56 protein-coding genes (2 of these 56 running past the window's edge) are annotated in these 55,404 nt (G+C 70.4%); 20 read left to right on the top strand and 36 right to left on the bottom strand.

Annotation, left to right across the window (positions count from 1 at the left end):
* The 4 genes from G569_RS57305 to G569_RS0105260 form a co-directional block, all read left to right on the top strand.
* Positions 1-2,072: the 3' portion of a M14 family zinc carboxypeptidase gene (locus G569_RS57305; RefSeq protein WP_157591831.1), read on the top strand. The gene continues 823 nt to the left of window position 1, outside the view; the window shows 2,072 of its 2,895 coding nt (coding positions 824-2,895); its start codon lies off the left edge, out of view; it ends in the stop codon at positions 2,070-2,072.
* 260 nt (positions 2,073-2,332) lie between these two features.
* Positions 2,333-5,359, top strand: a complete 3,027-nt coding sequence (locus G569_RS45745) for a M14 family zinc carboxypeptidase (protein ID WP_211232912.1) — start codon at positions 2,333-2,335, stop codon at positions 5,357-5,359.
* Positions 5,360-5,508: 149 nt separating this feature from the next.
* The gene (locus G569_RS0105255) at positions 5,509-6,204 is read left to right on the top strand and encodes a hypothetical protein (RefSeq protein ID WP_028062642.1); all 696 of its coding nucleotides are present in this window, start codon (positions 5,509-5,511) and stop codon (positions 6,202-6,204) included.
* A 99-nt stretch (positions 6,205-6,303) separates the two neighbouring features.
* The gene (locus G569_RS0105260; RefSeq protein WP_028062643.1) at positions 6,304-6,681 is read left to right on the top strand and encodes a nuclear transport factor 2 family protein; all 378 of its coding nucleotides are present in this window, start codon (positions 6,304-6,306) and stop codon (positions 6,679-6,681) included.
* Positions 6,682-6,743: 62 nt separating this feature from the next.
* Here G569_RS0105260 and atpC read toward each other — a convergent pair whose 3' ends face one another.
* From atpC to G569_RS0105305, 9 genes are read right to left on the bottom strand one after another with little or no spacing between them, the layout of a single operon-like run.
* Positions 6,744-7,166, bottom strand: a complete 423-nt coding sequence (gene atpC, locus G569_RS0105265) for an ATP synthase F1 subunit epsilon (RefSeq protein WP_028062644.1) — start codon at positions 7,164-7,166, stop codon at positions 6,744-6,746.
* Complete coding sequence (gene atpD, locus G569_RS0105270; protein WP_028062645.1) at positions 7,166-8,611, bottom strand: F0F1 ATP synthase subunit beta; 1,446 nt, start codon at positions 8,609-8,611, stop codon at positions 7,166-7,168. The genes atpC and atpD overlap by 1 nt, the downstream gene beginning before the upstream one ends.
* Positions 8,612-8,671: 60 nt before the next feature.
* Positions 8,672-9,595 carry an ATP synthase F1 subunit gamma gene (gene atpG / locus G569_RS0105275; protein WP_028062646.1) on the bottom strand — a complete coding sequence of 308 codons (924 nt, stop codon included), beginning with the start codon at positions 9,593-9,595 and terminating at the stop codon, positions 8,672-8,674.
* A gap of 9 nt (positions 9,596-9,604) precedes the next feature.
* Positions 9,605-11,200 carry a F0F1 ATP synthase subunit alpha gene (atpA, locus tag G569_RS45750; protein ID WP_053225892.1) on the bottom strand — a complete coding sequence of 532 codons (1,596 nt, stop codon included), beginning with the start codon at positions 11,198-11,200 and terminating at the stop codon, positions 9,605-9,607.
* 14 nt (positions 11,201-11,214) lie between these two features.
* Positions 11,215-11,745, bottom strand: a complete 531-nt coding sequence (gene atpH / locus G569_RS0105285; protein ID WP_028062647.1) for an ATP synthase F1 subunit delta — start codon at positions 11,743-11,745, stop codon at positions 11,215-11,217.
* A 2-nt stretch (positions 11,746-11,747) separates the two neighbouring features.
* Complete coding sequence (atpF, locus tag G569_RS0105290) at positions 11,748-12,302, bottom strand: F0F1 ATP synthase subunit B (RefSeq protein ID WP_028062648.1); 555 nt, start codon at positions 12,300-12,302, stop codon at positions 11,748-11,750.
* Between the two features lie 6 nt (positions 12,303-12,308).
* Positions 12,309-12,584 (bottom strand): ATP synthase F0 subunit C, encoded by a 276-nt coding sequence (gene atpE / locus G569_RS0105295; protein WP_245602407.1) that lies wholly within the window; start codon positions 12,582-12,584, stop codon positions 12,309-12,311.
* 15 nt (positions 12,585-12,599) lie between these two features.
* Positions 12,600-13,490 (bottom strand): F0F1 ATP synthase subunit A, encoded by an 891-nt coding sequence (gene atpB / locus G569_RS0105300; RefSeq protein ID WP_028062650.1) that lies wholly within the window; start codon positions 13,488-13,490, stop codon positions 12,600-12,602.
* Positions 13,487-13,831: a hypothetical protein gene (locus tag G569_RS0105305; protein ID WP_157591833.1), complete on the bottom strand. Its 345-nt coding sequence runs from the start codon at positions 13,829-13,831 to the stop codon at positions 13,487-13,489. The genes atpB and G569_RS0105305 overlap by 4 nt, the downstream gene beginning before the upstream one ends.
* Positions 13,832-14,133: 302 nt before the next feature.
* Between G569_RS0105305 and G569_RS0105310 the strand changes: the two genes are divergently transcribed.
* A complete protein-coding gene (locus tag G569_RS0105310) occupies positions 14,134-14,565 on the top strand; it encodes an OsmC family protein (protein ID WP_028062652.1) in 432 nt (143 codons plus the stop codon).
* 15 nt (positions 14,566-14,580) lie between these two features.
* Here the strand turns inward: G569_RS0105310 and G569_RS0105315 are convergent, their stop codons facing one another.
* The 4 genes from G569_RS0105315 to G569_RS45755 form a co-directional block, all read right to left on the bottom strand.
* On the bottom strand, positions 14,581-15,219 hold the full coding sequence (locus G569_RS0105315) for a hypothetical protein (protein WP_028062653.1): 639 nt from the start codon (positions 15,217-15,219) through the stop codon (positions 14,581-14,583).
* A complete protein-coding gene (locus G569_RS0105320) occupies positions 15,189-16,091 on the bottom strand; it encodes a glycosyl hydrolase (RefSeq protein ID WP_028062654.1) in 903 nt (300 codons plus the stop codon). The genes G569_RS0105315 and G569_RS0105320 overlap by 31 nt, the downstream gene beginning before the upstream one ends.
* Positions 16,088-16,447 carry a cupin domain-containing protein gene (locus tag G569_RS0105325; protein ID WP_028062655.1) on the bottom strand — a complete coding sequence of 120 codons (360 nt, stop codon included), beginning with the start codon at positions 16,445-16,447 and terminating at the stop codon, positions 16,088-16,090. The genes G569_RS0105320 and G569_RS0105325 overlap by 4 nt, the downstream gene beginning before the upstream one ends.
* Before the next feature lie 552 nt (positions 16,448-16,999).
* The gene (locus G569_RS45755; RefSeq protein WP_053225893.1) at positions 17,000-18,160 is read right to left on the bottom strand and encodes an MraY family glycosyltransferase; all 1,161 of its coding nucleotides are present in this window, start codon (positions 18,158-18,160) and stop codon (positions 17,000-17,002) included.
* A 90-nt stretch (positions 18,161-18,250) separates the two neighbouring features.
* Between G569_RS45755 and G569_RS0105340 the strand changes: the two genes are divergently transcribed.
* Entirely contained in the window at positions 18,251-19,501 is a 1,251-nt protein-coding gene (locus tag G569_RS0105340) for a hypothetical protein (protein ID WP_028062657.1), read from the top strand.
* 151 nt (positions 19,502-19,652) lie between these two features.
* Here G569_RS0105340 and G569_RS57310 read toward each other — a convergent pair whose 3' ends face one another.
* The 3 genes from G569_RS57310 to G569_RS0105355 form a co-directional block, all read right to left on the bottom strand.
* On the bottom strand, positions 19,653-21,548 hold the full coding sequence (locus tag G569_RS57310; protein ID WP_053225894.1) for a response regulator: 1,896 nt from the start codon (positions 21,546-21,548) through the stop codon (positions 19,653-19,655).
* A gap of 63 nt (positions 21,549-21,611) precedes the next feature.
* Positions 21,612-22,898, bottom strand: coding sequence for a serine hydroxymethyltransferase (gene glyA, locus G569_RS0105350; RefSeq protein ID WP_028062658.1), 1,287 nt, complete (start codon positions 22,896-22,898; stop codon positions 21,612-21,614).
* A gap of 18 nt (positions 22,899-22,916) precedes the next feature.
* Positions 22,917-23,888: a hypothetical protein gene (locus G569_RS0105355; RefSeq protein ID WP_157591834.1), complete on the bottom strand. Its 972-nt coding sequence runs from the start codon at positions 23,886-23,888 to the stop codon at positions 22,917-22,919.
* Positions 23,889-23,980: 92 nt separating this feature from the next.
* Here G569_RS0105355 and G569_RS57315 point away from each other — a divergent pair, with 92 nt between their 5' ends.
* The 3 genes from G569_RS57315 to G569_RS0105370 are packed head-to-tail and all read left to right on the top strand — an operon-like array spanning position 23,981 to position 25,487.
* Positions 23,981-24,364: an RNA polymerase sigma factor gene (locus G569_RS57315; RefSeq protein ID WP_053225895.1), complete on the top strand. Its 384-nt coding sequence runs from the start codon at positions 23,981-23,983 to the stop codon at positions 24,362-24,364.
* Positions 24,274-24,522 (top strand): RNA polymerase sigma factor, encoded by a 249-nt coding sequence (locus G569_RS0105365; protein ID WP_028062660.1) that lies wholly within the window; start codon positions 24,274-24,276, stop codon positions 24,520-24,522. The genes G569_RS57315 and G569_RS0105365 overlap by 91 nt, the downstream gene beginning before the upstream one ends.
* Positions 24,519-25,487, top strand: a complete 969-nt coding sequence (locus tag G569_RS0105370) for a hypothetical protein (RefSeq protein WP_028062661.1) — start codon at positions 24,519-24,521, stop codon at positions 25,485-25,487. The genes G569_RS0105365 and G569_RS0105370 overlap by 4 nt, the downstream gene beginning before the upstream one ends.
* Here the strand turns inward: G569_RS0105370 and G569_RS45770 are convergent.
* Genes G569_RS45770 through G569_RS0105400 form a run of 6 tightly spaced genes read right to left on the bottom strand, consistent with a single transcriptional unit; the run spans position 25,434 to position 29,801 of the window.
* A complete protein-coding gene (locus G569_RS45770; RefSeq protein WP_053225896.1) occupies positions 25,434-25,994 on the bottom strand; it encodes an L-threonylcarbamoyladenylate synthase in 561 nt (186 codons plus the stop codon). The two genes, G569_RS0105370 and G569_RS45770, sit on opposite strands and share 54 nt — an antisense overlap.
* A complete protein-coding gene (gene prmC / locus G569_RS0105380; protein WP_037494791.1) occupies positions 25,991-26,812 on the bottom strand; it encodes a peptide chain release factor N(5)-glutamine methyltransferase in 822 nt (273 codons plus the stop codon). The genes G569_RS45770 and prmC overlap by 4 nt, the downstream gene beginning before the upstream one ends.
* Positions 26,809-27,855 (bottom strand): peptide chain release factor 1, encoded by a 1,047-nt coding sequence (gene prfA, locus G569_RS0105385; protein WP_028062663.1) that lies wholly within the window; start codon positions 27,853-27,855, stop codon positions 26,809-26,811. Before prfA ends, prmC begins: the two co-directional genes overlap by 4 nt.
* Positions 27,856-27,874: 19 nt before the next feature.
* Entirely contained in the window at positions 27,875-28,801 is a 927-nt protein-coding gene (locus tag G569_RS0105390; protein WP_028062664.1) for a DUF1385 domain-containing protein, read from the bottom strand.
* Positions 28,802-28,848: 47 nt separating this feature from the next.
* Complete coding sequence (gene rpmE / locus G569_RS0105395) at positions 28,849-29,061, bottom strand: 50S ribosomal protein L31 (RefSeq protein ID WP_028062665.1); 213 nt, start codon at positions 29,059-29,061, stop codon at positions 28,849-28,851.
* Between the two features lie 8 nt (positions 29,062-29,069).
* Positions 29,070-29,801 carry a CARDB domain-containing protein gene (locus G569_RS0105400; RefSeq protein WP_028062666.1) on the bottom strand — a complete coding sequence of 244 codons (732 nt, stop codon included), beginning with the start codon at positions 29,799-29,801 and terminating at the stop codon, positions 29,070-29,072.
* Positions 29,802-29,916: 115 nt separating this feature from the next.
* Here G569_RS0105400 and G569_RS0105405 point away from each other — a divergent pair, with 115 nt between their 5' ends.
* Complete coding sequence (locus G569_RS0105405; protein ID WP_028062667.1) at positions 29,917-30,267, top strand: hypothetical protein; 351 nt, start codon at positions 29,917-29,919, stop codon at positions 30,265-30,267.
* Positions 30,267-31,190 carry a hypothetical protein gene (locus tag G569_RS57320; RefSeq protein ID WP_053225897.1) on the top strand — a complete coding sequence of 308 codons (924 nt, stop codon included), beginning with the start codon at positions 30,267-30,269 and terminating at the stop codon, positions 31,188-31,190. The genes G569_RS0105405 and G569_RS57320 overlap by 1 nt, the downstream gene beginning before the upstream one ends.
* On the opposite strand, the gene G569_RS0105415 is transcribed toward G569_RS57320, so the two are convergent.
* Genes G569_RS0105415 through G569_RS62245 form a run of 4 tightly spaced genes read right to left on the bottom strand, consistent with a single transcriptional unit; the run spans position 31,187 to position 35,054 of the window.
* Positions 31,187-32,368: a hypothetical protein gene (locus tag G569_RS0105415; RefSeq protein ID WP_028062668.1), complete on the bottom strand. Its 1,182-nt coding sequence runs from the start codon at positions 32,366-32,368 to the stop codon at positions 31,187-31,189. The genes G569_RS57320 and G569_RS0105415 overlap by 4 nt on opposite strands.
* Positions 32,365-33,183 carry a PP2C family serine/threonine-protein phosphatase gene (locus G569_RS0105420; RefSeq protein WP_028062669.1) on the bottom strand — a complete coding sequence of 273 codons (819 nt, stop codon included), beginning with the start codon at positions 33,181-33,183 and terminating at the stop codon, positions 32,365-32,367. Before G569_RS0105420 ends, G569_RS0105415 begins: the two co-directional genes overlap by 4 nt.
* Positions 33,180-33,932 (bottom strand): vWA domain-containing protein, encoded by a 753-nt coding sequence (locus G569_RS45780; protein WP_053225898.1) that lies wholly within the window; start codon positions 33,930-33,932, stop codon positions 33,180-33,182. The genes G569_RS0105420 and G569_RS45780 overlap by 4 nt, the downstream gene beginning before the upstream one ends.
* A gap of 9 nt (positions 33,933-33,941) precedes the next feature.
* On the bottom strand, positions 33,942-35,054 hold the full coding sequence (locus G569_RS62245; protein WP_157591835.1) for a hypothetical protein: 1,113 nt from the start codon (positions 35,052-35,054) through the stop codon (positions 33,942-33,944).
* A gap of 108 nt (positions 35,055-35,162) precedes the next feature.
* On the opposite strand from G569_RS62245, the gene G569_RS45785 reads away from it, so the two are divergent.
* From G569_RS45785 to G569_RS0105450, 4 genes are read left to right on the top strand one after another with little or no spacing between them, the layout of a single operon-like run.
* Positions 35,163-35,864: a vWA domain-containing protein gene (locus G569_RS45785; protein ID WP_037494793.1), complete on the top strand. Its 702-nt coding sequence runs from the start codon at positions 35,163-35,165 to the stop codon at positions 35,862-35,864.
* Positions 35,854-36,783: a PP2C family serine/threonine-protein phosphatase gene (locus tag G569_RS0105440; RefSeq protein WP_028062671.1), complete on the top strand. Its 930-nt coding sequence runs from the start codon at positions 35,854-35,856 to the stop codon at positions 36,781-36,783. The genes G569_RS45785 and G569_RS0105440 overlap by 11 nt, the downstream gene beginning before the upstream one ends.
* A complete protein-coding gene (locus tag G569_RS45790) occupies positions 36,780-38,102 on the top strand; it encodes a serine/threonine protein kinase (RefSeq protein ID WP_064750281.1) in 1,323 nt (440 codons plus the stop codon). The genes G569_RS0105440 and G569_RS45790 overlap by 4 nt, the downstream gene beginning before the upstream one ends.
* Positions 38,086-38,859: a hypothetical protein gene (locus G569_RS0105450; protein ID WP_028062672.1), complete on the top strand. Its 774-nt coding sequence runs from the start codon at positions 38,086-38,088 to the stop codon at positions 38,857-38,859. The genes G569_RS45790 and G569_RS0105450 overlap by 17 nt, the downstream gene beginning before the upstream one ends.
* On the opposite strand, the gene G569_RS0105455 is transcribed toward G569_RS0105450, so the two are convergent.
* Positions 38,831-39,265 (bottom strand): YbjN domain-containing protein, encoded by a 435-nt coding sequence (locus G569_RS0105455; RefSeq protein ID WP_028062673.1) that lies wholly within the window; start codon positions 39,263-39,265, stop codon positions 38,831-38,833. The genes G569_RS0105450 and G569_RS0105455 overlap by 29 nt on opposite strands.
* Complete coding sequence (locus G569_RS57325; protein ID WP_053225900.1) at positions 39,255-40,652, bottom strand: serine/threonine-protein kinase; 1,398 nt, start codon at positions 40,650-40,652, stop codon at positions 39,255-39,257. Before G569_RS57325 ends, G569_RS0105455 begins: the two co-directional genes overlap by 11 nt.
* A 72-nt stretch (positions 40,653-40,724) precedes the next feature.
* Here G569_RS57325 and G569_RS0105465 point away from each other — a divergent pair, with 72 nt between their 5' ends.
* Positions 40,725-41,954 carry a Zn-dependent hydrolase gene (locus G569_RS0105465; protein ID WP_028062674.1) on the top strand — a complete coding sequence of 410 codons (1,230 nt, stop codon included), beginning with the start codon at positions 40,725-40,727 and terminating at the stop codon, positions 41,952-41,954.
* Here the strand turns inward: G569_RS0105465 and G569_RS0105470 are convergent.
* Complete coding sequence (locus G569_RS0105470) at positions 41,918-42,919, bottom strand: TIGR03842 family LLM class F420-dependent oxidoreductase (RefSeq protein WP_028062675.1); 1,002 nt, start codon at positions 42,917-42,919, stop codon at positions 41,918-41,920. The genes G569_RS0105465 and G569_RS0105470 overlap by 37 nt on opposite strands.
* Positions 42,919-44,304 (bottom strand): dihydropyrimidinase, encoded by a 1,386-nt coding sequence (gene hydA, locus G569_RS0105475; protein ID WP_028062676.1) that lies wholly within the window; start codon positions 44,302-44,304, stop codon positions 42,919-42,921. The genes G569_RS0105470 and hydA overlap by 1 nt, the downstream gene beginning before the upstream one ends.
* A gap of 63 nt (positions 44,305-44,367) precedes the next feature.
* Between hydA and G569_RS62250 the strand changes: the two genes are divergently transcribed.
* Positions 44,368-46,689, top strand: coding sequence for a hypothetical protein (locus tag G569_RS62250; protein ID WP_157591837.1), 2,322 nt, complete (start codon positions 44,368-44,370; stop codon positions 46,687-46,689).
* Here G569_RS62250 and G569_RS0105485 read toward each other — a convergent pair.
* From G569_RS0105485 to icmB, 6 genes are read right to left on the bottom strand one after another with little or no spacing between them, the layout of a single operon-like run.
* Positions 46,682-48,376 carry an electron transfer flavoprotein-ubiquinone oxidoreductase gene (locus tag G569_RS0105485; RefSeq protein WP_028062677.1) on the bottom strand — a complete coding sequence of 565 codons (1,695 nt, stop codon included), beginning with the start codon at positions 48,374-48,376 and terminating at the stop codon, positions 46,682-46,684. The genes G569_RS62250 and G569_RS0105485 overlap by 8 nt on opposite strands.
* Before the next feature lie 6 nt (positions 48,377-48,382).
* Entirely contained in the window at positions 48,383-49,351 is a 969-nt protein-coding gene (locus G569_RS0105490; protein WP_028062678.1) for an electron transfer flavoprotein subunit alpha/FixB family protein, read from the bottom strand.
* The gene (locus tag G569_RS0105495; protein ID WP_053225902.1) at positions 49,348-50,142 is read right to left on the bottom strand and encodes an electron transfer flavoprotein subunit beta/FixA family protein; all 795 of its coding nucleotides are present in this window, start codon (positions 50,140-50,142) and stop codon (positions 49,348-49,350) included. Before G569_RS0105495 ends, G569_RS0105490 begins: the two co-directional genes overlap by 4 nt.
* Before the next feature lie 56 nt (positions 50,143-50,198).
* Positions 50,199-50,705, bottom strand: coding sequence for a TetR/AcrR family transcriptional regulator (locus tag G569_RS45815; protein WP_037494802.1), 507 nt, complete (start codon positions 50,703-50,705; stop codon positions 50,199-50,201).
* Positions 50,686-51,006 carry a DMT family transporter gene (locus tag G569_RS0105505; RefSeq protein WP_028062680.1) on the bottom strand — a complete coding sequence of 107 codons (321 nt, stop codon included), beginning with the start codon at positions 51,004-51,006 and terminating at the stop codon, positions 50,686-50,688. The genes G569_RS45815 and G569_RS0105505 overlap by 20 nt, the downstream gene beginning before the upstream one ends.
* Positions 51,007-51,037: 31 nt before the next feature.
* Complete coding sequence (gene icmB, locus G569_RS0105510; protein ID WP_028062681.1) at positions 51,038-51,433, bottom strand: coenzyme B12-dependent isobutyryl CoA mutase small subunit; 396 nt, start codon at positions 51,431-51,433, stop codon at positions 51,038-51,040.
* Between the two features lie 68 nt (positions 51,434-51,501).
* On the opposite strand from icmB, the gene G569_RS57335 reads away from it, so the two are divergent.
* From G569_RS57335 to G569_RS45830, 3 genes are all read left to right on the top strand, one after another.
* Positions 51,502-53,406 carry a PAS domain S-box protein gene (locus G569_RS57335; RefSeq protein ID WP_157591838.1) on the top strand — a complete coding sequence of 635 codons (1,905 nt, stop codon included), beginning with the start codon at positions 51,502-51,504 and terminating at the stop codon, positions 53,404-53,406.
* Positions 53,407-53,459: 53 nt separating this feature from the next.
* Positions 53,460-55,142: a PAS domain S-box protein gene (locus G569_RS45825; RefSeq protein ID WP_169542076.1), complete on the top strand. Its 1,683-nt coding sequence runs from the start codon at positions 53,460-53,462 to the stop codon at positions 55,140-55,142.
* Positions 55,143-55,211: 69 nt separating this feature from the next.
* On the top strand, positions 55,212-55,404 hold the 5' portion of the coding sequence (locus G569_RS45830) for a transposase (RefSeq protein ID WP_084284269.1). It continues 377 nt past the right edge of the window; 193 of the gene's 570 nt are visible here — the first part of the coding sequence; its start codon is at positions 55,212-55,214; its stop codon lies beyond the right edge, outside the window.

Raw genomic sequence — 55,404 nt, forward strand, 5'->3', positions numbered from 1 at the left:
TCGCGAAGGTCTCCGACCTGCCGAACAAGACGCCGGGCTACCAGCGCAAGGCGCAGACCGTGCTCGGCATCGCGACGCCGTACACCGGCTCGACGTCGACGCCGGCGACGGCCGACCAGGCGCGCGCGGTCGTCCTGACCTCGAACGACTTCGGCCAGAACGGCGGCAACGACATCACCGCCCAGATCGTCAACCCGGGGGCGAACAGCTCGCCGCTGAGCGTGTCGGTCACGGGCAAGGCGATCAAGGTCTCGGCCGCCACGGACGCGACCGGCGCGATCACCTCGACCGCCGCCCAGGTCGTCGCCGCGATCAACGCCAACCCGGCCGCCGCCGCGCTGGTCGGCGCCGCGCTGTACCGGACCAACACGGGAGCGGGCGTCGTCACGGCGCAGGCCGCCCCGTCCGCGCTGAGCGACTGGCTGAAGGCCCCCGCGTCCTACCCGCGCGGCCCGCAGACGGTGAAGATGCTGCGGATCGGCAACGACAAGGGCAAGCCGCAGGGGCAGAAGGTCGGCGTGTTCATCTACTGCCAGGAGCACGCCCGTGAGTGGGGCACGCCGCTGGTGTGCGATGAGACCGCCCAGCGCCTGCTCAAGAACTACGGGACCGACGCCGAGACGACCAGCCTCGTCGACGGCCTCGACATCTTCATCATCCCGACGATCAACGCCGACGGCGCCGCGTTCTCGATGTACGACAACGCCAGCCAGCGGCGCAACATGGTCAACTACTGCGCGTCGAACCCGACGGGCAACAACGACCCGTACGCCCGCAACAGCTGGGGCGTCGACCTCAACCGCAACTTCAGCGTCGGCTCGTTCTTCGACGGCTACCAGGGCGCGTCGAACAGCTGCACCAGCGACACGTTCGCCGGCCCGGCGGAGATGTCGGAGCCGGAGGTCCGCAACGAGGCCTACGTGCAGTCGACGTTCACGAACATCAAGTTCGCGATGAACGTGCACTCCAACGGTGGCTACTTCATGTGGCCGCCCGGCGCGTACAAGCCCACCACGCGTGAGCCGCTCCCGTACCCGCCCTACGGCACGCTGAACTACTTCGACCAGACCGCGGCGATGGTCAACGACCGGATCTACAACTACCGCCACACGGCGATCCTGCCGCAGCAGACGGGCCCGGTCCTCGACGTGCTCTACTCGGCCGCCGGCAACTCGGCGGACGAGGCCTACTACAACCACGACATCATCGGCTACGACTTCGAGATCGGCGCCAGCAAGGTCCTCGCCAACGGCAACTCGCAGGGCACCGGCTTCCAGCCCTGCTTCAGCACGTCGACCCCGAACACGGGCGGCGGCGCGGGCACCTGCAACGCCAACCTCGTCAACGAGGGCCACGACGAGGGCATGGAGTTCGCCAACGGCAACTACGCGCTGCTCGAGTCCGCCCTGGCCTACGGCAACGACACCACGCCGCCGGTCGTCAACACCGTCGTCACCGCCGACGGCAAGGCGCCGATGTACAGCGTGAAGTTCTCCAGCAATGAGGCGTCGTCGATCTACTACACGACCGACGGCTCGACGCCGACGCTGCAGTCCACGGAGTGGAAGCCGAACCGGCCGCGCGAGCTGCCGGATCCGCTCTACCTCGCGCCCGGGACGAAGGTCTCCTGGATCGCGAAGGACTTCAAGGGCAACGTCTCGGCCGTCTCGAGCCAGGTGCTCGGCCAGACCAACACGCCGGGCTCGGTCGGCGGCTCCGTCGGGGCGACGCTGGCCCTGACGATGGGCGCGCCGGCGCAGTTCGGCGCGTTCACGCCGGGCGTCGCGAAGGACTACACGGCGTCCACCACCGCCACCGTCATCTCGACGGCGGGTGACGCGACGCTCTCGGTCGCCGACCCGAGCACCGATCACCCCGGCTACCTGACCAACGGCAGCTTCGCGCTCGCGTCGCCGCTGCAGGGCCTCGGAACGATCAAGACCTGGTCCGCCCCGACCTCCAACGAGTCGGTGCCGATCACGTTCAAGCAGTCGATCGCGGCCAACGAGCCGCTGCGGACGGGCACGTACAGCAAGACGCTGACGTTCACCCTGTCCACCACGACTCCGTAACCCCCTCGCGTATCGGCCGGGTGCTTGTCACCCGGCCGACGCCGTGGAGGCATCTCCGCAGGCAATCGGACTCGAACGTCCGTCTAAGCGCTTGCACTGGGGTTCACGTATCCCTAAGAATTGGAGCCCGCTTCGGAGGGGTTCCGAGGGTCTTAAGACGGAGGGAGTGGCTCGTGAAGCCATGGATGGGTGCAGTCGCGATCGCGGCTGTCATGGCCGTGATGCCCAGCACGGCGGTCGCTGATGATGGATATTCGGTGGTGCAGTTCAAGCTGCCGAACAAGGCGACCATGGAGGAGTTGGAGGCGCAAGGCGCCGACTTCGACCACGGCTTCATCGACGCTCCTGGCGGCGGCATCCTGGTCAACGCCGTCGTCAACGACGACGAGAAGGCGCTCTTCGAGGCGCAGGGCTATCCGGCCGTCGCGACGATCCAGACGCAGGCCGACGTCGATCACCTGCGCGCCGAGCGCGACGCGACGATCGCCGCGGAGGCCGACGCGAAGGCCGCGCTGACGAGCTCGGACGCGTCGAAGTCAAAGAAGGCGATCGCCGGGACGGTCCGCGCGCAGCGCGCCGACTACTGGGAGGACGTCTCCGGCCGCTACATCTCGATCGAGGGCACGACGTCCGAGGCCGCGATCACGCCGCCGCGGACGTACTCCGGCCCGGCGCTGCAGGCGGCCTGGTTCGCCGCCGACGGCACCAAGCTCGGCGAGGGTCAGCTGAGCCCGGTCCTCGACACCGACGTCACCCCCGCCGCCTACCTCTACCACGGCTCCCGCTTCCGGGTCGGCAACGTGGGCGACGGCGGCATGCCGGCCTACGTGCGGATCGCCGCCCCGAACGGCGACGTCGCCACGCTCGACGCCAAGAAGTGGGTCGGCAACGGCGGCACCACGAGCCCCGGCGGCTTCATCATGGACTTCAACACGCACTACGTGACGCCGCGTGAGAGCTACGCCAAGATGCGCGAGCTCGCCAACGAGTTCCCGAACGTCTCGACGCTGATGAAGCTGCCGAACAAGACGAACGGCTACCAGCGCAAGGCGCAGACGATCCTCGGCATGGCCGCCCCGTACGCGGGCGCGACGTCGGTCGCCGCGGCCGACCAGCCGAAGGCCGTCGTCCTCACCTCCCTGGCCTGGGGCCAGGAGGGTGGCAACAACCTCAAGGCCGAGATCGTCAACGACGGCGCGAGCAAGCCGCTCACGGTCACCGTCGCCGGCACCACGATCACGGTCCACGCCGCGACCGACGACGCGGGCGCGATCACCTCGACGGCCGCCCAGGTCGTGGACGCGATCAACGCCTCCGACGCCGCCAAGGCGCTCGTCACGGCCGCCAAGTACCGCACCAACACCGGCGCGGGCGTGGTCACGGCGACGGCCGTCTCGGCCCTCAGCGACTGGCTGAAGGCCCCGACGAGCCAGCCGCGCGGCTCGATCGAGGTCCAGGGGCTGCGGATCGGCAACAACGTCGGCAAGCCGCAGGGCTCCAAGGTCGGCGTCTTCATCTACTGCCAGGAGCACGCCCGCGAGTGGGGCACGCCGCTGGTCTGCCTCGAGACGGCCGAGCGCCTGGTGCGCAACTACGGCTCCGATCCCGAGACGACGGCCCTGATCGACGGCCTGGACATCTTCATCATCCCGTCGATCAACGCCGACGGCGCGACGTACTCGATGTTCGACTTCAACTCGCAGCGCCGCAACATGGTCAACTACTGCGCGTCGAACCCGACGGGCAACAACGACCCGGCGGCGCGCAACGGCTGGGGCGTCGACCTCAACCGCAACTTCAGCGTCGGCTCCTTCTTCGACGGCTACGTCGGCGCCTCGTCCTCCTGCACGAGCGACACGTTCGCCGGCCCGTTCGAGTTCTCCGAGCCTGAGGCCCGCAACGAGCAGTTCGTCCAGACGACGTACCCGAACATCAAGTTCGCGATGAACGTGCACTCCTCCGGCGGCTACTTCATGTGGCCCCCGGGCGCCTACAAGGCGGACCGCACGACGCTGCCGTACCCGCCGTACGGCACGCTGAACTACTTCGACCAGACGGCGTCCTCGGTGCTGGAGCGCATTTACAGCTACCGCAAGACGGCGATCCTGCCGGCCCAGACCGGCCCGGTCACCGACGTGCTCTACTCGGCCGCCGGCAACTCGGCTGACGAGGCCTACTACAACCACGGCATCATCGGCTACGACTTCGAGATCGGCGCCACGAAGCGCCTGGCGGACGGCTCGACCGCGTCCCCCGGCTTCCAGCCCCCGTTCGGCGCCGTGCCGATCGGCGGCAACGCCAACCTCGCCAACGAGGGTCACGACGAGGGCATGGAGTTCTCCAACGGCAACTACGCCCTCCTGCAGTCCGCGCTCGACTACGCCAACGACACGACCGCCCCGTCCTCGCAGGCGACCGGCGCGACGCTGTCCAAGGAGCCGGTGGGCGTGAAGTTCACGACCTCCGAGGCGGCCTCGATCTACTACACGACCGACGGCTCGACGCCCACGACGGCCTCGACCGAGTGGAAGCCGAACCGGCCGCGCGAGCTGCCGGATCCGGTGATGCTCAACGGCAACACGACGCTCAAGTGGATCGCGGTCGACTTCAAGGGCAACACCTCCGCGGTGCAGTCCAAGAGCTACGTCGTCGACCTGGTCAAGCCGACGGTGACCTTCACCAACCCGGCCGCCGACGGCGCGGTGTTCACGCAGGGCCGCCCGGTCCCGCTGCTCGCCACCTGCGCGGACGAGAACTCAGGCGTCGCCAGCTGCACCGGCTCGCCGGCGCTGGGCACCAACATCGACACGTCGACGGTCGGCACGTTCACCTACTCGGTGACCGCCAAGGACAACGCCGGCAACGAGAACGTGGTGACCCGCAGCTACACGGTCATCCAGGCGACGAACGTCGACGGCGCCATCAACGGCTCCGTCCCGGCCACGCTGAGCCTCACGCTCGGCGCGACCGCGTCGTTCGGCACGTTCGTGCCGGGCGTCAGCCGGGACTACACGGCGTCGACGACGGCGTTGGTCACGTCGTCGGCCGGCGACGCGACGCTGACGGTCGCCGACCCGAGCTCCGATCACACGGGGCATCTGGTCAACGGCACGTTCTTCCTGGCGCAGCCGCTCCAGGGCCTCGGGACGATCAAGACCTGGTCGGCTCCGACGGCGGGCGAGTCGGTGCCGATCACGTTCAAGCAGTCGATCGGCGCCACGGAAGGCCTCCGCACCGGGGCGTACGGGAAGCCGCTGACGTTCACGCTGTCCACCACTACGCCGTGACCGGAAGGTTGACTTAAGTGTCCTTCCAAGACAGAGTTTCGCCCGGGTCCGGGGCGTTCTTCAAATTGCAGAGGGTGTTCATGTTCAGGCCATGGAAGGGTGTCTTGTCGCTGGGGTTGGTACTGGCTGCGTTGCCGGCGGGTCCGGCCATGGCCCAGACCCCGGACACGACGGCACCGAGCATCACCGTCGTGACGCCCGCCGAGGGCGACACGTACACGCAAGGGCAGACGGTCATGGCGAACTACTCGTGCACCGACGCGACCGCGGTCGCGACCTGCGCCGGCCCGGTCGCCAATGGCGCCGCGATCAGCACCGCCACGATCGGCAGCTTCGACTTCAAGGTCGACGCCACCGACACGGCGGGCAACGCGTCGTCGGTCACGCGGCACTACTCGGTCGTGCCCGTCACGGGCACGCCCGGCGGTGAGACGCCGGCGACGCTGAACATCACGCTCGGCGCGTCGAACGCGTTCTCCCCGTTCATCCCGGGCGTCGCCAAGGACTACACGACGACGCTGAGCGCCACGCTCACGTCGACGGCGGGTGACGCGACGCTGTGGGTCGCCGACCCGAGCTCGACGGCGACCGGCCGCCTCGTCAACGGGACGTTCGCCCTGGACGCCCCGCTGCAGGTCTCGGCCACCAGCCCGAACGGCACCTCAGCCCCGCAGGCGGCCGTCGGCGGCTCCGCCGCTCCGACGAAGCTGCTGACCTACGACGGCCCGCTCGGCGCCGAGGCGGCGACGCTGAACTTCAAGCAGTCGATCGGCGGCACCGAGGCCCTGCGCACCGGCGGGTACTCCAAGACGCTCACCTTCACGCTCTCGACGACCACCCCGTAGTCGAACGCGGAACCCCTGCACGAACGAAGGGCCGCCTCAGGGCGGCCCTTCTTCGTTAAGCGAGTGATCCGCGAGCCGCGTCGCGGCGCTATAGCGGCCATGCCCCACGTCGACACCCTCCGCGCCGCCTACGCGGCCTTCGCCGCCGGTGACCTCCCCGGCGTCCTCGCCGCCCTCGACCCGCAGATCGAGTGGCACGTCCCCACCGTCCTCCCCCAGGGCGGCGACTTCCACGGCCACGATGGCGTGATCGCCTACTTCACGGGCCTGGCGGCGCACCTGCAGGAGCCGGTGCTCGAGCTCGACGCGGTCGTCGAGGCGGGCGACCGGGTGATCGTCACCGGCGTCGTGACGGGCGTGCTCGACGGCGAGGCGACGAGCTACGGCTTCGCGCACTCCTGGGCCTTCCGCGACGGGCGCGCGGCGCGCTTCGTGGAGTACGTCGACGTCGCGGCCGCCATCCCGGCGGCCGCGTAAAGCCGGGGGGTCCGGGGGGCGGCAGCCCCCCGGTGCTAGATAAAGGGGCCTGACCCCTTTATCTAGTGGGCGGCGTCGCCCTCGGCGATCTTGAGGAACGCCTCGTAACGGCGCGCGTCGCGCTCGGCGGCGCGGCGTTCCTCGCTCCCGTCCTCGGACGAGGAGACCTCGTCCTGGGCGCGCTGCAGGCGGTCGCGCAGGTCGGCCGCGTCGAGGTCCTCGACGCCGAAGACCTCGTCGACCAGGATCAGCGCGCGGTCGCCCGTCATCTGCAGGAAGCCTTCACCCTGCGCGAAGCGGACGACCTCGGAATCGGACTTGTACAGCCGCAGCTCGGTGGGATCGAGCATGCCGAGCAGCGGCTGATGCTTGGCCAGGATGCCGATCGAGCCCACCGACGTCTTGGTCGAGACCATCTCGACGTCGTCGTTGAAGACCTCGCCTTCCGGCGTGAGGACTTCGACCTTGAAGGGCGTGCGGGCCACTAGCGGTCCTTCTTCGCGGCCTCGACGACGTCCTCGATCTTGCCCTTGAGCAGGAACGCCGACTCCGGCAGGTCGTCGTGCTGGCCGTCGAGGATCTCGCGGAACGAGCGGACCGTGTCGCCGATCGAGACGTAGGCGCCCGGGGTGCCCGTGAACTGCTCGGCGACGTGGAACGGCTGCGACAGGAAGCGCTCGATCTTGCGGGCGCGCTGCACGAGCACGCGGTCCTCGTCGGAGAGCTCGTCGATGCCGAGGATCGCGATGATGTCCTGCAGCTCGCGGTAGCGCTGCAGCACGTTCTTGACCTCGTTGGCCACGTTGTAGTGGTCCTCGCCGACGATCTCCGGCTTGAGGATCGTCGACGTCGAGTCGAGCGGGTCCACGGCCGGGTAGATGCCCTTCTCGGAGATCGACCGCGAGAGCACGGTCGTCGCGTTGAGGTGGGCGAACACGGAGGCGGGCGCCGGGTCGGTGAGGTCGTCGGCGGGCACGTAGATGGCCTGCACGGACGTCACAGAGCCCTTGCGGGTCGAGGTGATGCGCTCCTGCAGCTGCCCCATCTCGGACTCGAGCGTCGGCTGGTAGCCCACCTGCGACGGCATGCGGCCGAGCAGAGCGGACACCTCGGAGCCGGCCTGCACGAACCGGAAGATGTTGTCGATGAACAGCAGCACGTCCTGGCCGCGCTCGTCGCGGAAGTACTCGGCCATCGTCAGGCCGGTCAGCGCGACGCGCATACGCGCACCGGGCGGCTCGTTCATCTGGCCGAAGACGAGCATGGTCTTGTCGATCACGCCCGACTCGGTCATCTCGAGCCAGAGGTCGTTGCCCTCGCGGGAGCGCTCTCCCACGCCGCAGAAGGCCGACAGGCCGCCGTGCTCCTGGGCGAGGTTGTTGATGAGCTCCTGGATCAGCACGGTCTTGCCCACGCCGGCGCCGCCGAACAGGCCGACCTTGCCGCCCTGGGCGTAGGGCGCGAGCAGGTCCACGACCTTGATGCCGGTCTCGAACATCTCGGTCGTCGGGGTCAGGTCCTCGACGGTCGGAGCCGGGCGGTGGATCGGCCAGCGCTCCTTGACCTCGATCGGTTCGCCCTGGTCGATCGGGTCGCCGAGCAGGTTGAAGATGCGGCCGAGCGTCACGTCGCCGACCGGCACGCTGATCGGGCCGCCGGTGTCGACGACCTCCATGCCGCGCGACAGGCCGTCGGTCGTGTCCATGGCGACCGCGCGGACGCGGTCGTCGCCGAGGTGCTGCTGGACCTCCAGCACGAGGACGCTCGAGTCCGAGCCGGTGAGGTTCTGGTCCTCCTCGCCGGTCGCGCTGTGGGCGACGGTGATGGCCGAGTAGATCTCCGGGAGCTTCTCCGGGAAGACGGCCTCGATGACGACGCCCTGGATCTCCTCGATCCGGCCGACGTTCCGGGTTTCAGTGGTGGCAGCCACGTAGTGGACTCCTCAGGTTAAGGTCGGATGATCGGGGTGGGGCGGAGGGGCTGCATCGCCTCAAACCAGCGACTCGGCGCCGGCGACGACTTCCATGATCTCCTGGGTGATCGCGGCCTGTCGCTCGCGATTGAACTCCAGCGTGAGGTCCTTGATGATGTCCCCGGCGTTCTCCGAGGCGTTGCGCATCGCGGTCATGCGGGCGCCGTGCTCGGACGCCGTCGACTCCAGCAGCGCGCGGTAGATCGAGATCTCGACGTAGGCCGGGATCAGCCGCTCGAGGATCGCGTCGGGATCGGGCTCGTACTCGACCAGGGCGGTCTGCCCGTGCTCGAGCTCCTCCCCGTCCGCGGCACGCTCGCCGAGGCTGTCGACGACGCCGTCGTCGCCCATGATCGTGGCGTGCTGGAGCGGCAGCAGCGTCTCGCGCGTGACCTCCTGGGTCAGCGGCGACACGTAGCGGTTGTAGACGATCTCGACGCGGTCGACCTCGCCGTCCACGTAGGCCGCCATCAGGTCCGCCGCGATCTCGCGGGCGTTCCCGTACGACGGGCGGTCGGTGAAGCCGGTGTAGGCGCCCTTGGCCTCGCGGCCGCGGAACGCCAGCGAGGACACGCCGCGGCGGCCGGAGGCGTACCAGACGGTCGTCTTGCCCTCGCCCTCGAAGTCCAGGCCCGCGCGGACCCCCGCGCGGACGATCTGCGAGTTGAAGGCGCCCGCGAGGCCGCGGTCACCGGTGACGAGCAGGATCCCGACGGTGCCCTCGGACTCGTGCTCGTTGAGGATCGGCAGGTTCGGCACGTTGCCGGCGGCCTCGGCCGCCTGGCGCGTCATCCGGCGGATCGCCCCGGCGTAGGGCCGCAGCGCCTCGATGCGCTGCTCGGCCCGGCGCAGGCGCGCGGCGGCGACCATCTCCATCGCGCGCGTGATCTTCTGGATGTTCTTGACCGAAGCGATCCGGCTCTTGACGTCCTTGAGGGCCATGGCGGGTGGCTAGGCCTCCGCCCCGACGGCCTCGCGACGGCCTTCCTCGGCCCGGATCTTGTCGTCCTCCGACAGCGGCTGGCCGTCCTCGTCGAGGTCGTAGCCGAAGTCGTCGGCGAACTGCTCGATCGAGCTGCGCAGCGCGGACTGGGTGTCGTCGGACCAGTCGCCGCCCTTGATCTTCTCGAGCGTCTCGGCCGCGTCGGCGTGCAGGCGCTCGATCAGCGCGCGGTTGAACTCCGGCACGCGGTCGGCGTCGATGCGGTCGACGAAGCCGTTGGTCGCCGAGTAGATCACCGCGACCTGGTCCTCGACCGCCAGCGGCGAGCGCTCGCCCTGGTTGAGCGTCTTGACCAGACGGTCGCCGCGGGCCAGCGTGCGCTGCGTGTCCGGGTCCAGGTCGGAGCCGAACTGCGCGAAGGCCTCGAGGTCGCGGAACTGCGACAGCTCGATCTTCAGGCGGCCGGCGACCTTCTTCATCGGGCTGATCTGCGCGTTGCCGCCCACGCGGGACACCGAGATGCCCACGTTGATGGCCGGGCGCACGCCCGAGTTGAAGAGATTCGGCTCCAGGAAGATCTGCCCGTCGGTGATCGAGATCACGTTCGTCGGGATGTAAGCCGAGACGTCGCCGGCCTGCGTCTCGATCACCGGCAGCGCCGTCATCGAGCCGCCGCCGAGCGCGTCGTTGAGCTTGACCGCGCGCTCCAGCAGGCGGGAGTGCAGGTAGAACACGTCGCCCGGGTAGGCCTCGCGCCCCGGCGGGCGGCGCAGCAGCAGCGACATCTGGCGGTACGCGTAGGCGTGCTTGGTGAGGTCGTCGTAGACGACCAGCGAGTGCTTGCCGTTGTAGAGGAAGTACTCGGCCATCGCGCAGCCGGCGTACGGCGCCATGAACTTGATCGGGGCGGCCTCGTCGGCGGGCGCGGCGACGATGATCGTCGAGTCCAGCGCGTTCGCGTCCTCGAGGATCTTGGCCAGGCCGACGACCGTGGACATGCGCTGCCCGATCGCGACGTAGACCGAGATGACGCCCGTGTCCTTGTTGTTGATGATCGTGTCGACCGCGATCGCCGTCTTGCCGGTCTGGCGGTCGCCGATGATCAGCTCGCGCTGGCCGCGGCCGATCGGGATCATGCCGTCGATCGCCTTGATGCCGGTCTGCATCGGCTCCTTCACCGGCTGGCGCTGGACGACGCCGGGGGCCTTGAACTCGGCCGGGCGGAACTCGGACGTGTTGATCGGGCCCTTGCCGTCGAGCGGCGCGCCGAGCGGCGAGACGATGCGGCCGAGCAGCTGGTCGCCGACCGGGATCTCCAGCAGGCGGTTCGTGCGCTTGACCGTGTCGCCCTCGACGATCTTCTCCCACGGGCCGAAGAGCACGGCGCCGACGTTGTCGGACTCGAGGTTCAGGGCCAGGCCGACCACGTCGTGCGGGAGCTCGAGCATCTCGAAGGCCATGCAGTTCTCGAGGCCGTGGATGCGGGCGATGCCGTCACCCACGGTCAGGACGGTGCCGACCTCGGTCAGGTCGGCCTGGCCGGCCTGGAGGCCTTCGATGCGGGACTTGAGGATGGAGGTGATCTCGTCGGGCTTGATCTGCATGAAAGGAGAGCTCCTTAGGCCCTGGCGACTTGCTTGCGAAGTTGTTCGAGGCGATTCCGGATCGAGGCGTCCAGGATGGAGTTGCCCACCCGGATCACGAGGCCGCCGAGGATGTCGGGCTCGACCGTGGAGGTGATGTCGATCTTCTGGCCGGTCTGCTCGGCGATGCGGGCGCCGATCTGATCGACCGTCGTGGCGTCCAGCGCCACCGCTGACGTGACCTGCACCGGCAGCCGCTTGTTCTCCGCGAGCCACAGCTCGTCGAAGCCGCGCCGGACACGGAAGATCACCGGCATCCGGTGGTTCTCGATCAGCAGCTTGAGGAAGTTGACCAGGATCGGGTCGGCGTCGGAGACCGCGCGATCGAGCCCGTCCTGCTTCTCGACCGTGGAGAAGTAAGGCGAGAAGAAGAACACCTGCAGCTCGCGACTAGCGTCGAGCGCGTCGGCGAACTCGCCGAGCTGCTCGCGGATCGAGTCGAGCTTGTTCTGCTCCTTCGCGACCTCGAAGAGCGAACGGGCGTAGACCGCGGCGATCTCCTCCATGACTAGCGGCGCTCCTCGCCGGCGAGGGCGGCGAAGTCCAGCTCGGAGAGCGCCTCTTCGACGAGCCGCTTCTGATCGGCCGTGTCGAGGGTCTTGCGCGTGACCTTCTCGGTCGCGAGCACCGTGAGGTCGGCGACCTCGGCGCGGATCTGCTGGATCGCGCGGCGGGTCTCGGCCTCGATGTCGCGGCGGGTCTGCTCCATCATCTCCTCGCGCTTGGCGCGCGCCTCGGCGATGGTCTCCGCCTCGGCCGCATCGGCCGTCCGGCGGGCGCGGGCGACGATCTCGTCGGCCTGGCCACGGGCGTCGGAGAGTCGCTCGCGATACTCGCGCAGCAGCTCGTCCGCCTCACGCTTGGTGCGCTCCGCGGAGTCGATCGACTCCTCGATCATGTGCTGGCGCTTGTCGAGCGCCTCCGCGATCCGCGGGAAGGCGACCTTCCAGAGGATCAGCAGGGTGACGCCGAAGACGATCAGCGTCCAGATCATCACACCCACGACGGGGCTGACGAGCTGGTTGCCGCCTTCCTCTTCGGCTGCGAGCAGCAGGACGTTCATCGCTGCCTACAGGAAGAAGGCGATCAGGCCCGCCACCAGGCCGTAGAAGAAGCAGGCCTCGGTAAGGGCGAAGCCGAGCCACTGGATGGAGGTGATCTCGTCGCGCATCTCGGGCTGGCGAGTAACGGACTCGATGACCTTGCCGAAGATGATGCCGATGCCGACGCCGGCGCCCACGGCGCCGAGGCCGCCACCGACGCCCAGTGCGATGGCCCGGCCAGCCTTCTGGCCGTCCTCCGCGGCGGCGAAGATGAAGCTCAGGATCATGCTCAAGGTGGTCACTGGGGTGATCTCCTTCTAGTGGGATTCGGCGACCGCGCCGCCGATGTAGATCGCGGAAAGGGTGGCGAAGATGAACGCCTGCAGAGTGGCCACCAGGCCCACCTCGAACAGGTACAGCACGATGCCGAGCGGAAGCAGGAAGACGCCGACTCCCGCCACGCCGAGGATGATGGCCAGACCACCGGCCATGAACAGGATGATCAGGTGCCCGGCGAGCATGTTGGCGAAAAGACGCACGGAGAGCGAGATGATCCGCATGACGTTCGACAGCAGTTCGAGCACGAAGAGGAACCCGGCCATGGCGCCCGTCACCCCGGCGGGGATCAGGCTCTTGAGGTAGCCGCCCGGTCCCTTGGCGCGCACACCCTCAGCGGTGTACGTGATGAAGACGATGATCGAGAGGACGAGCGGCACCGACACGTTGGCCGTCGCCGCGTAGATCGCGAAGGTCGGGATGTGCCACCCGAAGAACGAGAACTTCTCGTGCGCGGTCGGCAGCGGGATGAACCCGATCAGGTTGCTGAACCAGATGAACAGGAACAGCGCGCCGATGAACGGGAAGTACTTCGCCGCCATCTTCGAGTCCATGTTCCCGCGCGTGATGTTGTCGCGCATCAGGGAGTACAGGACCTCGACCGCGGTCTGGATCCGGTTCGGGCGGGCCTGCATCCGGTTGGCGATGTAGACCATCGAGACGCAGGTCAGGATCCCGGCCAGGAAGAGGTAGAGGACCGCCTTGTTGATGTCCAGCGACCCCGGGAGGTTGATCCAGGTGTCGAGGTTGAACTCGTTCTGCGGCTTGAACTCCTCGTTCTTGCCCTCAGAGCCGAGGAGCACCAAGGTGAGGACGGTCAGCAGCAGATAGACGCCGAACGCACCAAGGAGGATCTTCCGGGTTTTGGTCATGAGCTGGGCGTGTTCCTCTCCGGGCGGGGCAAGGCCAAGGACGTGGCCAGATAGACCGTGAACGCGACGAGCGCGAGCAGCGCCGCCATGAGACCGTCTTCCCGATCTCCGGCGAGGCCGACCACGAGGATGGTAATTCCGAGAATCCAGGCGCGCCCCATGAGCGCGCCGAAGTTCAGACCGACCTGCTGCTTGGCGTTGCGGCCTTGCGCGTAGCGGTCGACGGCGACGCCGAGGATGCGCGTGGCGATCCAGGCGCCGGCTCCCACCAGGTACCCGAGCAAGGGCCCGCCCATCAGGATCACGAACGGCGCGGCCAGGATGACCAGCAGCACGTCCATGTAGCGGACGAAGAACAGGGGATCGGATGTGGGCATGGTGGTAGAGCTCATGGCAGGCTGACGCGCCGTACCAGACCATCCCCACGCGGGAACGCGTGGCGGGAGGGACGAAGAACTCCCCGGCCGGTTCGGCGGGCGCCAGTGTAGCGACTTTTGAGAGTTTGTAACAACTTTGTGACACCCGCCTCTAGCGGACGTCGATTAGCGGCAGATGAGTGCCGCGTCGCGCTCCTCGACGCGACATCGCGCGAACCCTAGCCGTACAGTGGCCGCGACGTAGTCCGACCCCTTGGGAGGAAGCGATGCCGACCCGTAGCGCGAAGGCCGACTGGCAGGGCGAATTCAAGCGAGGCGGAGGGAACGTCTCGACCGAGACGGGCGTGCTCGACTCGCCCTACAACTTCTCCGGCCGCTTCGAGAGCGGCACGGGCACCAACCCCGAGGAGCTGCTCGCCGCGTCGCACGCGTCGTGCTTCACGATGGCGCTCTCGGTGGGTCTGACCCAGGCCGGCACGCCGCCGGAGTCCCTCGCCACCGAGGCCAAGGTGACCGTCGCCCAGGTCGAAGGCGGCTTCGGGATCACCAAGATCGAGCTCTCGGTGACCGGCAAGGTGCCAGGTCTCGACGCCGACGGCTTCGCCGCCGCCGCCCAGGGCGCGAAAGAGGGCTGCCCGCTCTCCAAGGCCCTCGCGGCCGTGCCGGAGATCACCCTCGAGACGAGCTTCGAAAGTTAAAGGGGCCTGACCCCTTTAACTGAAGTAATTGTCGATGACGGCGGTGCGGTCGTTTCCGGCCGCGCCGGCGTCGTTGATCGCCTGCAGCACGCCCTTCATGGCGCGATAGCCGTCGGCCGCACTGGGAGCGGGATCGCGCCCGAATTCCTTCGCGAAACGCGCCTCGAAGTCCGCGGGGGGCGCCTGGGGCGGGAGCGTGCCGACGGTGTGCTTGCCCGACGGCAGTGCCTGCGGGTCGTTGGCCAGGCTCGGATCGCCGCTGGCGGCGACCTGGAGGATGCCCGCGGCGTTGAAGAGCGGGACCGTGACCTTGGTCGCGTCGACGATCGCGGCGATGATCTGCGGATCGGAGATGGCGCGTCGGGAGGCCTGGGCCTGCAGTCGGTCGTCCGAGCCGCCGAGGTCGAGCGACGTGAAGTTGACGGCGAGGTTCCCCGCGCGCCCGCCCGCGTCCGCGAGCGCCAACTTCTCGGCGTCGACGAAGTCGCGGTTGGCGCCGCCGGGATCGGAGGTCAGCGAGTAGACCGTGACCGTCCGTCCGATCACCTTGCCGCCGCCGGAGATCCCCTCGTCCTTGCTCGCGCCGCATCCCGCGAGGGTCAGCGCGGCGAGCGTCGCGGCGGCTAGGAGGCGATGCCGTGCTTGACGAGCCATGCGTAGAGAACCTCGTAGGCGGGACGTGGGCGGTCGTGCTTGTCGACGAACGCCGAGTCCCAGGTCGGGTTCGGCGTGGGCGCCGGGGACCAGTGGTAGAAGTACACCCGCGTGACGCGCTTGGACAGCGCCGCGAGCTTGAAGACGTAGCGGGTCGCCTCCGCCGCGTGGCGCGTGGACTCCGGCAGCTTGACCTTGTTCGGGTTGACGCGCTTGACGATCCCACCGGTCTCGGTGAACCAGACCTCGCCTTTGACCGTCCGCAGCAGCGCCTTGGTGCCGCGGGTGCGGAAGCGGTTCGCGTCGATGTAGTTGTGCAGCCCCCAGATCACGCGCCGGTTGCCGACCGCCTTCTGGAACGCCTTCGCCCACTGCGGCAGCTTGGAGCCGTCGAGCAGGTCGGCGGCGACGATCCGGCACCCCTCGCAGTGCTTGCGCAGCGCCAGGTAGTAGCGCGCCGCGAGCTTGGGGTTGTTGCAGGTCGGCTGGCTGCAGTGGTTGGCCTCGTTCCACGTCAGGTAGTCCGTGATCCACGGGTACCGCTGGCGGAACTTGACGAACTCGCGCTCGAAGCGCTTGACCGAAGGCGCCGTGTGGGCCTTGAGCGGATCGCGCGAGTGGCCGAACCCGAGCAGCACGCGCATGTTCGCCGCGCCGGCGGCCCGCAGGTACGCGTCCAGCTCGGCGCGCTCGGTCTCGTTCTCCAGCGCGTCGTAGGAGGCGATGTAGCGCACGTTGTGGATGCCGAGCGGCTGGAACGCCGGGTCGGTGAAGATCTGCGGATGCTGCTCGCCGATGCCGATCACGGGCGGCTTGGCGCTCGCGGTGGGCGCGAACACGAGCGCGGCCACGAGGGCCAGCAGGACCCTCACAGAAGGACGGTGTCCTCGTCGGAGTAGGGCGGAGCGCAGCAGCAGAGCAGCACCACCGGCTCCGTGCCGGGGTTGAACAGCTTGTGCCGCAGGCCCGGGGCGATCACCACGGTGTCCCCCGCGCGCACGTCGGCCTCCTCGCTGCCGAGCCGCATGCGGCCCTCACCGGCGACGAAGTAGTAGATCTCCTCCGAGGTGCGGTGGAAGTGCTCGACGGTCTCCCCGCCAGGCGGGACCGTCGCCTCGGCGAGCGACTGGTTGATCGCGTTGCCGCTCGGGATCCCCGCCAGCTCGCGGATCGACGACCCGTCGGCGGTGATGAACGACTCGCGGTCTTCTAGACGGACGCGCTCCACGCCGCTGAGGGTACTCGGCGGCGTGGAGCTTTTCGCGTCTCAGACGACGGCGCGCCGGGCCATCTCGTGGTCCAGGCGGCGCGCCAGGCGGCCGGTCGCGAAGGCGACGCGGCCGCGGAACGGGGTATTCGGTGGGCGCTCAGGGCGCACCGGTCGTACCGCACGGCTCGTCGGGCGGCCGGCGCGCTCTGCGGCGACGGTGTGACCCAGGACGGCCTGATTCAACGAATGCATTTGGGGACTCCTGTTGATGGGACGTAGGAGCCGCCCACGACGAATCGCGAGGGGAAAGACGGACTCTTTGCTCGTACTTGTCGCGGGCGGCAGGTGATCTGCCCGCGACGAAGCCTCAGTGACTAGAGCGCGAGCAGGTAGGCGTGACAGCCACGCCGGCGATGAGCGGGAAGCTCATTCGAAGATGCGTCGCGTTCGTATTCACGTTCCTGCTCACCTCCTCGGCATTCGGCCGTCGGTCATTCAAGGACTTCGGGAAAGGTACAGCAACCGCGCACGGTTCCGCTAGTGCGGCTAGCCACACATGTGGTTCGAACCTCACGGCGTCAGTGACCGGAACTCGCCCGTCTCGAGCTCGCGCTCGACGTGCTCGTCGATCTCGTGCTCGGACGTGTCCGGGTTCTCGCGCCGCAGCTGCCAGGTCCGGAACCGCTTGAGCTTGAGGATCTCCAGCACGTAGACGAGGTAGACGCTCGCGGCCACGCCGACCAGCAGCAGCGCGCCCATCAGCGCCGCCCACCCCGCGTTCAGATGCCCCGAGCGCTCGGAGTACGGGATGAACCGCAGCGCGACGGCGATCCCGGCCATGACCAGCGTCCACGCGTACAGGTAGAGCACCGCGCGCCGCTGCGAGAAGCCGATCCGGTGGAAGCGGTGGTGGAAGTGGTTGGAGTCCCCCCGCCAGGGCTTGCGCCGGTACTTCAGCCGCTTGGCGACGACGAAGCCGGTGTCCAGGAACGGCACGGCGAGCACGACGAGCGGGCCGACGAGCGCGATCAAGGCGTTGGTCTTGAGCGTGCCCTCGATGATCACCGCGCCGAGCAGCAGCCCGAGCAGGTTCGAGCCGCAGTCGCCCATGAAGACCGAGGCGGGGTGGAAGTTGAAGACGAGGAAGCCGAGCGCCGCGCCGCACACGATCGCCGCGAGGATGCCCGCGGTGTTGCGCCCGAGGTCGAAGGCGATGATCGAGAACGCCACCGCCGCGATCGCGCACACGCCGGCCGCCAGCCCGTCGACGCCGTCGGAGAAGTTGACGACGTTCATCAGCAGGACGAGCGCGAACACCGTCGCCGGGTCGCCGAAGCCGCCGAGCTCGACCCGGTGCAGGAACGGGAACGTGAAGGCCTCGACGACCACGCCGCTGGTGACGAGCACGATTGCCGCCGCGATCTGGCCGAGGAGCTTGATCGCGGGATGCAGGTCATAGACGTCGTCCAGCGCGCCGACGATCGTGATCAGCGCGGCGGCCGCGAGAATCCCTTCGGTCCGCTGGTTGTCGGGCAGGAAGAACAAACCCGCCACGAGCGCGCCGCCGAAGATCGCAAGGCCACCCAGGAGCGGCGTGTGCTTCTTCGCCAGGCCGATGTCCTTGAGCTCGTCGACCGCGCCGATCCGCCGCGCGAAGCGGGCGGCGACGGGGGTCAGCGCAGCGGCCACGGCGAACGCGACCAGCGCAGCGAGGACGGCCTTGGTCACCATGGTTGGCCGAGAAGGATCGCAGGGAGCTCCGACGCTGCGACGTGAACAGTCGTTGAGCGCACGGTCGGCACTCGTAACCTTGTGCGGCGGATGGCCCGCCGCAACGCACTCGCCGCCGCGACGCTGCTCGGCGCCCTCGTGCTCGTCGCGCTCCACTTCTGGCGCGGGATCGAGTACTGGAACTACAGCGAGGGCGTGTACGTGTACACGTCGCAGCTGCTCCTGCACGGCGGCGACCTGTACGGGCACACGGTGGTCGCGCAGCCGCCCTGGCAGTTCCTGTTCGGAGCGGGCGCGCTGGGGATCCACGACTCGCTCACGTTCCTGCGGCTCGCGGTCGGCCTTGCGCAGCTCGGCGCCGGCGTGCTGGCCGCGGTCGCGGTCTGGCGCCTCACCGAGAGCCCGTGGGCGACGATCGCCGCTCCCCCGCTGATGCTGCTGACGCCCTGGGCGGTCCGCGAGCACGGCGCGCTCACGCCGGAACTGCTCGCGCCGCCGGTCCTGCTCGGCGCCGCGCTGCTCGCGGCACGCCCGAAGACCGCCGGCTACGCGGGCGCGCTCGCCGCGGTCGCGCCCTTCATCAAGTGGCCGTACGCGCTCCCGCTGTTGGCCATCGTGCTCTTCTCCGCCGCGCCCAAGCGGGCCGCGATCGGCGCGGCGGTCAGCATTCTCATCCAGGCCGTCGTCTTCACCGGGGTCTTCGGGTTCGGGCTCTGGGACGACAGCGTGCTCGCCCAGATGGCGTCCGGCCGGCGCGGGTTGGACGTCCTGAAGGGCGTCTGGGGGCAGGCGTTCTGGAGCCTGGTCGGCCTCGTCGCGATCGCTCTCCTGGTCTGGCGTGAGCGGGCGCGGCTGAAGGACGCGCCGCTGTTCAAGGTGCTCGCCGCGCTCGCGGTGGCGATGCTCGCCACGCTGATCACCAACACCAAGGACGGGACGGGCCTGAACGTGATCGTCCCGATCGAGGCCGCGCTCGTGCCGATCGCGCTCTCGGCGGTCGCGCTCACCAACCTGCGCTGGGTGGTGCCGGTGGCGCTCGCCTTCACGCTGGTCCAATCGCTTTCATTGGTGCTGCAGCCCCGCACGGCGACCCCGTTCATCTACCCGACCTCGCAACGCGGCGCCTGGGGCCGCGACAGCGACACCGCGCAGGTCAAGGCCGCCGTCGCGAAGGCCGTGGCCTGCCCGCCCGGAGTCGTCTACTCCGGCCCGCCGTTCATCGCCTTCCTCGCCGACCGCAAGATGCCCGACGACCAGCCGGACCAGTTCCTGCCGTCGCGGTCGACCCGCCTGGCCGACGTCCAGAAGGCGATGGACGCGGTTCAGCCGCGGTGCGGCTGAGGACCCCGGTGAAGCATGGTCGGTCCGACCGATGTGGTGCAGCCGCCAGTGGCTCGCGCCGCCCGCGCTCGCGATGCGTGGCTCTGCCACGTGAGCAGCGTGGGTGGCGCGAGGCGCTGCGGATGTGACGCAGCGGGCGTACCGGAATGCTTCAGCGGGGTCCTGCGTCCAGCACGTCGCGCACCTTGCGCGCGAGCGCCTTCTCGGTGAACGGCTTCTCCAGGAACGCGGCGGACTCGCTCAGCTCGCCGTGGCGGACGACGGCCTCATCCGAATAGCCGCTCATGAACAGGACGCGCATCTCCGGGGCGAGCACCGCGAGCCGCTGCGCCAGCTCTGAGCCGCTCACGTCGGGCATGACCACGTCGGTCAGCAGCAGGTCGATCGCGCGGGCGCCGCACAGCGCCACGGCCTCCTCAGCGTCGGCGACGGTCAGGACCTCGTAGCCGTTGGCCTCGAGCATCAGCCGTACCAGCTCGCGCACGCCCTCGTCGTCCTCGACCACCATGACCGTCTCCGAGCCGCGCCCGGCGTGCCCGTCCGCGCCCGCTTCGACGACGACCTCGGCCGGCGCGCTCGCCGCCGGCAGATAGATCTTGAACGTGCTGCCACGGTCGGGCTCGGAGTAGACGTAGATCCCGCCACCGCTCTGCTTGACGACCCCGAACACGGTCGCCAACCCGAGCCCCGTCCCCGCGCCCGCCGGCTTGGTGGTGAAGAAGGGCTCGAAGAGGTGCTTGGCGACGTCCTCGTCCATGCCGACGCCGGTGTCCGAGACGGCCAGCAGCACGTGCGGGCCGGGTGAGCCGTCGGCGTGCGTGGTGACCTGCGCCTCGTCGACGTCCACGTTGGAGGTCTCGATCGTCAGCACGCCGCCGTTGGGCATCGCGTCGCGGGCGTTGGCGGCGAGGTTGAGGATCACGCGCTCGAGCTGCGCGCGGTCGGCCTCGACGGCGGCGAGCGCGGGGTCGAGCCGGATGCCCACGCTGATGTTCTCACCGATGATCCGCTGCAGCATCGTCTCCATGCCGGAGACGATGTCGTTGAGGTCGATCAGCCGCGGGTGCAGGACCTGACGGCGGCTGAACGCCAGCAGCTGGTGCGTGAGCGCCGCGGCCTGCGCGGCGGCGCGGGAGATCTCCGCGCTCTCCTCTCCCCCCTGCCGCGCCTGCAGGATCTCCGCGTACCCCGCGATGACCGTGAGCAGGTTGTTGAAGTCGTGCGCGACCCCGCCCGCGAGCCGCCCGATCGCCTCCATCTTCTCGGCCTCGGCGAGCCGCTGCTCGAGCCGCAGCCGGTCGGTCACGTCGTGCGCGAGCACGAGCGCGGCCTTGCGGCCCTCGAACGTGATCCGCCCGGCCGTGATCTCGACCGAGATCGGCGAGCCGTCCTTGCGCAGGTGCCGCCAGACCCTCGGGCTCGGCGAACCGGGGCCGCCGCGGGACTTGACGTCGTCCAGGACGGCCGGGACGTCCTCGGGCGGGCGGATGTCCGTGATCCGCATCCGCAGGAACTCCCTGCGCTGGTACCCGTAGTGGCGCACCGCGGCGTCGTTGACGGCCAGGAAGAAGAGCGTCGAGGCGTCGTAGACCCACATCGGCATCGGGCTGGCCTCGAAGAGCATCTTGTAGCGCTCCTCCGAGCGCTGGACCTGGATCGCGGTCGCGATCCGGCGGGCGATCTCCCCCGCCAGCTCGAGCTCGAACGTCCCGTAGCGCTGGTCGGCCGAAAGCAGCGTCAGCGCGCCGAGCGTGCTCGCGCCCGCGGCCAGCGGGACGCAGAGCATCGAGCGCAGGCCGAAGCGCTCGGCGTCGGCCACGAGCTCCGGCTCGCCCGTGCGCATCACGATCGCCGGCCCGTGCGGCGCGTCCGGCGCGAGCGGGACGTCCGACGGCACCCCCACCCGCTGCACGAGGTGTCCCTCGAGGTCGGCGATGTCGAACACGCACCACGTCGCCAGCCCAGGGGCCAGCAGCTCCGCGATGCGGTGCAAGGTGTCCTGCCGCTGAAGGCCCGAGCCGAGGATCTCGCCGACCCGGGCGAGCAACGTCAGTCGAGCGAGGGCGTTGCGCTCGTGATCGTCCTGGCTGATGCCGGGCAGCCTATCCCGCTACACGGGGGCGGGACTCAGCTGTGCATAGAGCGGGAAACGGTCGACGATCGCCGTGACGCGCTCGGTGAGCTCCGCCTTGGCGCCGTCGAAGTCCGGCTGCAGCGCGCGGGCGATGATCTTGCCGACCTCGTGGAAGTCGTCGACCTGCAGCCCGCGGGTGGCGAGCGCGGGCGTGCCGACGCGCAATCCGGACGTGACCATCGGCGGGCGCGGGTCGAACGGCACCGCGTTGCGGTTGACGGTGATGCCGATCGAGTGCAGGCGATCCTCGGCCTGCTGACCGTCCAGCTCGGACTCGCGCAGGTCCACGAGCACCAGATGGACGTCGGTTCCGCCGGTCAGGACATTGACACCGGCGCCCGCGCCGAGCAGTTCCTCGGCCAGCGCCTGGGCGCCGGCGACCGTCCGCTCCTGGCGCTCCTTGAAGAGGTCGGAGGCCGCGATCTTGAAGGCGACGGCCTTCGCGGCGATCGCGTGCTCGAGCGGGCCGCCCTGCTGGCCCGGGAAGACCGCGGAGTTGATCTTCTTCGCGTACTCCTCGCGGCAGAGGATCAGACCGCTGCGCGGGCCGCCGAGGGTCTTGTGGACCGTGGAGGTGACCACGTCGGCGTACGGGACCGGGCTCGGATGCACGCCCGCGGCGACGAGGCCGGCGAAGTGCGCCATGTCGACCATCAACAGCGCGCCGACCTCGTCGGCGATCTCGCGGAAGCGCGGGAAGTCGAGCACGCGCGGGTACGCGGACCAGCCGGCCAGCAGCAGCTTCGGCCGGTGCTCCTTGGCCAGGCGCTCGACCTCGTCCATGTCGATCCGGTGGTCTTCCGGCGACACCTCGTACGGGACGATGTCGTAGAGCCGCCCGGACACGTTGATCTTCATGCCGTGGCTCAGGTGACCGCCGTGCGGGAGGCTGAGGCCCATGATCTTCTCGCCCGGCTGCAGCAGCGCGTGGTATGCGGCCGTGTTGGCCTGCGCGCCCGCGTGTGGCTGCACGTTCGCGTGCTCGGCGCCGAAGAGCGACTTCGCCCGGTCGATCGCGAGCTGCTCGATGACGTCGACGAACTCGCAGCCGCCGTAGTAGCGCTTGCCCGGGTAGCCCTCGGCGTACTTGTTCGTCAGCACCGAGCCCTGACACTCCAGGACCGCCTGCGGCACGAAGTTCTCTGAAGCGATCATCTCCAGCGTGCGCTGCTGGCGCTCGACCTCGTGGCCGAGCGCCTCGGCCACCTCGGGGTCGACCTCGGCAAGGGGACGGTCGAAGTAGTCGGGCTGCAGCGCGGTCATGCCGTTGACGGTAGCGAATCAGAGGGTGGCCTTCTCCTTGTCCACGTGGTGGGTCAGCGTGACGTCGAGCGGCTCCGGCCTGCGTGCGCTCAGCAGCAGCGCGACGCCCGCGAGCGCGGCGATCCCGAGCAGCACCGGCACCCACGGGATCCCGCCGCCGTCAGGCCGCGAGGGCGCCGGTGTCGCCGCGGCGCGCGGCGTCGGCGTGGGCGTCGCGGCCGGGGCCTTGACCAGCGCGAACGTCGTCAGGTCGATCTTCTCGGCGCGGCCGACGTTGAGGATCGGCCCGTCGACGGACAGCGCCTGACCGGAGAAGTCGCCGCCGGGCAGGTCGATGCAGCGCGCCTCGCCCTTGAGCGTGTCCAGCGCGTGCACGAAGTTCTTCTCGCCGCTGTAGAGCGTGTACGCCCAGCGACCGTCGGGGCTCATCGTGCGCGAGAGCGGGAAGCCGCTCATCTTCTCGTCGGGCTCGCGCGGGTCCATGATCGGCCCGCCGCGGAACTTGCCCGTCCGCAGGTCGAGCGCCATCACGTCGTACGTCGCGCGCGTCTTGGGGTACCGGAGCACGTAGGCCACGCGCCCGTCGGGCGACATCGCGTCGACCGCGACGAACTCGGGCAGCGCGAGCCGCCGCTGCACGCGCAGGGTCTCGGTGTCGAGGACCAGCAGCCGCGTGCCGGACCGCTGCGCCGCGAGCACCAGCGTCGAGCCGTCGGCGGACAGGCCGGTGGTCGACCCGTCGTAGGCGGCGCCCGGCACCCCGTAGGCGCCCCGGATGAGCCGCGTGCGCTCGATCGTTCCGTCGCCGCGCCGGACGCGCTCGACGAGCGTGTCGCGGCCCGCCCGCACCGCAACGTAGTTCACCGAGGCGCCAGGCGTGCTCACACCCGCCCCGCCCTGTACGGGTTGGACCGGCCCACCACCGGCGTGTGCGCTGCTCGGGACGAGCAGGCCCGCCGCGCAGATCGCGAACAGCCATGAACGTCGCATTCGTCGCTCCTCTCTGGTCACGTCAACTACGTCTGGGAGGCGCCAGAGGTTCCGAGCTGTCACAGATGCGATCGCTCGCGCTAGTAGGGGTCGTGGCCGACGACGATCAGCTGCTCGCCCGCTCCCGCCGCGATCCCGCGGCGTTCGGGACGTTCTACGAGCGCTACGAGCGGCTCGTGCTCGGCTACTTCATGCGCCGTACACGCGATCCGGAGCTGGCGGCCGATCTCGCCGCCGAGACCTTCGCCGTCGCGCTCGTTGCGGCCCGCAAGTACCGCGGCGATGGCGCGCCCGCGTCCGCGTGGCTGATCGGGATCGCCCGCAACACCCTGTTCAACAGCCTGCGCGCACGCGGGTGGAGGACCGCGCCCGCCGCCGCCTCGGCATGGAGCCGATCGGACTCGACGACGAGCTGCTGCAGCGCATCGAGCGCCTCGGCGGCGACGCCCGCGTCGAGGCCCTGCTCGCCCAGCTGACCCCCGACCAGTCCGACGCGGTCCGCGCCCGCGTGCTCGGCGAGGAGGACTACGCGGTCATCGCGTCGCGGCTGCGCTGCTCGGAGAGCGTCGTCCGCCAGCGCGTCTCGCGCGGCCTGGCGACCCTGCGCGGGATCCACGAGGAGGAAGCGTCATGAGCGAGTTCCCGGCACTGCGCGACGCCCTCGTCTCGGCGGGCCTGCGTCGCCGGCGGCGCCGCCGCGTCATCGCGACGACCCCGGTCTTCGCCGTGGTGGCGGCGCTCGTCGCGTTGTTCGTCGTGCCCCGCGCGCCGCGCGAGCGCGAGCGCACCGTCACACCCCCGGTCCCGACGCCGACCGTTGTGAAGCCCTACGCGGAGCAGACGCTCGAAGAGGCGTTCGCGGTCTTCCGCCGCAAGCAGACGCGCGCCGACCGGATGCCCGACGTCGGTGGCCTTCCGGGACAGATCGACGCGAAGCGGACGCGACTGCTCAAGCAGGGCGGACCGCGACTGTACTTCGCCGCGCCGGTGTCGACGCGCGACGGTGAGTCGGTGTGCATCGTGGCGATCCGCCGCGGCCGCGTGGAGTCGGCCGGCTGCACCACCGCGGCGTCCGCGATCGACGAGGCCACGCCGCTGCGGTTCGGCTTCGGCGACGTCACGAGCGTGTTCCTGCCGGACAGCTCGACCGACCTGCGGTTCATCACGGCCAACAGCATCGGCTCGGTGAGCGAGCGCAACAACCTGTCGTCGGTGCTGCTGCCACAGCAACCGCTCAGTGCGCTCGCGTGGACCGGCGGGTCAGGCACGCGCTACATCGAGGACCTCGGACGTCCGAAGCTGTCGATGCCGCCGCCCGCCACGTGCCCGGAGCGCCTCGACCCGCTCCCGGCGGACGCGCTCGCCAAGGCGCGGCGGCGGGCGTTGATCGCGATCGACAGCGTCTACCCGCGGGTGATGCGAGGAACCGTGAGCGCCGCGGCCCGGGCGACCGACACGCCCTGCCCGACGGCGATCACGGAACGCGCGATCGAGGTCACGCTGCGCCTCGTCGCGCGCGACGGCGCGAGCGTGTCCGAAGGCCGGCTACTGCTGGGCATGCAGGACGGCTACATGCGCGTCTTCTACGCGCTGCGCTGAGACCGCGCCCTGGCGGACGATCCGCCACTCGGGCGTGCGCACGTCGATGACGGTGGAAGCGATGCCCGGGAGCTCGCCGCCGTCGATCACCAGGTCGGCGCCGTCACGGATCGAGCGCGGGACGTCGTCCAGGCGCCGTGCGTCCGAGCCGCCCGCGAGGTTGGCGCTGGACTGCATCACCGGTCGCCCGACGGGCGCCAGGAACGGCACGCGGATGCCGAGCGTCTCGGGGTCCGTGGTGCACGCCAGCGGGTAGCGCCGCTCGGGGTTGGGGAGCAGCAGCGTCACCCCGCCGGGCAGCAGGCCGCCGAAGTCGCCGAAGGCGAGCTCGAAGAACATCACCGCGGCGGGCTTCTCCGGCGGGCGCCCCTTGAGCGCGTAGAGCTTGGCGACCGCGTCGGCGTTCTCAGGGTCGCAGGCGAGTCCGTAGACGGTGTCGGCGGGGAAGACCGCCACGCCGCCCGCGGCGACGCACGCGCCGAGCGCTCGCGCCTGCTCGTCGGTCATCGCTTCGCCACCAGGATCCGCTCGATCCCGGCCAGGTCGCGGATCCGCTCCACCGAGGTGAAGCCCTCGGCCCGAGCGAGGTCCTCGATCGCGTCGGCCTGGCCTTCGCCATGCTCGAGCGCCAGGAATGGCGCTCTTACGTCCTTGACCAGGCGCCGGATCACGGCCAGGCCGTCGATGTCGCCGAACAGCGCCAGCGGCGGCTCGTAACGGGCGACCTCGGGCATCAGCGGCGCGTGCTGCTCGACGTAGGGCGGGTTGGAGACGACCGCGTCGACCTCGAGGCCCGCGGTGAGGTTGCCGAACACGAACGTCACGTCGAGCCCGAGCCGCGCGGCGTTCGCCCGTGCGACATCCAAAGCGTCCGCGCTCACGTCGGTGGCGAACACGGTCAGGTCCGGCCGCTCATCCTTCAAGGCCATCGCGACCGCGCCCGAGCCCGTTCCGACGTCCACGACACGGGCGCCGGCTCCGAGCCCGAGCGCGGCCTCGACGAGGTGCTCTGTCTCCGGGCGCGGGATCAGGACCCGCCGGTCGACCTGCAGGTCCAGCCGGCGGAAGCCCTTCCACCCGACAATGTAGGCCACCGGCTCGCGCTGGCGCCGACGCCGCGACGCGTCCATGAACCAGCGCGCCTGCTCGCCCGTCAGCTCGCGCTGCGGGTAGGCGATCAGCATCCCCCGGTCCACGCCGAGGGCGGATGCGAGCAGCACCTCGGCGTCGAGCCGGGGCGTCTCGCAGCCCGCCGCGGACAACGCGATGATCGCGGAGTCGAGCGCCTCGCGGACCGTGGTCGACGCGAGAGGTCTCCGACTCAAGCCCTGGCCTGCTCCTCGAGCCGGCTGCGCTTCTCGGCGTCCTGCAGCGCGTTCGTCAGCTCGTCCGGCTCGCCCGAGATCACCGCGTCGAGGTTGTGCACGGTGAAGTTGATGCGGTGGTCGGTGACGCGCCGCTGCGGATAGTTGTACGTGCGGATCTTCTCGGCGCGGTCGCCGGTGCCGACCTGCGACTTGCGCTCCGCGCTCAGCTCGGCCTGCTGCTTCTGCAACTCGGCCTCGTAGAGCTTCGCGCGCAGGAGCTTCATCGCGCGCTCGCGGTTCTGCAGCTGGGATTTCTCGTCCTGCATCGAGATGACGATCCCTGACGGCTTGTGCGTGATCCGCACCGCCGAGTCGGTCGTGTTCACCGACTGCCCGCCCGGGCCGCTGGACCGGTAGACGTCGATCTGCAGGTCGTTCTGGTTGATGTTGACCTCGACGTCCTCGACCTCGGGCAGCACCGCGACCGTCGCGGTCGACGTGTGGATGCGGCCCTGGGACTCGGTCTCGGGCACCCGCTGCACGCGGTGCGTCCCGCCCTCGAACTTGAAGATCGAGTACGCGCCGTCGCCCTTGATCTCGAACGTGTAGGCGCCGTCGGAGGCCTCCATCGTCTCGGCCTTGAAGCCGAGCCGCTCGGCGTAGCGCTGGTACATGCGGTACAGGTCGCCGGCCCAGATGCCGGCCTCGTCGCCGCCCGCGCCGCCCCGGATCTCGATGATCACGTTCTTGTCATCGTTGGGGTCGCGCTCGACCATCGCGAGCCGGATCTCCTCCTCGAGGCGCTCGATCCGCTCGCGCGCGTCGTTGAGCTCCGCGCGCATGTCGGGGTCCTCGCCCTCGGCCAGCAGCTCCTCCGCGCCCTCGGCGTCGGACATGGCGAGCCGCCACTCCTCGGCCAGCTTGGCGGCGGGAGCGAGATGGTTGAACGCGCGGCCGGCGTCGGCGAAGCGCCGGCGATCCGCGATCACCTCGGGATCGCCCATCTGCGCCTGCGCCTCGGCGAAGCGCTGCTCGATCTGCTCGACGAGGGACTCGATCATGGACATCGAGCCCCAAAGCTTAGGCCGCTACTTCGACTCCGACGCGATCGATGTCGCTTGCGGCGCGCGGATCCTCGACCGCCAGCACCGCTTCCAGCGCCGCGATCGCGACCTCGACCTGCTCGTCGTCCGGCTCCCGGGTGGTCAGCTTCTGCAGCTGCATGCCCGGCCAGATGATCAGCTGGACCCAGGCCTTGCCGCGGTTGCGGCCGGCGAACTTGATCACCTCGAAGGAGATCCCGGTCACCAGCGGGACGCCCAGGACGCGGGTCAGCAGCAGCACCCACCACGCCGGCAGGCCGACCGGGGCGAACACGAAGATCGCCACGATCATCACCACGAGCAGGAAGCTCGTGCCGCAGCGCGGGTGCAGGCGCGAGAAGGCCTGCGCGTTCGACGGCGTCAGCTCGACGCCCGCCTCGTAGGCGGAGATCGTCTTGTGCTCGGCGCCGTGGTACTGGAACAGCCGCCGCAGCTCCTTCTTGCGCGACAGCAGCGTCAGGTAGGCGAGGAAGATCGCGGTGCGCACGCAGCCCTCGACCAGCCAGAACAGCAGCGAGGAGCCCAGCCAGCCCTTGATCAGGCTGGTCAGCACGACCGGGATGACGAAGAACAGGCCGATCGCCAGCGCGAGCGCGGCGACGATCGTGAACGCCCACTGGGCCTTCGTGATCGGCTTGGCGTCCGCCGGCGCCTGGGCGTTGGCGGAGATCTCGAGGGCCTTGAACCCGATGCCCATCGACTGCGCGAGCGCGACGACGCCGCGGATCACGGGCCAGCGCGGCGCACGGCTGCGGCTCGTCCAGGAGACGACGGGGTGGGACTCGACGGCGATCTCGTCGTCTTTGCGGGTGGCCACCGCCCAGGTGGACACGCCGCGCATCATCACGCCCTCGAGGACGGCCTGGCCGCCCACCGGGGCATCGCGCTGTTCCGGGCTGCTCACTCACATCGTGATCGGCAGCCCGGCGCGCGGGCTTCAGACAACCGGTGCTATTTACGACCGCCGGAGCGAGCCAGCTTGCGCTGGAAGCGCTCGACGCGACCGCCGGTATCGACGAGCTTCTGCTTGCCGGTGTAGAAGGGGTGGCAGTTGGAGCAGATCTCCACGTGGATGTCGCCCTTGGTGGAACGGGTCACGAACTCGTTCCCGCAGGTGCAACGCACGTTGGAGACCGCGTATTCGGGATGAATCTCGGTCTTCATGGTTCTTTTCAGTGTAGGCGGGGCGACAAGGCGTTACACGAGGTCTCGAAGCTGTTGTTCTCCTCGTCGGCCTCGTCCACCTGGGCGCGCGCGTCCGCGACCACCTCGAGCGGCGTCCCGGCGGCGCACGGCACCGACGGCGTCATCACCGTGATCGGCGTCTGCGAAGCGAGCCCCGTCACCTCGACCGTCCCCACCGAGGTGCCGTCGACGAGGAAGTCGACCGCGAACGGCCCCGCCGCCTCGCGCCCGCGGTTGAAGACGACGCCCACGAAGCTCGAGTCCTCGATCCGCACGTTGCGCACGACGAGGTCCGGCCGCACGTCGGGCTGCTTGCAGACCGGGGAGATCGCCCGCTCGGTGCGCAGCGTCCTCCCCGTCTTGCTCTTCCAGCGGAAGGTCACGACGACCCGGTAGTTCGCGCCCGGCAGCAGGTCCTGGACCGTCTTGTCGTACGTGTACTTGCCGACGTTGGCGGGCGCCGTGACCCACTCGCTGAAGTTCGGCAGGGCGACGGCGGCGAACTTCGGCGAGTCCTTCGTCAGCGCCTGCAGCGTGAAGCGCATCTGCATCTTCGGCGCCTTGCGGTACACCCGCATCTGCCCCTCGAACACGGCCTCGCGCGCGTCCTTGTCGCAGCTGACGACGACCGCGCGCGCGTAGCTCGCGGCGTCCGCGCGCCCTGCGACGACGGCGAAGACGGCGAGCGTGACCCCGATGATGCGCCCCCAGCGAATCATGCGACCAAAGAACCCCGGACGAGGGCGGGAGTTGCGCACAATCCGTTCGCGCCCGCGACCGCCGCGCCGATCAATGTTTTCCCAGCGTTAGAGACCTCGGTAGTAGTCTCTGTTCGTGAGTAGCTCAAGCTCCTTCGGGCCCTTCCTCGAGACGCGCGACCTGCTGAGCAAGGGCGCGTCCGGCGAACCGGCCTCGCAGACCACGTCGCGCTCCGACGACGAGCTCGCCCGGTCGGCGACGCTGTACCTCGACCTGCTGCGCAGCAACGAGTTCCCGGTGGCCACCGCCGAGCTGCGATCCGCGAGCGGCCTGTCCTTCGAGAGCTTCCAGGAAGGCCTCGGCGCGATGCACAAGGCCGGGCTGATCACGCTGTCGGCGATCCCTGGCCGCGACGAGACCGTCGAGCTGACGCCCCAGGGCGTCGCGTTCCAGCGCGCCATCCGCGAGGCGGCGACGGCGAGCTGATGGCCGGCCTGGTCGCCCCACTCCCCGCGACGCCGCACCGCTCGACGCGGATGCTCGCCTGGTCGATCGGCTTCGGCGTCACGCTCGTCGCCGTCTGCCTGGTGCTGCTCGGGTACGCGGGCGACTACGCGGCTCGCTACGCCACCGTCTGCTGCATCGGCGCCGGCGTCGGGACCGGCGAGCTGGTCTCGCGCTACCGCGACCGCCCGGAGCTTGCGCTCGCCAGTCCGCCCGCGATCGGCTACATCCTGCTCAACGGCGCCGCCTCCGCCACCGCACTGGGCGTGATCCTCACCTTCGGCTGGACCTTCGGGCTCTCCAAGGACGATGCCGCCGCGGTGACCGCGACGCAGATCCTGATCGCGGGCTTCGGATCGATGGCGCTCTTCAGGACGTCGCTGTTCACCGTCCGCGTCGGCGATCAGGACGTGGGCATCGGGCCCAGCAGCCTGCTCAGCATCGTGCTCGCCGCGTGCGATCGCGGTGTCGACCGCACGCGCGCCGAGGACCGGGCGGCAGAGGTCGGGCGGATCATGAGCGACGTCGCCTTCGTGCCGGCCAGCACCTCGCTCCCCGCGGTCGCGATCGCGCTCATGCAGAACCTCGAGACGCCCGATCAGGCGGCGCTCGGCATGGTGGTCACGCGGCTGCAGAGCAGCACCGAGCTGACCGATCCCGCGAAGTCGCTGCTGCTCGGGCTGGCGATCTCCAACCTCGTGGGTCCGTTGGTCCTCGAGCGCGCCAAGGACGCGATCGGGCCGGAGATCCTGCGCACGTCGGTGAGCGAGGTCCAGGTCGACGATCAGCTCGTCGACGCGATGAAGCGACTGTCCGGGCAAGCGGCTCCGGCCGAGCCCGGCCGTCCGGCGCTCGCGGTCGTCGACACGCTCGCAGACGCGGGCCGGCATCCCGACGCCTCCTAGAGCAGCAGCGCGATCACGATCACCACGATCAGCACCGTCAGCGCGATCGTGGCGGGTGAGACGCTGCTGCGCTTCGCGATCGCCGTCGACGACGCCGGGGCGAGCGGCCGCGACGTGGTCGTCCGGTCCGTCCTCGGCTTCGCGAACGGGTCCGGCAGGCCGTTCCGGGTGCGCTCGCACCACGGGCAGCGATCGAGGTGGGGCCCGTGGACGTGCAACGGCTCGCGCGGGCACTGCACGAGCGATTGGCAGGCGCGGTCGAGCGCCAGCGCCCAGTCCTCGGCGCTCGGCCGCAGCGACGGCGTGGCGATGCCGGGCCCGAACGCCTGGACGGCGAGCGCGCGGACGTCGGGAGGGAGGATCGCGGGGTCCAGCGTTCCCGGCGGGGTCCGCACGCGATCGGGAGCGACGAGGTACGAGCGACCCTCACGGATGTTGTCGGCGACCGAGACCTCGTTCTCGCCGGCGTCGACACCGATGCCGAGGAACGCATGGTCGCCGAGGAGCGCGGTCTGGCAGACCAGGATCGCGAGCGAGAAGACGTCGGTGTCGATCGAACGCGGCCACGCGTCGTTGAACTGGAACTCCGGCGCGGCGTAGTTCGGCGTCCCCACCGTGCAGGCGAAGTGCTCTCCGGTCACGCGGTCGTCGAACTGGATCGAGTCGCAGTCCAGGAAGGTCAGAAGGGCGCTCTGGTTGACCATCACGTTGCCGTCGGACAGGTCGCCGAGCACGAGTCCCTCGGCGTGCAGGTTCGCCACGACGCCGCTGAAGTTCCGGGTCGCGACGAGCGGGAAGCGCCAGGTCATGTCCGGGAACCAGCGGACGCGCTGGCGGTGGTCGAACAGCGTCGCCAGCGGGACGAACGCCGGGCTCGAGACGAGCCGCATCGCGTAGCCGACGACGCGGTCGCCGGAGGGGTCGAGCGCCAACGCCAGCGGCCACACCAGCTCGGGGTGCGCTCCGCCGGTGACGAAGGCATCCGGGCCGGCGCGCTCGATCATCCGCCGGAGACGGCGCTCGATCGAGGCCGGCGGGTCGACATAGACCTTGATCGCCAGACCGGGGTCCTCGGGCACGCTGAAGACGCGTCCCTGCCCACCCCAGCCGACCGGGCGCTCCGAGAGCCGCACGCGGCGCGGCGGCGAGCCGTCGACGATGACCTCGGTGAGCGTCACGTCCGCATCGCCGCCAGGACCGTCTTGTCGTCGCCGCTGTGGGCGGACCACCGCTGATGGGTGAGGAACTGCCGGACGTCGCCGCCCGGACCGAGGTGCTTGAACACCGGATCCAGGAACGACGGGTTCGCCAGCTGCCGCAACGGATCGGAAGGGTGCCGACGGGTCGCGAGCGGCGTCAGCCCGTCGGTCGTCAGCAGCACGGCTGTGACGCCCGGGTCCAGGATGCAGTCGTAGCGGGCGCCGGCGAATGCCTCCGGCGACGTCAGGAACGTCGTCTGATTGACGTAGTCGCTGCCGGACTCGTCGACGCTGACGAGGTGCAGGCGCCGACCGGCCGCGCCCTCGGTGCGGACCACCGCGAACCCGTCGCCGACGGCGGCGATCCCCACGACCGGCCCGCTGATCACCGCGACGATCAGCGTCGCCGCGAAGTGGCCGGGATCGCCGTCGTCCCCCAACCGGGTCGCCTGTTTGAGGAACTCGCGCACGACCGCGCGGTAGCCCTCGTCCAGGAACGCGTGCCAGTCGCGCGCGCTGCGCGGCCCGGCGGACGCCCCGAGGTGGGCGGAGAAGACGTCGATCGCGAGATCGGTGGCGAGACGCGCGCCCTCGGCGGCGCGCCGGCGGCTGCCGGCACCGTCGGACACGGCGAGGATGTGCCGCCCGCCGCCGAGGCTGACGGCGCGGTTGGCGTCCTGGCACGGCAGGCCGTCCCGGACGTGGGCGAACCCGGCGACCGAGCACCCGCTCACGTGCCAGCCGCCGGTCCCGCCCGCGGCCCTCGAGGTCTCGCGCTGCGCACGCACGGTCATGCCGGGATCTGCTCGAAGATGCGGCGCTTGATGTTCGCCATCGAGTCGCCGCGGGCCAGGCGCTCCGCGCTGGACGAGACGAGCTTGAGCACCTCGGAGAACTCGAACCCCTGCAGGCGCAGGTGCCCTTCCGGCGCGAGTGCCCGCAGCACCTCGTCGCCCTGCGGGCTGATGTCGCCGGCGCTGACGGTGAAGAACGTGAACGACCCGGCTCGTTCGCCCTGCTGGAGCTTCGGGATCATCAGCTTCCAGTTCCCGTCGAGGCGCCCGTCCTCGCCCGTCGGGACGCCATCCGAAAGAAGCCAGAAGACCGGGCAGAAGTAGCTCAGGCCCATGTCCCTGAGCGACTGCTTCTCGCGCGCGAGGGACGAGAGCCCGAGGTCGATCGCCTTCATCATCGGCGTGACGCCGCCGGCGCCGAGCTGCGGGACCTGGAAGTCCGCCGCCGAGACGAACGGGCTCGTGCCGTTGCTGACGCGCTCGCGCCCGCGCCAGGCCACGACGTCGCCATGCCCGAACGTGATCAACCCGACGTGCGCGATCGAGCTGAGCTGGACGTCGCTGCGCAGGTACGCGGCAAGGTCTGAGAGCGCGTCGTTGAGCAGCTTGATCGGCGTGCCGCTCATCGACGACGACGTGTCGAGCAGGAGCATGATCAGCAGTCGCTGGGCGCGGCCGGGATCGATCCAGATCCGGTCCTCCGGCGCCTCGACGACCGGCTCGGGCTGCTCGCGCTTGAAGAAGCTCATCGGCGGGGTTCACTCCATCCTGGAAGTTCGCTGTTGTGATCGCGTGGTGCGGTGACGCGCGGGCGCGGCGAGCGCGAAGAGCTCGCGCTGGGGCCCCTCGACGACGTCGACCGGCTGGCCGGGTGCCGGCGCGGGGACGCCGTCCTGTGCCCACCGCACACGGCGCAGGAACCCGTCGAGCTCCACGTAGCCGTCGGGGTAGAGCTCGGTGCGCACCACGGCGGGGCTCCGCGGGAGGTTCACGGCGAGCGCGGGTGCGGCGGGGAAGTCTGCAAGCGGCGGAGGCTGGGGCCGGCGCTCTGTCCCGCCGGCGGGAGGAATGCCCCCAGACGGCTGCCCGTCTCCTCGCCGCCGGGTGGCGGCGACGCCCGCGGCGCCGACGAGTCCTCCGATGGCCAGGCCGGCCAGGATCGAGATCGGCGTCGGGATGCCAGGCTCGTCCTTCGGGGTGGCGCGCGTGGGCTTCGGCGGCCGCAGCCACTCGTCGACCGCTGCCATGTCGCCTTCGGAGAGCTTGAGGCGCACCGTGCGTTCCGCGGACGTGGAGACAGCGCGCAGCAGGTCTTCTGGGGTCCGCACCAAGGTCGCACCGGCGTCCTGCAGGTCGCCGACCGGCTGCCCCGCGGAGAGCTCCTGGCAGGCCTGGCAGTCACCCGCCTGTCCCTGCAGCTGCGCCCAGAGCGCCTGGTCCCGCACCGGGGTGAGCCTGCCGCCGGCCAGCGTCAGCCGCGTCGGAGCGAGCGCGTAGAGCGCCGCGGCCCCGCCGCCTTGGGTCCCGCCGCCCGCGGCGGGGGCGATGACGACGGCCCACTGGCCCGGCTGGGAGAACTGGGCGATCGTGTCGATGACGCGCTGGTCGACCGGTCCGGCCAGCCCGGTCGACCCGCTGGCGCGGACGACGACCCGGTCGTCGGCAGCCGCGGCGCGCTGCAACTCGGACGCCAGCATCGCGAGGACGCCCTCGTCGATCACCGGCGGAACATCGATCAGCCGCACCGTGTTCGGGTTGTGCATCGGAGTGGGGTACTGAGGCGGCTCGGCCAAGGCGGACGGCGCCGCGGCGACGGTCGCCGCGACGGCCGCGAGCAAGGCGACGAGACCGCGGTGTGCTGTGCGTTTCATGGCGATGAGACGACCATAACTTTGCAGTGTTTCCAGAACAAAAAACGTATTTCTAGAAAGAGAGGGTCTCTTGCGTTCCGGGGGGGACCGAAGTTACAGTCGGCGGCGATGGCCCACGCACAAGCCGATCCGTTCGACATCCCGATCGCCGCTCGTCCGCTGCACTTCTTCTGGGTGGTCGACACGTCGGGGTCCATGGGGCTCGAGGGCAAGATCCAGTCGTTGAACACGGCGGTTCGCGAGGCGCTCCCGCACATGCGGCGCGTTGCGAGAGAGAACGCGAACGCGCAGGTCCTGATACGCGTGCTCGAGTTCGGCTCGCGCGTCCGCTGGCTGTTCGACGAGGCCGTCGACGTCCAGGCCTTCCAATGGATCGACCTGGTTCCCGGCGCGACGACGCCGATGGGACAGGCGCTCGCGACCGTCGCCGACGAGCTGCGGATGCCGCCGATGGACGAACGGGCGCTCGCCCCGGTGCTCGCGCTCGTGTCGGACGGCCAGCCGACGGACAACTTCCCGGACGGCCTCGAACGGCTCAACCAGCAGGCGTGGGCGCAGAAGGCCGTCCGCGTCGCGATCGCCATCGGTCGCGACGCCGACCTCGAGACGCTGCACGAGTTCGTCGGCCCGAACGGGCGCGTCCTGGAGGCCAACAACTCCGATCAGCTCACGGAGTTCATCCGCTGGGCATCCACGGTCGCCGTCAAGGCCGCGAGCGGCGCCGCATCGCAAATCGTCCCTGGCGCCGGACGACGCCCGGTCGTCGCGCTGCAGTTGCCCGACGACCCCGGCGGCAACGATGTCTGGTGACGGCGCGGCGCGGCCCGAGCTCGACACCCATCCCGCCTGGCGCGCCGCGAAGTGCTCGATCCTCGGCGCCTCGCACCGGCGCTCGGGCAAGCCCAACCAGGACGCCTGCCTGGTCTACCAGCCGACGGAGACCGAGACCATCGTGGCGATCGCGGACGGTCACGGCAGCGCGGAGTACACGCGCAGCCGCAACGGCGCGGAGATCGCCTGCCACGTCGCGCGCTCGGCCGGGATGCACGTGCTCGACCAGATGCGCGACGCCGGCACGCGGACCCGGGTGCGGGAGCTCCGCTACGAGGCGGAGGAGCAGCTCCGGCGGCACGTCGTCCGCCAGTGGCGCGAGCAGGTCAGCGCGCACATCCGGCGCTCGACCGCGGCGACGGTGGCCGCGGTCCCGATCACCGAGCACGGCGAGGCGCGCGCGGCCGCGTTCGAGCTGTCCGAGGAGCAGTTCGAGCGCCACCTGCGCAAGTACGGCACGACGCTGGCGTTCGTGCTGGTCGCCGACGGCTGGTCGCTCTACTTCCAGCTCGGCGACGGCGACATCGTGCTCATCGACGATCGCGGCGAGGTGCGCTTCCCGCTCCCCGTCGATCCGCTGCTGGTCGGCACCACGACGACGTCGCTCGTGATGCCCGACGCGTGGCGGCATGCGCGCGTCGTCGTCGTTCCCTCCGAGCAGTACACGCCGCGGCTGGTGATCGCCGCGACCGACGGACTGGCCAGCTCGTTCGAGGAGCGCTCCGGCATGGAGGAGTTCGTGCGCGCCGTCGGCCAACTCGTGACCACGTCGAGCGTGGAGGCGGTCGAGCAACGCCTCAGGACCGTCCTGAGCCGCTACAGCGCCCAGGGCTCGGGCGATGACGTGACCGTGGTCGCCGCATGGCTGTCCCGGCACGGGAAGGAGTGGGTTCCGTGACCCGTCAGAAGGTGGACGACATCAGCCTCTACACCCACGGCGAGCGGCGCGAGGTGCGCGTCCTGCGCCAGCTCGGCGCCGGTGGGCAGGGCGAGGTGTGGGAGGCGACGATCGACGGCCGGCCGGCCGCGCTGAAGTGGTACTTCTCGGTCTGGAGCTCGCTGGCGCAGTGGGATGCGCTGCTGGAGCTCGTCCACCGCGGACCGCCCGACGAGCGGTTCCTGTGGCCGGAGGCGCTCGCGACGGCCACCGGAGCCGCGCCCGCCACCGACGGCGAGCCGTTCGGCTATCTGATGCCGTTGCGAGAACCGCGCTTCCACGGACTGTCGGAGGTCCTGACGCGGGCCGTCAAGCCGGGCCTGACCCAGCTCGCCATCGCCGCGTTCCAGCTCGCGGACAGCTACCGCCGGCTGCACGGCGCCGGTCTGGCGTACCGCGACATCTCCTCCGGCAACGCGTTCCTGGACCCGCGGACCGGGGACGTCGCGATCTGTGACAACGACAACGTCTCGGTCGACGGCAAGCCGTCGATGGTGTTCGGCACCCCGCGGTTCATCGCGCCCGAGATCCTCCTGCGCGAGGCCGGGCCGAGCCGGTACAGCGACCTCTGGTCCCTCGCCGTGCTGCTCTTCCACCTGTTCTTCAACCACCACCCGCTCGAAGGGCGCCTCGAACGCGGCATCCACTGCCTCGACTCAGCCGCCATGTTCAGGCTGTTCGCCGAGGATCCGATCTTCATCTTCCACCCCGACGACACGCGCAATCGGCCGGTGCCGGGGGAGCAGGACGCCGCGATCCGGCTCTGGGAGATCTATCCGGCGTCGCTGCGGGAGCTGTTCACGCAAGCGTTCACCGAGGGTGTGCGCGACCCCACGGCGCGGGTGGGCGAGGGCGAGTGGCAGCTCGCGCTGGCGAGCCTGCGCGACGCGATCTTCCCGTGCCCGGACTGCGGGCGCTCGAACGTCTACGACACGGAGGGAACGCTGGGCCGCTGCTACGTGTGCGGCAGCCGGCTCGACCCCCCGCCGCGGATGCTGTTGACGGCGCCCGGCAGCCGCTCGCTGTTCCTGCTCACCCCGGACGCGAAGCTCTATCCGCACCACTTCGGCCGCCGGTACGACTACTCGGAGGTCGTGGCCGCCGTGGCGGAGCACCCTCGGCGTCCCGGCCTGTGGGGTCTCGAGAACCGGACCGACGCGCGCTGGACGTTCGTCGGCGCGGACGGGGACGAACAACTGGTGGGCCCGGGGGAGACGATGCGGCTCGTCGCCGGGCGGACCGCGTGCTTCGGCTCCGTGCGAGGTGAGATCGTCGCCTGACGCCGATCCGTTCTGGGAGATCCTGCGCGAGGTCGTCCGCGCGGAGGGCGCAGCGATCCACGAGGAGCCGCGCCGGCTGGAGGCGCTCCTGGCCGACCACACGCAGGGAGCCGGCGTGCGGGAGATCCTGTGGGTGACGGTGGCCGCGCGCCACCGCGTCGCCCACGACCTCGCGCACGCCACGAGGACGGCCGAGCAGACGGACCGGCTCGTGACGCGGATGTGCGATCTCGGGTTCACGCGTGAGGCGGCGGCGTTCGCCGTCGGCGCCTGGACGTTCGCGCTCGGTGCGCGCGGCGCTGTCCGGGCCGAGCCGGCGCCGGCCTTCCTCGAGCGCGACGGCGGCCGTCCGGGAACCGATTCGGTCCGCGAGGAGATCCGGCGGTTCGGCGCGGACCTCGGCGTCGCCGCCTGCGACCTGTTGGCCGAGCTGCTCGAGAGCGGCGAGGACTGGCGCTATCTGGGTCGCTGCCGCCCGCCCGGCGGGCAGCGCCCGGACGGCGTGCTGATGCTGACCGACAAGCGGGTGATGTGGACGCACGAGCTGGCCGGCGAGCTGCGCGCCGACGAGCGTTCCGCCGACGAGATCGAACGCGTCGGCTGGACCGAGGAAGGCTCGCCGATGATCATCCTGCACCTCGGGCGCACCTCGCTGCGCTTCACCGACCTGGAGGCCGGCACGGCGTCACGCGTGGCCGAGCTCGTGGCGCACCGGGCCGCGGCCGACCTCACAGGGGCCGGCCCGCAAACCGGCTGAGGATCCGGTCCCGGGCGCGCGCGCCGCCGAGCTGGACCGCGTAGACCGCGTCGCGCAGCTCGCCGCTGTCGAGCTCGGCCCCGCCGAGCACGTACTGGAACATCACGTCGCCGTCGGGGTCCACGGCGAGCGCGCCGAGCCGCGGGGCGCAGTTGCGCTCGAGCAGGTAGAGCAGCAGCTCGGCGCTCAACGTCTCGGGCCGCACGATCCAGGCACGCACGATGATCATCGCGTCGTCGTCGCCCCAGCCGGTCACGATCACGTGCACGGCCATGTCGCGCGCGAGCGCGAGCGAGAACATCGTGTGCTCGCTGCGCTTGTGGTACGGCAGGTCGAGCGCGACCAGGTAGTCCTCGACGACCTGGTAGATCTCCTCGTGGGCGGGCGTGTCGAACTCAGGCGGCATCGATCAGCTCCCTCGCTGCTCGCGCGACGCCGGCGAACGCGTCGCGCCGCCACGCGTGAAAGGCGTGGCGTCCGGAGCCGTGCGTGGTCAGGGTCAAGGTGCTCCCGGCGCGCACCGCGGCGAGGTCCGCCGCGTCGATGGTCCCGGTGGGCGACTCCGCGCCCTCCTCGACCCAGAGCACGCGACGGTTGGTCACCAGCAGCACGACGTCCGTCGCCCGGTCGCCGCGCACCGCGCACACGGCGATCGCGGTGGGGCGCTCACCCTGGCTCATGCTGCCGGCCACGTTCGCGCAGCGCCGCTGGGACACGCCCGCGGCGCGCGCGATGCGGACGAGTCGCGCGTGCGCGCGATGGCGGTCGCGCTCGATCGCCCGCCGTCTGTCCCGCTGGCGGGACCGTTCGCGGGCGGCGGCGCTCTTCGCGTCAGGCAGCGCGCCGGTCACCAGGCGCAGCCCCGGCGCCGTCTCGAGCTTGGCCGCCTGCTCGGGCGACGTTCCGTCCGCGGCCGCCGCGCGGCCGACCCCGACGCCGCCGACGGCGCGGAACTCGGTGCGCGCCTGGATGGCCGCGATCGCGGCCCGGGCGAAGTCCCCCGCGGACGGGAAGCGCTTGGACCGCTCCTTGCTCATCGCGCGCACGACGACGTCATCGAGGAGCACGGGCGTGTCGGGAACGCTCTCGCTGACCCGCGGCGCCGGCTCGGTCATGTGCGCGAGCGCCATCTCCAGCGGGGTCCCGCCGAACGGCCTGCGAGCTGTGACGGTCTCGAACAGCAGGCATCCGAGCGCGTAGACGTCGGTCCGCGCGTCGACGCCGACGCCCGCGATCTGCTCGGGCGCGGCGTACGGCAGCGTCCCGACGAAGTTGCCCTGGGTGGTCGACCCATCGGCGGACGACACCTTCGCGAGGCCGAAGTCGGTCAGGACCGCCTCATGGCGATCGCCGCCAGGACGCATGAGGACGTTCTGCGGCTTCACGTCGCGATGCACGATCCCGCTGCCGTGCGCGAGGTCGAGCGCCTGAGCGACGTCGGACACCAGCTCGACGGCGAGGGGCGCCGGCAACGCTCCCTCGCGCAGCAGCATGCCGAGGTCGGGACCGTCGATGAGCTCCATGCTCAGGTACAGGACTCCGCCGTCCTCCCCCGTGTCCCAGATCCGGATGATGTTCGAGTGCGCCAGCCTGGCGATCGTGCTGGCCTCCTGCCGGAAGCGGCGGCGATAGCGCTCGTCATCGGCGTGCTGCGGGTCGACGACCTTCAAGGCGACGGTCCGGGCGCGCGCGACGTCGGTCGCGCGGTAGACCACCCCCATCCCCCCGTTGCCGAGCAGCGAGTCGATGCGGTATCCACCCAGCATCGAGCCGATCGCGATCTCGCCACTCATGGCGCAATGCTACGTGGATCGTGAGCGTTTGACCTACCCGATCCGGACGCGGCCAGGTTTATCGTCCCGCACATGCCTGACTTCGACTGGGAGCGGCCGCTCCGAGACCTGCACGAGCTGCGGGAGCTGACCGGCGGGCCGGACGGGTCGCGCCGGCTGGCGTGGAGCGAGGACTGGCGCGGCGCGCGCGAATGGCTGCTCGGCAAGCTGGCCGAGACCGACGCGACCGTCGAGCGCGACATCGCGGGGAACCTGTGGGCGACGATCCCGGGTGAGAGCGACAAGATCGTCGTGGTCGGCTCGCACATCGACGCGGTGCCGCACGGCGGGTGGCTCGACGGCTGCCTGGGCGTGATGGCGGCGGTCGAGGTGCTGCGCGGCCACAAGGGCGAGACGCCCGCGGTGACGCTGAAGCTGGTCGACTGGGCCGACGAGGAGGGCGCGCGGTTCGGCCGTTCGCTGCTGGGCTCGAGCGCCGCGGCTGGGACCTTGGACCCCGACGCGGTCCGCCACCTCAAGGACAACCAGGGCGTGGCCTTGCCGGACGCGCTGAAGGAGAACGACGTCGACCTGGACACGATGGGCCAGGCCGAACTGCCGGAGATCGCCGCCTACCTCGAGCTGCACATCGAGCAGGGCCCGCGCCTGGAGGAGGCCGGCAAGCCCGCCGCGGCGGTGATCGGCTGCTTCGGCGTCGAGCGCCACGCCATCCGGTTCACCGGCAAGTCCAGCCACGCGGGCTCGACGCCGATGAACCTGCGCCGCGACGCGTTCCTCGCGGCCGGTCGCTTCGGCCTTGCGGCGCGGGAATCGGCCATCGCCCGCGGCGGCGTGGCGACGATCGGCACCGTCACCGCCGAGCCCGGCATCCCGACGATCATCAACCAGGTGTGCGAGGTCACGCTCGACCAGCGCGCCTTCAAGCCCGAACAGCTGCGCGACATGCTCGCGGATGTGAAGGAGGCCGCGTCGAAGATCGCGTCCGAGGAAGGCTGCGAGGTCGAGTGGACGCGAATCTGGCAGATCGACCCGATCCCGTTCGACGCGCAGTTGGTCGACCTCGCCGCGCAGGCCGTGGGCGAGATCACCGGCGACGAGGATCCGCCGCGGCTGCCGTCCGGCGCGCTGCACGACGCCGCCGAGGTCGCCCGCCGCTACCCGACGGTGATGGTCTTTTCGAGCTCGACCGACGGCGTCAGCCACAACCCGAGCGAGGACACGCCGGAGGACGACCTGCGCGTCGCCCTCCGCGCCTATGGCCGGCTCTACGAGTTGACCGCGGGGATGATCTCCGCGCCGTAGGCCTCGAGGGTCTCGTCCTGGCCCTCGGTCATCAGGTAGACGATCCACTCGTCCACACCGATCGCCTCCAGGCCGCGCAGCTTCTCCACACACTGCGCGGCCGAGCCGATCACGCAGAAGCGGTCGCAGATCTCGTCCGGGACGAACGACCCATGGGCGGCGCCGACCCGCGAGTGGTCCTTGTAGTCGTAGGCGTCGCGGTTGCGGATGTAGTCGGTCAGCTCATGCGGGATGTCCGACGTCTCGCCGTGGACGCGGATGATGTCGGCGACGTGGTTGCCGACCATCGCCGGGAACCAGCGCACCTCGTCGCGCGCCTGCTGGAGGTCGTCGCTCACCTTCGACGGTGCGCACACCAGGCACTTCAGCGCCGCGGGATCGCGCCCCGCCTCCTCGGCCGCCTTGCGGGCCGTGGCCATCGTCCACTCGATGATCGTGGGGTCGGCGAGCTGGATGATCACGCCGTCGCCGACACGCCCCGCGACGCCCAGCGCGCGAGGCCCGTACGCGGCCACATAGAGCGGGATCTCCGGCTTGTCCTGCGCCCACTTGAGCTGGATCTCGGTGCCCTCGTACTCGACCGGCTGCCCGTTCATGAAGGCCTTGATCATCTTCAGGCGCCGCTCGAACTCGGCGATCTTCGTCGGCTGGCGGCCCATCACGCGCACGGCGCTGTCGCCACGCCCCATCCCCATGACCATCCGGCCGCCGGAGATGTCCTGGAGGGTCGCGTGGGCGGACGCGGTGACCGGGGGCTCGCGGGTGACCGGGTTGGTCACGCACATGCCGATCCGCATCGTGGTCGTCTCGCGCGCGAGCAGCGTGATCAGCGGGTACGGCTCCTGCCAGAGGATCGGGGAGTCGTAGGTCCAGCCGGAGTTGAAGCCGAGGGACTCGGCCTTGACGATCAGCTCCACCAACCGCTGATACGGCGGGTCGGGGAGGACGGTGACCCCGAATTGCATTACGCGTTCGGGAGGGCCGGCTCGAAGATCGAGCGCTTGACGAAACGGCCGTGGCCCGGCTCGGAGATCGACTTGCCCTCCTGGGCGACCGTGGTCCCGCGCGAGAGCACGAAGCGCGGCTGCCCTTGGACCTCCCAGCCCTCGAACGGGTCGTAGTCGACGTCCATCTGGTGCGTGGCGGCGCTGATCGTGTGCTTGACCTCAGGGTCGAACACGACGACGTCGGCGTCGAAGCCGGGGGCGAGCGCTCCCTTCTTGTCGAGCCCGAAGATCCGCGCCGGCCCCCAGGAGCCGTGGCGCACGAGGTCGATCACCGACATGTGGCCCGGGCGGACGGACCGGTCATACAGCAGCGTCAGCCGGTGCTCGATCGCGGGCAGCCCGTTCGGGATCTTGGTGAAGTCCCCGAGCCCGAGCTCCTTCTGCTCTTTGTAGTTGAACGGGCAGTGGTCGGTCGAGACGCCCTGCAGCGCGCCCTGGCGCAGCGCCTGGTAGAGCACGGCCTGGTGGCGCTCCTCGCGCAGCGGCGGCGAGCAGACGTACTTCGCGCCCTCGAAGCCCGGGCGAGCGAGGTCGTCGACGGTCAGGTAGAGGTACTGGATGCACGTCTCACCAAAAATCGGTAGACCGCGGTCGCGCGCGGCGCGGATCTCGGTCACCGCCTCCTCGCAGGTGACGTGCACGACGAACAGCGGGCGCTTGGTCCACTCCGCGAGCCGGATCGCGCGCCCGGTCGCCTCCCCCTCCACCTCGGGCGGGCGCGACCACGCGTGGTACTTGGGGTCGGTGTTCCCCGCCTCCATCGCTTCCTTCTGGTAGCGGACCACGGCGTCGCCGTTCTCGCAGTGGACCATGACCAGGCCGCCGGTCTTGCCCGTCTGCTCGAGCACCGCCAGGAACTGCTCGTCGTCGACCATCAGCGCGCCCTTGTAGGCCATGAAGACCTTGAACGAGGTCACGCCGTCGGCGACGCACTGCCCCATCTCCTCCACGACCTCGGGGCGCGCGTCGGTGATCGCGCAGTGGAAGCCGTAGTCGATGTGCGCCTGCCCGTCTGCGCGCCCGTGCCACTCGGCGAGCGCGTCCTTGAGCGAGCCGCCCACGTACTGGATGCAGAAGTCGACGATCGCCGTCGTCCCGCCCGCCGCGGCCGACGCCGTGCCGGTGTTGTAGTCCTCGCAGCTCCAGGTGCCGCCGAACGGCATCGAGAGGTGGGTGTGGTTGTCGACCAGGCCCGGCAACACGAGGCAGCCGGAAGCGTCGATCTCCTCGTCGGCCGACAGGCCGGTGCCGATGGCGACGATGGACTCGCCCTCGATCAGCACGTCTGCGTCGAACGCGTCGGTGGCGGTGACGACCCGCCCACCCCGGATGAGACGGCTCATCTTCGGAACCCTAGTGAAACTGGCCATTCGGGTGAGCCTGCAGCCGGTATAACCCTCGCGGTCATGGGTCGGGCCTTGCTGATCGTCGCGCTGTTCTTCACCGCGTTCACACACGCTGCGCAAGCCGCTCCGCACTGGAGCGCGCCGGTGCTGATCGCGCCGCAGCTCGTCACGACCTCGGTGTCGTGTCCGTCTCCCACGTTCTGTGCCGCCGTCGGGGGCGCCAACGCCTCGGTCTACGACGGCGCACGCTGGAGCACACCGGCCGGAGTCGGCGAGCACACGATCCTGCAGACCGTGGCCTGCCCCGCACCCGGAGTGTGCACCGCGGTCGGGCGGGACGGGGCGGTCGCGACCCTTGCCGCCGGCAAGTGGACCGCGGGCGTGATCGACGGGGCCGCTTCGATCCCGGCACTCTCCTGCCCGACGACGACGTTCTGCCTTGCGCTGGACGTCGACGGCAAGGCGTTCGTGCTCGACCACGGGAGCTGGAGCGCCGGCGCGGCGACAGGCGCGAGCTCCGTGATCGCCGTCTCGTGCCCGTCCTCGTCGTTCTGCGCCGCGCTCGAGCGCGGCGGCGGCGTGGTGACGTACTCCGGCGGGACGTGGGGCGCGCGGACGCCCGTGCTCGGCAACGACGCGCGCGCGATCTCCTGCTCGTCGGCGTCCTTCTGTGTCGCCGTAAGCGAGACGACCACGTCCGTGTTCACCGGCTCGAAGTGGACGGAGAAGCGGTTGCCGCGGCCGGTCGACTACTTCGGTACGGCGTCGGTCGCCTGCCCGCTCGACGGGTCCTGCGTCGCCGTGAACGCGAGCGGTCTCGCGACCTTCTATCGCAGCGGCGCGTGGAGCGATCCCGATTGGGCCGATGTGAACTACTACGTCCCCGCGGGCGAGCACCCCGGAGGGATCTCGTGCCCGTCGCTGACGTTCTGCGCGATCGTCGACGGCAACGGCACGGCGACGACGTTCAGCGGCGGCAAGTGGAGCGACCTGGAGGCGGTGGGCGCGAACCTGACCTCGATCGCTTGTCCGACGGCGACGTTCTGCGCCGTGCTCGACGCGAATGGACGCGCGCTCACGTGGGACGGGCACAGCGCGACGCCGCCCACGAAGATCTTCGACCCGGACCGTCCGGCGACGGCCGTCTCGTGCGCCTCGCCGACGTTCTGCGTCGCGGTCGACCATCTCGGCGGCGCGGTCACGTTCGACGGCGCTCGCTGGAGCGCGCCGGTGGCGACCGGCACCCTGTACCTCGCCGCCGTCTCGTGCCCGACGGAGTCGTTCTGCCTGTCGTACAACCAGTACGACGGGGTCTTCGTCGCGCGTCGCAACGGCACGTGGAGCGCCGCGGCGTCAGGCGGCGCCGGGGCCTTCTCCTGCGCGAGTGCGACGTACTGCGTCGCCAACGGCCGCCAGGGTGGCGTCACGACCTTCGACGGCTCGCAGTGGAGTGCGCCGGTCGCGGTCGGCTCCGAACTCCCCCTCGCGTCGATCTCCTGCCCGGAGCCGGGCTTCTGCGTCGGCGTGGACCTCTTCGGACGGGCGATGACCGGCCGCGACGGCGTGTGGAGCGCGCCGCAGAGCATCGGCTGGGGGTCCCGCGTCACGTGTGCTTCGCCGGCGTTCTGCATGGCGGTCGACGCGTCGGGCAACGCGCTCACGTATGACGGCGCGAACTGGAGCGCTCCGGCGCCGTTCGACGACGCGGGCGGACTGGCATCGTTCTCCTGCGCCGCGAACGACACGTGCGTGGCCGTCTCCCCATCCGGCTACCTCATGACGTACGGCGAGCCGGCGCCGACGGCATCGCCCACCCCGACGGCCACCGCGACGCCCACCGCCACGGCGACGGCCACCGCCACGCCAGCGGCGACGGCCACCGCCACCGCGACGGCCACCGCCACGCCAGCGGCCACAGCCACCGCAACCGCGACGGCCACAGCGACCGCCACAGCCACCGCAACCGCGACGGCCACTGCCACCGCGACCGCGACCGCCGCGCCGACGGCCACCGCCTCTCCCGCGGCCACCGTCGCACCCACGCCGCGGCCCACCGCGTCACCCACGCCGACCCCCTCGAAGCCGGCGCCCTCCGTCGCGTCGCTACGGACCGCCCGACCGGCCAAGCGCGCCATCGTCGCCACCGCCGCCTGCGCCGGCGAGCCGCAGACGCGGTGCGCGCTCACATTCACGCTGCTCGCCGGCACGCGCACGGTCGGCTCGGCCAAGGTGACGTTGGCCGCCGGGACGAGCCGCACCGTGACGGTCAAGCTCAGCGCGTCCGGCCGGCGTCAGCTCGCGAAGGCCAAGAAGCTGCGCGTGCGGCTGCGGGTCGCGACGACGCACCGCGTCATCGCGACCAGGACGCTCACGCTCAGGTGATCTGGTAGACCGGCCCGTCGCCGCCCTCAGGGGGCGTCAGGCGGCCGCCCTTGGCGGTGATCGCGCCGCACTGCACGCAGTTGGAGGGGTTGACGATCAGGTCGATCATCCCCTCTTCCGGCGCGTCCTCGGGGACCTCGTACACGCCCGCGGGGCACATCCACGCCCAGCCTTCGCCGACCTCGCGCGGCACCCGCTGCTGGATGCGGATGTGCGAGGGCGCGTCGTCGCGGGTCGCGTTGCCGGTGAGGAAGACGCCGGAGAGTTTGTCGAACGTGTACTTGCCGTCCGGCTTGGGATAGCTCTTGTGGCGATCCGTGAGCGTCAGCGGCGCCTCGCTGTCGCGGTGCGTCGCCCAGTGCCCGCCTGGGAAGCGGCCCTTCGTGACCACCATCGCGTTGGTGATCGCGCCGCCGAGGATCAGGCCCTTGGCGAACGGCTGCTTCATGTTGCGCGACTGGTAGAGCTCCTTGCCCATCTCGGACGCGTAGATCTCCTTCTCGTAGCCGGAGAAGTCCGTCGAGTGGTTCTTGAGCTGCTGGTAGATCGTCTCCGCCGCGAGCCGCCCGGACTCGATCGCGTAGTGGATGCCCTTGAGCTTGGGGACGTTGACCATGCCGCCCGCGTCGCCGGCGATGACCATGCCGGGAGCGTGCAGCGTGGGCATCGCCCAGTAGCCGCCCTCGGGGATCGCCTTCGCGCCCCACGCCTTGCGCTCGCCGCCTTCGAGGATCCCTCGCACGAGCTTGTGCTGCTTGAACTCCTGCAACACGTCGTGGACGGAGAAGCGCGCGTCGGTGTAGTCGAGGCCGGTCACGAACCCGATCGACACCTTCGGCGTCTCGCCCTCGCGGTTCATGCCGTAGATCCAGGAGCCGCCGAACTCCTTGTACTTCGCGCCCCAGCGCAGCGGCCAGCCGAGCGTGTGGACGATCTTGTCGAAGGACTTGGGGACCTCCCAGACCTCCTTCACGCCCAGCGCCCACACCTGCGGGTCCTTCGGCGCGAGGTCGAGCGCCTTCAGCGCCGCGCCCGTCAGGTGCCCCCAATTGCCCTCGGCCAGCACCGTGGCCTTGGCGATCACGTCCGAGCCCGGCTCGAAGTTGCCCTTCTCGCCGCCGGACTTGTCACGGCCCTTGTCGCCCGTGCGGACGCCCACGACCTTCTGGTCTTCGACCAGCAGCTTCGCGCCGACGGTCTCGGACAGGACGTAGGCGCCCATCTCCTCGGCCTTCTCGCCGAGCCAGCGGTTGAGCTCGGCGACGCTGACCACGTAGTTGCCGTGGTTGCGGAACGGCGGCGGCGTCGGCTTGAGCGGGACCGCCCGCCGCTTCGTGCAGAAGTACACCGTCTCGTTCTTCACTTCGCCCCAGTGCGGCCACGAGTCGTCGTCGGGCAGCAGCGTGCGGATCGCGGACGGGTTCATGACGCCGCCGGAGAGCTGATGCGCTCCGGCGACGCGGCCCTTCTCGATCACCGCGACGGGGACCTCGCCGAGCGACTCCGTCAATTCGGGATCGTCCTCGAGCAACTGCAGCAGACGGATCGCGCAGGCGAGGCCCGCCTGGCCGCCGCCCACGATCGCGACGCCGACCTCGATGCGCTCGTCCTCGGCGTCCGTCGGCGGCCCGACGAACTCCTTGGCCGAGTCGACCGGCGGCGGGAACTGACTGGGAGCGGCGGACATATGCGGTTAGCCCTTCTTCGCCTTCACGGCCTCGGTCAGCTTCGGCACGATCTTGTTGAGATCGCCGACGATGCCGAGGTCGGAGAACTCGAAGATCGGGGCGTTCGAGTCCTTGTTGATGGCCACGATGTTCTCGGAGGCCTGCATGCCCACCTTGTGCTGGATCGCGCCGGAGATGCCGGCCGCGAGGTACAGCTTCGGCGCGACGGTCTTGCCCGTCTGGCCGATCTGGGCGGAGTAGGAGTACCAGCCGGCGTCGACGACCGCGCGGGTGGCGGCGACGGCGCCGCCGAGCGCGCCGGCGAGCTCCTCGAGCGCCTCGAAGCCCTCGGCCTTGCCGAGGCCGCGGCCGCCGGCGACGAGGATGTCGGCGTCCTCGATGTTGACGTCGGCGCCGCGCTGCTCGCCGCGCTGGACCATCTTCGCCTTCAGGCTGTGCGCCTTGAACTCGACGTTGAGGTCCTCGACCGTGGCGGTGCCGCCGGTCTCCTTGGTCTCGAACGCGTTCAGGCGGCCGATGATCACGCCGACCTTGGAGCGGTAGTGGACGCTCGAGATCTGCGAGTCGCCCAGGATCGGGCGCTCGGCCACCAGCTTTGAGTCCTCGACGCGGACGTTGGTGACCTCCATGCAGACGCCGGCGTCCAGGCGCGCGGCCAGGCCGGCGCCGATCTCGAAGCCGAGCAGGCCGCCGCCGAAGAGCGCGTAGCCGAGGTCGTTGGCCTCGATCGCCGCCGCCATCGCGTCGACGACCGGCTGCGCCAGGCCCTCGGGACCCTCGACGCGGTACACCTTCGATGCGCCGTAGTTGCCGAGCTGGCTCGCGAGGTCGTCACCGATGCCCTCGCCGACGACGATCGCATGGCACTCGGTACCGAGCTCGGCGGCGAGCTTCGCACCCTCGGAGACCGCGCCGAGCGAGTTCTTGTTGAACGCGCCGTCGTAGTGCAGCGCGTAGACCAGGATCCCACTCATGCCAGCAGCTTCCTCTCGTCGAGCCAGGCGATGATCTTCTCGACCGTCTCGTTGGTGTCCTCATCCTCGATGATCTGACCGGCGGACTTGGCCGGGGGCGCGGCGAAATCGCTGCAGTGGGCGCGGGCGTGGTCGTAGCCGACACGATCGGCCTCGATCCCCACGTCGGCCGCGGACTTGGTCTCGAGCGGCTTCTTCTTGGCGCCCATGATCGCCTTCAGCGACGGGTAGCGCGGCTCGTTGATCGCGTCGCCCACGGAGATGACCGCGGGGAGCTCGACCTGGACGGTGTCGTAGCCGTACTCGGCCTGGCGCTCGCAGCGCAGGGCGCCGTCCTCGACGTCGATCTTGATGACCTGCGTGAGGCTCGGCATCTGCAGGTGGTCGGCGACGACGGCGCCGATCGTGTAGCACTCGCCGTCATCGGACTGCTGGCCGAGCAGGACCAGGTCCGGCGCCTCGGCCTCGAGCGCCTTGGCGAGGGCGTAGCCGGTGCCGTTGACGTCCGAGCCCGCGAGCGCGTCGTCGGAGAGGTGCAGCGAGCGGTCCGCGCCCAGCGAGACGGCCTTGGTCAGCGCACGCTTGGCGCTCTCCGGCCCCATCGTGACGGCCACGACCTCGTCGATGGAGAGGGCGCCGCCCTCCTTGAGCTGCATCGCCGCCTCGATGGCGTGCGTGTCGAACGGGTTGAGGTTCTTCTCCCCGCTCCGGTCCAGACGCCCCGTCGACGCGTTGATGCGCTTCTCGACGGCGGCGTCCGGCACCTCTTTGACCAGGACGCAGATCTTCACTCGGTCACCTCTATCTCAGAACGAACGTTCGGCATGCTAGCGCGTTGACTGACCAGTCAATCCAGTGGTTCGGCCAGGGCCAACAAACGTTGGAGGACTCGTTCGCGGAGCTCACCCGTGGGGGGTCCCATGCCGAGGAGCTCGGCGAGCCAGAGCCCGTCCGCGGCCAATCGGGCAACCGTGGCATCGACCGGATCGCGCCCTTCGCGCTCGACGCGATCCTGCCAGATCCCGTATTGGCGCCGCACTGTCACCAGCAGAGACGGATCCCCGATCAGCGCCGCGAGCATGCCCAACTCGTTCCCCTCGGGCCCGCTGGACTTTACGTAGCCGCGGACGAACGCCGGGTCGGCCTCGTCGATCTCGCGCTGGAACTCGGCCATCCAGCGCTCGATCATCCCCTCGACGAGCTCGCGCTTGGACTTGAAGTGGTAGAGGAGGCCGCCCTTGGAGACCTCGGCCTCCTCGGCGACGGCGTCGAGCGTCAGCGCCTGCGCGCCGTCGCGCAGGACGACGGCGCCGGCCGCGTCGAGAAGCCTGTCCCTAGTGCGCGCCGGCGGCATTCAGCCCCACGACGCCCAGGATGATCAGCCCGAGCGAGGCGACCTTGAGCAGGTTCGCGCCCTCGCCGTAGGCGAGGATGCCGATGATCGCGATCGCCGCGGTGCCGACCGCGGACCAGATCGCGTAGGTCGTCCCGACGCTGAAGTGCTTGAGCACCAGCGCGAGCAGCCAGAACGAGATGCCGTAGCCGACGACCACGATGGCCGCGGGTAAGGGCTTGGAGAACCCCTCGGAGGACTTCAGAGCAAGGGTGGCGATGACTTCGGAGGCGATCGCGAGAGCGAGGTAGATGGCGGTCATGTCCTTTACTGTACCGTCTGGACGGTACAGTTCAAGGCGTGACGGCGCCCTCGATGAAGTCGATGATCGCCTGCGTCGGCGCGCCCGGGGTGAAGACCTCGGCCACGCCGAGCTCCTTGAGCTCCGGGATGTCCTGGTTGGGGATCGTCCCCCCGACGGTGACGACGACGTCGCCGGCGTCCTGCTCGCGCAGCAACTCGATCACGCGCGGGACGAGCGTCATGTGGGCGCCGGAGAGGATCGACAGCCCGACCGCGTCGGCGTCCTCCTGCAACACGGTCTCCACGATCTGCTCCGGCGTCTGATGCAGGCCGGTGTAAATGACCTCCATGCCGGCGTCGCGAAGGGCGCGGGCGATGATCTTCGCCCCGCGGTCATGCCCGTCGAGGCCGGGCTTGGCCACAACGACGCGGATTTTCCTGGCCATGCCTCCGGATAATACGAGGACTTCCTCCTTAATGGGCGCGCCGCCTCGTGAGAAGCTTCCGACTCGCCGTGCGATCCCACCCTCATCCAGACGCTTCTGACCTGCTCCGCACCGAGCACGCGGTCGCGCGCGTGCTCGCGTGCGCCGGTGGAGAGGACGACGCCTACCCCGGGCTGCTGGCGGCGATCGGGGAGTCGCTCGATTGCGCGGGCGCGCTGTGGGTTCCGGGGGACGGTGGGGATCTGCACTGCGTCCAGACCTGGCCGGCGGGCGCCGCCGTGGGCGCGGCGCTGGTCGCGGACGCGCCGGTGGCCGAGCGGGGCGCGTTCGCGTTCCCTCTTCGTGGCGTCGGGGTGATGGCGTTCGCCACCGCCGCGCCGTTCGAGCCCGATTCCTCGCTGCTGGCGTCGATGGAGAGCCTCGGCGGTCAGATCTCGCAATTCGTGCTGCGCTGCCGGGCGCAAGCCGCCGTGCAGGCGTCCGAGGCGCGCAAGACCGCGATCCTCAACGCCGCGTTCGACTGCATCATCACGATGGACCACGAGGGCAACGTGGTCGAGGTCAACCGCGCGACCGAGCGGGTCTTCGGCTACCGCGCCGAGGAGATGGTCGGGCGGGAGGTGGCGGAGCTGATCGTGCCGCCGGCGCTGCGTGAGGCGCACCGGCGCGGCGTCGCTCGATACCTGACCGTGCCGGGATACACGTCGGTCAGCGGCGGGCATCCACTCGCGCTGCCCGGGATGCGCGCGGACGGCAGCGAGTTCCCGGCCGAGATCGTCGTCACCCGCGCCGACCTCCCCGGGCCGCCGCTGTTCTGCGGCTACCTGCGCGACATGACCGACGCGAAGGCGCGCGAGCGCGAGCAGAAGCGCCTGATGGCCGAGCAGGCGGCGCTGCGGCGGGTGGCGACGGCGGTCGCGGCGTCGACCGACCCGCGGCGCGTGTTCAGCGTGGTGACCGAGGAGGTCGCGCGGCTGCTCGGCGCGCAGAGCTCGAACATGGTGCGGTTCAACGCGGACGCGACGGCGACCGTGATGGGCGGGTGGAGCCAGGCGCCGATCACGAACATCCCGATCGGCGACACGGTCGCGATGGACGGCGACACGGTCTCCGCGCGTGTGTACCGGACGGGCCTGCCGGCGCGGGTGGAGAGCTATGCGTCGCTGGACGGTTCGCTGGCTTCGCGGTTGCGGGAGCTCGGGTTCAAGTCGGCCGTGGCGGGCCCGATCTTCCTCGACGGGCGGCTGTGGGGATGCGTGATCGTCTCCTCCGTCGACCCGGACCCGCCGCCGGTGGGTGCGGAGCAGCGGATCGCGGACTTCGCGGAGCTGGCGGCGCAGGCGCTGGCCAACGCGGAGTCGCGGGCGGCGCTGGCGGCGTCGCGGGCGCGGATCGTGGCGGCGGGCGACGACGCGCGCCGGCGACTGGAGCGCAACCTGCACGACGGGGCGCAGCAGCGGCTGGTCTCATTGGCTTTGACACTGCGGATGGCGGCGCGGCGGCATCCGGACGATGTCACTTTGGAGCAGGCGAGTGAGGAGCTCACGTTGGCGTTGGAGGAGCTGCGGGAGCTCGCGCGCGGCATCCATCCCGCGGTGCTGACGGAGCGCGGACTCGAGCCGGCGGTCGAGTCGCTGGCGGCGCGGGCGCCGTTGCCGGTCGAGGTGTCGATCTCCTTGGCGTCGCGGCTGCCGGGGCCGGTCGAGGCGGCGGCGTACTACGTGGTGGCGGAGGCGCTGACCAACGTCGCCAAGTACGCGAGCGCGTCCGTGGTGTCCGTGGGTGTGGAGCGCTCGAACGGGACGGCGCTGATCGAGGTGCGCGACGACGGCGTGGGTGGGGCGGCGGCGGGTGGCGGCGGGTCTGGGCTGCGTGGCCTCGCCGACCGGGTCGAGGCGCTAGGCGGGCGCTTCGAGCTCGACAGCCCGCTCGGCGCGGGGACGACCGTGCGGGCAGAGATCCCGGTTCGTTGACCGCTGCCGAGTTGCTCCGGAGCGTCACTGTGGCGCTCGCCTCCGTCGATCCCTTGGACGCGCTTCCAGGCACGCTCGATCACGGCGTGGAAGGGTCGCTCGGCTGGCACGGTGGCACGCTCACGCTGCCGGTCCCCGGTGTGGGTGTGCTGCGGGTCGAGACCGGCCCGCCCACCGAGTTGTTGGTGGCCGCGGCCGAGAGCGCCGCTTCACAGATCGCGATGTCGCGGGCGCTGCAAGAGTCGGCGGCGCGGCGGCGGGCGATGCTCGACGTCGCGTTCGACTCGGTGGTGACGATGAACGAGGACGGCGTGGTCCTGTCGGTGAACCGCGCGGCGGAGCGGCTGTTCGGCTATCGAGCGTCGGAGATGGTCGGACGGTCGGTGGCGGAGACGATCATCCCGGCGACGTTGCGTGAGGCGCATCTGCACGGTCTGGCGCGGTATCTGCGGACGGGACGCGGGCCCGTCGTGGGGCGGCGGGTGGAGGTCACCGCGATGCGGGCCGACGGGTCCGAGTTCCCGGTCGAACTGGTCGTCACGCGGCCGGAGATCCCGGGGGCGCCGGTCTTCTACGGCTACCTGCGGGACTTGACGGCCCGGTACGTGGCCGAGGCGTCGCTGCACCGCCTGGCGGACGAGCAGGCGGCGCTGCGGCGTGTGGCGACGGCGGTGGCGGCCGAGCACGACCCCTCGCAGCTCTTCGCGCTCGTGTCGGAGGAGGTCGGCCGGCTCTTGGACGCGCGGACCGCGCACATGTTCCGGTTCGACCCGGACGGGCAGGGTGGGTCGATCATCGGCGGGTGGGGGCTCTCGCCCGAGCACGTGCTGCCGCCGGGGACGCGGATGCTGCTCGACGGCGACACGGCGGTGACGCGGGTGTGGCGGACGGGGCGGGCGGCGCGGATGGACTCCTACGAGGGTGCGGCGGGGTCGCTGGCGGAGCAGCTGCGGGCGTGGGGGGTGCGGGCGGTCGTCGCGGCGCCGGTCTTCCTCGGCGGGGCGCTGTGGGGGGCGGTCGTCGTGTCCTCGATGGACCCGGAGCCGTTCCCGGAGGACGCCGAGCAGCGGATCTCGTACTTCGCGGAGCTGGCGGCGCAGGCGCTGGCGAACGCGCAGGCGCGGGAGGAGCTGGCGGCGTCGCGGGCGCGCATCGTCGCGGCGGGTGACGCGGAGCGGCGCCGCCTGGAACGCAACCTCCACGACGGCGCGCAGCAGCGACTGGTGTCATTGGCGCTGATACTGCGGCTCGCCGCGCGCCGCCACCCGGACGATGCCGAGCTCTCGCGGGCGGGCGAGGAGCTCTCCCAGGCGTTGCAGGAGCTGCGCGAGCTCGCCCGCGGCATCCACCCGGCGGTCCTCACCGAGCGGGGCCTCGAGCCGGCGGTCCGCGCCCTGGCCGATCGCGCCCCGGTCCCCGTCGAGCTGTCGGTCACCTTGGGCTCGGACCGCCTCCCCGGCCCGGTCGAAGCCGCCGCCTACTACGTCGTCAGCGAAGCCCTCACCAACATCGCCAAGTACGCCAAGGCCTCCCTCGTCCACGTCTCCGTCGAACGCGCCGAACCGGCCCTCGCGGTCATCACCGTCTCCGACGACGGCATCGGAGGCGCCCACCCAGACAAAGGCTCCGGCCTCCGAGGCCTCTCCGACCGAGTCGAGGCCCTCAACGGCCGCCTCTCCATCGACTCCCCCCTCGGCGCCGGCACCACCCTCCGCGCCACCCTCCCCACCACTTAACGCCCACCTAAGGTGCCTGACCCTTTAGACAGGGTTTAGGTTCGGTGAGGGGCGAGAAGACGTCGCTCGGTGCCTACCTCAGGCGTGCCAAGACCACCACGTCCCGAGGTCGCCGGCGGCATCCATCACGTGTATTCGCGAGGGGCCAAGAAGGCGACCATCTTCGTCACCGACGAAGATCGGCAGCTCTATCTCGCCAGCCTGGCAAAGGTCGTCAGGTTCACGTCCTGGAACGTGCTGGCGTACTGCCTGATGGGCAACC

This window comes from Solirubrobacter soli DSM 22325, from assembly GCF_000423665.1.
GTDB lineage: Bacteria > Actinomycetota > Thermoleophilia > Solirubrobacterales > Solirubrobacteraceae > Solirubrobacter > Solirubrobacter soli.

What these genes read in the sequence shown, in the direction of transcription:
- G569_RS0105255 (WP_028062642.1), top strand. Translation starts at nt 5,509, where the DNA reads ATGGCCCAGACCCCGGACACGACGGCACCGAGCATCACCGTCGTGACG.
- G569_RS0105260 (WP_028062643.1), top strand. Translation starts at nt 6,304, where the DNA reads ATGCCCCACGTCGACACCCTCCGCGCCGCCTACGCGGCCTTCGCCGCC.
- atpG (WP_028062646.1), bottom strand. Translation starts at nt 9,595, where the DNA reads ATGGCCCTCAAGGACGTCAAGAGCCGGATCGCTTCGGTCAAGAACATC.
- atpA (WP_053225892.1), bottom strand. Translation starts at nt 11,200, where the DNA reads ATGCAGATCAAGCCCGACGAGATCACCTCCATCCTCAAGTCCCGCATC.
- atpH (WP_028062647.1), bottom strand. Translation starts at nt 11,745, where the DNA reads ATGGAGGAGATCGCCGCGGTCTACGCCCGTTCGCTCTTCGAGGTCGCG.
- atpF (WP_028062648.1), bottom strand. Translation starts at nt 12,302, where the DNA reads ATGAACGTCCTGCTGCTCGCAGCCGAAGAGGAAGGCGGCAACCAGCTC.
- atpB (WP_028062650.1), bottom strand. Translation starts at nt 13,490, where the DNA reads ATGACCAAAACCCGGAAGATCCTCCTTGGTGCGTTCGGCGTCTATCTG.
- G569_RS0105305 (WP_157591833.1), bottom strand. Translation starts at nt 13,831, where the DNA reads ATGGACGTGCTGCTGGTCATCCTGGCCGCGCCGTTCGTGATCCTGATG.
- G569_RS0105310 (WP_028062652.1), top strand. Translation starts at nt 14,134, where the DNA reads ATGCCGACCCGTAGCGCGAAGGCCGACTGGCAGGGCGAATTCAAGCGA.
- G569_RS0105315 (WP_028062653.1), bottom strand. Translation starts at nt 15,219, where the DNA reads ATGGCTCGTCAAGCACGGCATCGCCTCCTAGCCGCCGCGACGCTCGCC.
- G569_RS45755 (WP_053225893.1), bottom strand. Translation starts at nt 18,160, where the DNA reads ATGGTGACCAAGGCCGTCCTCGCTGCGCTGGTCGCGTTCGCCGTGGCC.
- G569_RS0105340 (WP_028062657.1), top strand. Translation starts at nt 18,251, where the DNA reads ATGGCCCGCCGCAACGCACTCGCCGCCGCGACGCTGCTCGGCGCCCTC.
- glyA (WP_028062658.1), bottom strand. Translation starts at nt 22,898, where the DNA reads ATGACCGCGCTGCAGCCCGACTACTTCGACCGTCCCCTTGCCGAGGTC.
- G569_RS0105355 (WP_157591834.1), bottom strand. Translation starts at nt 23,888, where the DNA reads ATGCGACGTTCATGGCTGTTCGCGATCTGCGCGGCGGGCCTGCTCGTC.
- G569_RS0105365 (WP_028062660.1), top strand. Translation starts at nt 24,274, where the DNA reads ATGGAGCCGATCGGACTCGACGACGAGCTGCTGCAGCGCATCGAGCGC.
- G569_RS0105370 (WP_028062661.1), top strand. Translation starts at nt 24,519, where the DNA reads ATGAGCGAGTTCCCGGCACTGCGCGACGCCCTCGTCTCGGCGGGCCTG.
- G569_RS45770 (WP_053225896.1), bottom strand. Translation starts at nt 25,994, where the DNA reads ATGACCGACGAGCAGGCGCGAGCGCTCGGCGCGTGCGTCGCCGCGGGC.
- prfA (WP_028062663.1), bottom strand. Translation starts at nt 27,855, where the DNA reads ATGATCGAGTCCCTCGTCGAGCAGATCGAGCAGCGCTTCGCCGAGGCG.
- rpmE (WP_028062665.1), bottom strand. Translation starts at nt 29,061, where the DNA reads ATGAAGACCGAGATTCATCCCGAATACGCGGTCTCCAACGTGCGTTGC.
- G569_RS0105400 (WP_028062666.1), bottom strand. Translation starts at nt 29,801, where the DNA reads ATGATTCGCTGGGGGCGCATCATCGGGGTCACGCTCGCCGTCTTCGCC.
- G569_RS57320 (WP_053225897.1), top strand. Translation starts at nt 30,267, where the DNA reads ATGGCCGGCCTGGTCGCCCCACTCCCCGCGACGCCGCACCGCTCGACG.
- G569_RS0105420 (WP_028062669.1), bottom strand. Translation starts at nt 33,183, where the DNA reads ATGACCGTGCGTGCGCAGCGCGAGACCTCGAGGGCCGCGGGCGGGACC.
- G569_RS45780 (WP_053225898.1), bottom strand. Translation starts at nt 33,932, where the DNA reads ATGAGCTTCTTCAAGCGCGAGCAGCCCGAGCCGGTCGTCGAGGCGCCG.
- G569_RS62245 (WP_157591835.1), bottom strand. Translation starts at nt 35,054, where the DNA reads ATGAAACGCACAGCACACCGCGGTCTCGTCGCCTTGCTCGCGGCCGTC.
- G569_RS45785 (WP_037494793.1), top strand. Translation starts at nt 35,163, where the DNA reads ATGGCCCACGCACAAGCCGATCCGTTCGACATCCCGATCGCCGCTCGT.
- G569_RS0105440 (WP_028062671.1), top strand. Translation starts at nt 35,854, where the DNA reads ATGTCTGGTGACGGCGCGGCGCGGCCCGAGCTCGACACCCATCCCGCC.
- G569_RS0105455 (WP_028062673.1), bottom strand. Translation starts at nt 39,265, where the DNA reads ATGCCGCCTGAGTTCGACACGCCCGCCCACGAGGAGATCTACCAGGTC.
- G569_RS57325 (WP_053225900.1), bottom strand. Translation starts at nt 40,652, where the DNA reads ATGAGTGGCGAGATCGCGATCGGCTCGATGCTGGGTGGATACCGCATC.
- G569_RS0105465 (WP_028062674.1), top strand. Translation starts at nt 40,725, where the DNA reads ATGCCTGACTTCGACTGGGAGCGGCCGCTCCGAGACCTGCACGAGCTG.
- G569_RS0105470 (WP_028062675.1), bottom strand. Translation starts at nt 42,919, where the DNA reads ATGCAATTCGGGGTCACCGTCCTCCCCGACCCGCCGTATCAGCGGTTG.
- hydA (WP_028062676.1), bottom strand. Translation starts at nt 44,304, where the DNA reads ATGAGCCGTCTCATCCGGGGTGGGCGGGTCGTCACCGCCACCGACGCG.
- G569_RS62250 (WP_157591837.1), top strand. Translation starts at nt 44,368, where the DNA reads ATGGGTCGGGCCTTGCTGATCGTCGCGCTGTTCTTCACCGCGTTCACA.
- G569_RS0105485 (WP_028062677.1), bottom strand. Translation starts at nt 48,376, where the DNA reads ATGTCCGCCGCTCCCAGTCAGTTCCCGCCGCCGGTCGACTCGGCCAAG.
- G569_RS0105490 (WP_028062678.1), bottom strand. Translation starts at nt 49,351, where the DNA reads ATGAGTGGGATCCTGGTCTACGCGCTGCACTACGACGGCGCGTTCAAC.
- G569_RS45815 (WP_037494802.1), bottom strand. Translation starts at nt 50,705, where the DNA reads ATGCCGCCGGCGCGCACTAGGGACAGGCTTCTCGACGCGGCCGGCGCC.
- G569_RS0105505 (WP_028062680.1), bottom strand. Translation starts at nt 51,006, where the DNA reads ATGACCGCCATCTACCTCGCTCTCGCGATCGCCTCCGAAGTCATCGCC.
- icmB (WP_028062681.1), bottom strand. Translation starts at nt 51,433, where the DNA reads ATGGCCAGGAAAATCCGCGTCGTTGTGGCCAAGCCCGGCCTCGACGGG.